54 protein-coding genes and 1 riboswitch (2 of these 55 only partly in view) are annotated in these 55,849 nt (G+C 70.2%); of the genes, 25 read left to right on the top strand and 29 right to left on the bottom strand.

The window, feature by feature from the left end; translation table 11 throughout:
- The 8 genes from ACFWYS_RS02655 to ACFWYS_RS02620 form a co-directional block, all read right to left on the bottom strand.
- Nucleotides 1-272: the 5' portion of a hypothetical protein gene (locus ACFWYS_RS02655; RefSeq protein ID WP_384762413.1), read on the bottom strand. It extends 208 nt beyond the left edge of the window; the window shows 272 of its 480 coding nt (coding positions 1-272); its start codon is at nucleotides 270-272; the stop codon falls past the left edge of the window.
- Nucleotides 273-287: 15 nt separating this feature from the next.
- Entirely contained in the window at nucleotides 288-482 is a 195-nt protein-coding gene (locus tag ACFWYS_RS02650; RefSeq protein WP_384762411.1) for a hypothetical protein, read from the bottom strand.
- A 17-nt stretch (nucleotides 483-499) separates the two neighbouring features.
- Nucleotides 500-751, bottom strand: coding sequence for a hypothetical protein (locus tag ACFWYS_RS02645; protein ID WP_384762409.1), 252 nt, complete (start codon nucleotides 749-751; stop codon nucleotides 500-502).
- A gap of 142 nt (nucleotides 752-893) precedes the next feature.
- Nucleotides 894-3,119 carry a cell division protein FtsK gene (locus tag ACFWYS_RS02640; RefSeq protein WP_384762407.1) on the bottom strand — a complete coding sequence of 742 codons (2,226 nt, stop codon included), beginning with the start codon at nucleotides 3,117-3,119 and terminating at the stop codon, nucleotides 894-896.
- Nucleotides 3,120-3,200: 81 nt separating this feature from the next.
- Nucleotides 3,201-3,581 (bottom strand): RRQRL motif-containing zinc-binding protein, encoded by a 381-nt coding sequence (locus tag ACFWYS_RS02635; RefSeq protein WP_384762405.1) that lies wholly within the window; start codon nucleotides 3,579-3,581, stop codon nucleotides 3,201-3,203.
- Complete coding sequence (locus ACFWYS_RS02630; protein WP_384762403.1) at nucleotides 3,581-4,441, bottom strand: DUF2637 domain-containing protein; 861 nt, start codon at nucleotides 4,439-4,441, stop codon at nucleotides 3,581-3,583. The genes ACFWYS_RS02635 and ACFWYS_RS02630 overlap by 1 nt, the downstream gene beginning before the upstream one ends.
- The gene (locus tag ACFWYS_RS02625) at nucleotides 4,438-4,755 is read right to left on the bottom strand and encodes a hypothetical protein (RefSeq protein ID WP_384762401.1); all 318 of its coding nucleotides are present in this window, start codon (nucleotides 4,753-4,755) and stop codon (nucleotides 4,438-4,440) included. Before ACFWYS_RS02625 ends, ACFWYS_RS02630 begins: the two co-directional genes overlap by 4 nt.
- A gap of 159 nt (nucleotides 4,756-4,914) precedes the next feature.
- Nucleotides 4,915-5,298, bottom strand: coding sequence for an ATPase (locus tag ACFWYS_RS02620; RefSeq protein WP_384762399.1), 384 nt, complete (start codon nucleotides 5,296-5,298; stop codon nucleotides 4,915-4,917).
- A gap of 418 nt (nucleotides 5,299-5,716) precedes the next feature.
- On the opposite strand from ACFWYS_RS02620, the gene ACFWYS_RS02615 reads away from it, so the two are divergent.
- Nucleotides 5,717-6,112: a GntR family transcriptional regulator gene (locus ACFWYS_RS02615; protein WP_384762397.1), complete on the top strand. Its 396-nt coding sequence runs from the start codon at nucleotides 5,717-5,719 to the stop codon at nucleotides 6,110-6,112.
- A gap of 216 nt (nucleotides 6,113-6,328) precedes the next feature.
- Here ACFWYS_RS02615 and ACFWYS_RS02610 read toward each other — a convergent pair whose 3' ends face one another.
- The 5 genes from ACFWYS_RS02610 to ACFWYS_RS02590 all read right to left on the bottom strand — a co-directional run bounded on the left by ACFWYS_RS02610 (nucleotide 6,329) and on the right by ACFWYS_RS02590 (nucleotide 10,080).
- On the bottom strand, nucleotides 6,329-6,871 hold the full coding sequence (locus ACFWYS_RS02610; RefSeq protein WP_384762814.1) for a flavoprotein: 543 nt from the start codon (nucleotides 6,869-6,871) through the stop codon (nucleotides 6,329-6,331).
- Nucleotides 6,872-6,888: 17 nt separating this feature from the next.
- On the bottom strand, nucleotides 6,889-8,124 hold the full coding sequence (locus tag ACFWYS_RS02605) for a helix-turn-helix domain-containing protein (protein ID WP_384762395.1): 1,236 nt from the start codon (nucleotides 8,122-8,124) through the stop codon (nucleotides 6,889-6,891).
- Between the two features lie 174 nt (nucleotides 8,125-8,298).
- A complete protein-coding gene (locus ACFWYS_RS02600) occupies nucleotides 8,299-9,354 on the bottom strand; it encodes a Shedu anti-phage system protein SduA domain-containing protein (RefSeq protein ID WP_384762393.1) in 1,056 nt (351 codons plus the stop codon).
- A 145-nt stretch (nucleotides 9,355-9,499) separates the two neighbouring features.
- Entirely contained in the window at nucleotides 9,500-9,682 is a 183-nt protein-coding gene (locus ACFWYS_RS02595) for a hypothetical protein (RefSeq protein WP_384762812.1), read from the bottom strand.
- A gap of 56 nt (nucleotides 9,683-9,738) precedes the next feature.
- Complete coding sequence (locus tag ACFWYS_RS02590) at nucleotides 9,739-10,080, bottom strand: DUF6233 domain-containing protein (protein WP_384762391.1); 342 nt, start codon at nucleotides 10,078-10,080, stop codon at nucleotides 9,739-9,741.
- Nucleotides 10,081-10,328: 248 nt separating this feature from the next.
- On the opposite strand from ACFWYS_RS02590, the gene rlmN reads away from it, so the two are divergent.
- The 5 genes from rlmN to ACFWYS_RS02565 all read left to right on the top strand — a co-directional run bounded on the left by rlmN (nucleotide 10,329) and on the right by ACFWYS_RS02565 (nucleotide 16,314).
- Nucleotides 10,329-11,435, top strand: coding sequence for a 23S rRNA (adenine(2503)-C(2))-methyltransferase RlmN (gene rlmN, locus ACFWYS_RS02585; protein ID WP_384762389.1), 1,107 nt, complete (start codon nucleotides 10,329-10,331; stop codon nucleotides 11,433-11,435).
- A 35-nt stretch (nucleotides 11,436-11,470) separates the two neighbouring features.
- Nucleotides 11,471-11,576: riboswitch (TPP riboswitch) on the top strand.
- An 81-nt stretch (nucleotides 11,577-11,657) separates the two neighbouring features.
- On the top strand, nucleotides 11,658-12,743 hold the full coding sequence (locus ACFWYS_RS02580) for a thiamine ABC transporter substrate binding subunit (RefSeq protein ID WP_384762387.1): 1,086 nt from the start codon (nucleotides 11,658-11,660) through the stop codon (nucleotides 12,741-12,743).
- Nucleotides 12,719-14,404 carry an ABC transporter permease gene (locus ACFWYS_RS02575; protein ID WP_384762385.1) on the top strand — a complete coding sequence of 562 codons (1,686 nt, stop codon included), beginning with the start codon at nucleotides 12,719-12,721 and terminating at the stop codon, nucleotides 14,402-14,404. The genes ACFWYS_RS02580 and ACFWYS_RS02575 overlap by 25 nt, the downstream gene beginning before the upstream one ends.
- A 1-nt stretch (nucleotide 14,405) precedes the next feature.
- Entirely contained in the window at nucleotides 14,406-15,452 is a 1,047-nt protein-coding gene (locus ACFWYS_RS02570) for an ABC transporter ATP-binding protein (protein ID WP_384762383.1), read from the top strand.
- A 25-nt stretch (nucleotides 15,453-15,477) separates the two neighbouring features.
- Nucleotides 15,478-16,314 carry a maleylpyruvate isomerase family mycothiol-dependent enzyme gene (locus ACFWYS_RS02565; protein WP_384762381.1) on the top strand — a complete coding sequence of 279 codons (837 nt, stop codon included), beginning with the start codon at nucleotides 15,478-15,480 and terminating at the stop codon, nucleotides 16,312-16,314.
- A gap of 62 nt (nucleotides 16,315-16,376) precedes the next feature.
- Here ACFWYS_RS02565 and ACFWYS_RS02560 read toward each other — a convergent pair whose 3' ends face one another.
- The 7 genes from ACFWYS_RS02560 to ACFWYS_RS02530 all read right to left on the bottom strand — a co-directional run bounded on the left by ACFWYS_RS02560 (nucleotide 16,377) and on the right by ACFWYS_RS02530 (nucleotide 23,310).
- Entirely contained in the window at nucleotides 16,377-17,036 is a 660-nt protein-coding gene (locus tag ACFWYS_RS02560) for an LAETG motif-containing sortase-dependent surface protein (protein ID WP_384762379.1), read from the bottom strand.
- A gap of 180 nt (nucleotides 17,037-17,216) precedes the next feature.
- On the bottom strand, nucleotides 17,217-18,347 hold the full coding sequence (locus ACFWYS_RS02555; protein WP_384762377.1) for an LOG family protein: 1,131 nt from the start codon (nucleotides 18,345-18,347) through the stop codon (nucleotides 17,217-17,219).
- Between the two features lie 37 nt (nucleotides 18,348-18,384).
- Complete coding sequence (locus ACFWYS_RS02550; protein ID WP_384762375.1) at nucleotides 18,385-18,804, bottom strand: VOC family protein; 420 nt, start codon at nucleotides 18,802-18,804, stop codon at nucleotides 18,385-18,387.
- Between the two features lie 131 nt (nucleotides 18,805-18,935).
- Complete coding sequence (locus ACFWYS_RS02545) at nucleotides 18,936-20,447, bottom strand: hypothetical protein (protein ID WP_384762373.1); 1,512 nt, start codon at nucleotides 20,445-20,447, stop codon at nucleotides 18,936-18,938.
- On the bottom strand, nucleotides 20,429-21,169 hold the full coding sequence (locus tag ACFWYS_RS02540) for an ABC transporter ATP-binding protein (protein WP_384762371.1): 741 nt from the start codon (nucleotides 21,167-21,169) through the stop codon (nucleotides 20,429-20,431). The genes ACFWYS_RS02545 and ACFWYS_RS02540 overlap by 19 nt, the downstream gene beginning before the upstream one ends.
- 232 nt (nucleotides 21,170-21,401) lie before the next feature.
- A complete protein-coding gene (locus ACFWYS_RS02535) occupies nucleotides 21,402-22,775 on the bottom strand; it encodes an aspartate aminotransferase family protein (RefSeq protein WP_384762369.1) in 1,374 nt (457 codons plus the stop codon).
- Nucleotides 22,776-22,794: 19 nt separating this feature from the next.
- Nucleotides 22,795-23,310 (bottom strand): Lrp/AsnC family transcriptional regulator, encoded by a 516-nt coding sequence (locus tag ACFWYS_RS02530; RefSeq protein WP_384762367.1) that lies wholly within the window; start codon nucleotides 23,308-23,310, stop codon nucleotides 22,795-22,797.
- 181 nt (nucleotides 23,311-23,491) lie between these two features.
- On the opposite strand from ACFWYS_RS02530, the gene ACFWYS_RS02525 reads away from it, so the two are divergent.
- A complete protein-coding gene (locus ACFWYS_RS02525; protein ID WP_384762365.1) occupies nucleotides 23,492-24,931 on the top strand; it encodes a gamma-aminobutyraldehyde dehydrogenase in 1,440 nt (479 codons plus the stop codon).
- Between the two features lie 186 nt (nucleotides 24,932-25,117).
- Nucleotides 25,118-26,308, top strand: a complete 1,191-nt coding sequence (locus ACFWYS_RS02520; RefSeq protein WP_384762364.1) for a spermidine/putrescine ABC transporter substrate-binding protein — start codon at nucleotides 25,118-25,120, stop codon at nucleotides 26,306-26,308.
- 10 nt (nucleotides 26,309-26,318) lie between these two features.
- Here the strand turns inward: ACFWYS_RS02520 and ACFWYS_RS02515 are convergent, their stop codons facing one another.
- Entirely contained in the window at nucleotides 26,319-27,017 is a 699-nt protein-coding gene (locus ACFWYS_RS02515; RefSeq protein ID WP_384762362.1) for a TetR/AcrR family transcriptional regulator, read from the bottom strand.
- 182 nt (nucleotides 27,018-27,199) lie between these two features.
- Between ACFWYS_RS02515 and ACFWYS_RS02510 the strand changes: the two genes are divergently transcribed.
- Entirely contained in the window at nucleotides 27,200-27,877 is a 678-nt protein-coding gene (locus ACFWYS_RS02510; protein WP_384762360.1) for an SDR family NAD(P)-dependent oxidoreductase, read from the top strand.
- 7 nt (nucleotides 27,878-27,884) lie between these two features.
- Here the strand turns inward: ACFWYS_RS02510 and ACFWYS_RS02505 are convergent, their stop codons facing one another.
- Both ACFWYS_RS02505 and ACFWYS_RS02500 read right to left on the bottom strand, forming a co-directional pair.
- Entirely contained in the window at nucleotides 27,885-28,256 is a 372-nt protein-coding gene (locus tag ACFWYS_RS02505; RefSeq protein ID WP_384762358.1) for a DUF2255 family protein, read from the bottom strand.
- A gap of 166 nt (nucleotides 28,257-28,422) precedes the next feature.
- Entirely contained in the window at nucleotides 28,423-29,439 is a 1,017-nt protein-coding gene (locus ACFWYS_RS02500; protein ID WP_384762356.1) for a zinc-dependent alcohol dehydrogenase family protein, read from the bottom strand.
- Nucleotides 29,440-29,785: 346 nt separating this feature from the next.
- Here ACFWYS_RS02500 and ACFWYS_RS02495 point away from each other — a divergent pair, with 346 nt between their 5' ends.
- The 6 genes from ACFWYS_RS02495 to ACFWYS_RS02470 all read left to right on the top strand — a co-directional run bounded on the left by ACFWYS_RS02495 (nucleotide 29,786) and on the right by ACFWYS_RS02470 (nucleotide 36,886).
- The gene (locus ACFWYS_RS02495; RefSeq protein ID WP_384762354.1) at nucleotides 29,786-30,385 is read left to right on the top strand and encodes a flavodoxin family protein; all 600 of its coding nucleotides are present in this window, start codon (nucleotides 29,786-29,788) and stop codon (nucleotides 30,383-30,385) included.
- Between the two features lie 131 nt (nucleotides 30,386-30,516).
- Nucleotides 30,517-31,386: a helix-turn-helix transcriptional regulator gene (locus ACFWYS_RS02490; RefSeq protein WP_384762352.1), complete on the top strand. Its 870-nt coding sequence runs from the start codon at nucleotides 30,517-30,519 to the stop codon at nucleotides 31,384-31,386.
- A gap of 427 nt (nucleotides 31,387-31,813) precedes the next feature.
- Complete coding sequence (locus tag ACFWYS_RS02485; protein WP_384762350.1) at nucleotides 31,814-32,452, top strand: (2Fe-2S)-binding protein; 639 nt, start codon at nucleotides 31,814-31,816, stop codon at nucleotides 32,450-32,452.
- A 10-nt stretch (nucleotides 32,453-32,462) separates the two neighbouring features.
- Nucleotides 32,463-33,443, top strand: a complete 981-nt coding sequence (locus ACFWYS_RS02480; RefSeq protein ID WP_384762348.1) for an FAD binding domain-containing protein — start codon at nucleotides 32,463-32,465, stop codon at nucleotides 33,441-33,443.
- Entirely contained in the window at nucleotides 33,440-35,632 is a 2,193-nt protein-coding gene (locus tag ACFWYS_RS02475; RefSeq protein WP_384762346.1) for a xanthine dehydrogenase family protein molybdopterin-binding subunit, read from the top strand. The genes ACFWYS_RS02480 and ACFWYS_RS02475 overlap by 4 nt, the downstream gene beginning before the upstream one ends.
- Nucleotides 35,633-35,743: 111 nt before the next feature.
- A complete protein-coding gene (locus tag ACFWYS_RS02470; RefSeq protein WP_384762344.1) occupies nucleotides 35,744-36,886 on the top strand; it encodes an XdhC family protein in 1,143 nt (380 codons plus the stop codon).
- 12 nt (nucleotides 36,887-36,898) lie between these two features.
- Here ACFWYS_RS02470 and ACFWYS_RS02465 read toward each other — a convergent pair whose 3' ends face one another.
- Nucleotides 36,899-37,768: a helix-turn-helix domain-containing protein gene (locus ACFWYS_RS02465; RefSeq protein WP_384762342.1), complete on the bottom strand. Its 870-nt coding sequence runs from the start codon at nucleotides 37,766-37,768 to the stop codon at nucleotides 36,899-36,901.
- 171 nt (nucleotides 37,769-37,939) lie between these two features.
- On the opposite strand from ACFWYS_RS02465, the gene ACFWYS_RS02460 reads away from it, so the two are divergent.
- The 6 genes from ACFWYS_RS02460 (at nucleotide 37,940) to ACFWYS_RS02435 (ending at nucleotide 46,263) form a co-directional block, all read left to right on the top strand.
- Entirely contained in the window at nucleotides 37,940-38,605 is a 666-nt protein-coding gene (locus ACFWYS_RS02460; protein ID WP_384762340.1) for an SDR family NAD(P)-dependent oxidoreductase, read from the top strand.
- A gap of 17 nt (nucleotides 38,606-38,622) precedes the next feature.
- Nucleotides 38,623-39,153, top strand: a complete 531-nt coding sequence (locus ACFWYS_RS02455) for a cyclophilin-like fold protein (RefSeq protein WP_384762338.1) — start codon at nucleotides 38,623-38,625, stop codon at nucleotides 39,151-39,153.
- Nucleotides 39,154-39,198: 45 nt separating this feature from the next.
- On the top strand, nucleotides 39,199-39,960 hold the full coding sequence (locus tag ACFWYS_RS02450) for an SDR family oxidoreductase (protein ID WP_384762336.1): 762 nt from the start codon (nucleotides 39,199-39,201) through the stop codon (nucleotides 39,958-39,960).
- 213 nt (nucleotides 39,961-40,173) lie between these two features.
- Nucleotides 40,174-41,445, top strand: a complete 1,272-nt coding sequence (locus tag ACFWYS_RS02445) for a DUF418 domain-containing protein (RefSeq protein ID WP_384762334.1) — start codon at nucleotides 40,174-40,176, stop codon at nucleotides 41,443-41,445.
- Between the two features lie 281 nt (nucleotides 41,446-41,726).
- Nucleotides 41,727-45,791, top strand: coding sequence for an SGNH/GDSL hydrolase family protein (locus ACFWYS_RS02440; protein ID WP_384762333.1), 4,065 nt, complete (start codon nucleotides 41,727-41,729; stop codon nucleotides 45,789-45,791).
- Between the two features lie 79 nt (nucleotides 45,792-45,870).
- A complete protein-coding gene (locus ACFWYS_RS02435; protein WP_384762331.1) occupies nucleotides 45,871-46,263 on the top strand; it encodes a hypothetical protein in 393 nt (130 codons plus the stop codon).
- Between the two features lie 144 nt (nucleotides 46,264-46,407).
- Here ACFWYS_RS02435 and ACFWYS_RS02430 read toward each other — a convergent pair whose 3' ends face one another.
- Complete coding sequence (locus tag ACFWYS_RS02430) at nucleotides 46,408-47,760, bottom strand: diacylglycerol/lipid kinase family protein (protein WP_384762329.1); 1,353 nt, start codon at nucleotides 47,758-47,760, stop codon at nucleotides 46,408-46,410.
- Nucleotides 47,761-47,887: 127 nt separating this feature from the next.
- On the opposite strand from ACFWYS_RS02430, the gene ACFWYS_RS02425 reads away from it, so the two are divergent.
- A complete protein-coding gene (locus ACFWYS_RS02425) occupies nucleotides 47,888-48,421 on the top strand; it encodes a hypothetical protein (protein WP_384762327.1) in 534 nt (177 codons plus the stop codon).
- Here the strand turns inward: ACFWYS_RS02425 and ACFWYS_RS02420 are convergent.
- The gene (locus tag ACFWYS_RS02420) at nucleotides 48,411-49,568 is read right to left on the bottom strand and encodes a serine hydrolase domain-containing protein (protein ID WP_384762326.1); all 1,158 of its coding nucleotides are present in this window, start codon (nucleotides 49,566-49,568) and stop codon (nucleotides 48,411-48,413) included. The two genes, ACFWYS_RS02425 and ACFWYS_RS02420, sit on opposite strands and share 11 nt — an antisense overlap.
- Nucleotides 49,569-49,926: 358 nt before the next feature.
- Here ACFWYS_RS02420 and ACFWYS_RS02415 point away from each other — a divergent pair, with 358 nt between their 5' ends.
- On the top strand, nucleotides 49,927-51,615 hold the full coding sequence (locus tag ACFWYS_RS02415) for a sigma-70 family RNA polymerase sigma factor (protein ID WP_384762324.1): 1,689 nt from the start codon (nucleotides 49,927-49,929) through the stop codon (nucleotides 51,613-51,615).
- A 24-nt stretch (nucleotides 51,616-51,639) separates the two neighbouring features.
- Here ACFWYS_RS02415 and ACFWYS_RS02410 read toward each other — a convergent pair whose 3' ends face one another.
- Together ACFWYS_RS02410 and ACFWYS_RS02405 are read right to left on the bottom strand one after the other, a co-directional pair.
- Nucleotides 51,640-52,329, bottom strand: coding sequence for a glycerophosphodiester phosphodiesterase (locus ACFWYS_RS02410; protein WP_384762322.1), 690 nt, complete (start codon nucleotides 52,327-52,329; stop codon nucleotides 51,640-51,642).
- A gap of 64 nt (nucleotides 52,330-52,393) precedes the next feature.
- A complete protein-coding gene (locus ACFWYS_RS02405) occupies nucleotides 52,394-53,455 on the bottom strand; it encodes an adenosine deaminase (protein ID WP_384762320.1) in 1,062 nt (353 codons plus the stop codon).
- Between the two features lie 156 nt (nucleotides 53,456-53,611).
- On the opposite strand from ACFWYS_RS02405, the gene ACFWYS_RS02400 reads away from it, so the two are divergent.
- A complete protein-coding gene (locus tag ACFWYS_RS02400) occupies nucleotides 53,612-54,604 on the top strand; it encodes a hypothetical protein (protein WP_384762318.1) in 993 nt (330 codons plus the stop codon).
- Nucleotides 54,605-54,785: 181 nt separating this feature from the next.
- Here ACFWYS_RS02400 and ACFWYS_RS02395 read toward each other — a convergent pair whose 3' ends face one another.
- Nucleotides 54,786-55,340 (bottom strand): NADAR family protein, encoded by a 555-nt coding sequence (locus tag ACFWYS_RS02395; protein ID WP_384762316.1) that lies wholly within the window; start codon nucleotides 55,338-55,340, stop codon nucleotides 54,786-54,788.
- 199 nt (nucleotides 55,341-55,539) lie between these two features.
- On the opposite strand from ACFWYS_RS02395, the gene ACFWYS_RS02390 reads away from it, so the two are divergent.
- Nucleotides 55,540-55,849 carry the 5' portion of a gamma-aminobutyraldehyde dehydrogenase gene (locus ACFWYS_RS02390; protein WP_384762314.1) on the top strand. Its footprint extends 1,241 nt past the window's final position, so only the first 310 of its 1,551 coding nucleotides appear in the window; it begins with the start codon at nucleotides 55,540-55,542; the stop codon falls past the right edge of the window.

Here is a 55,849-nt window from a genome sequence, read left to right as displayed (position 1 = left end):
ATGCCTCCGAGGGCGATGTTCACCGCTGTACGCGAGACGACCGGCTTGGCCGCGACCGGTTCGGGCTTGGCGGGCTCGATGGCGTAGCCGGTGACGACGCGGCCGTCCGGCAGGACGACGCTCGCGACGGCCGGGATGTTGCCCGGCTGCACGGGCACGAGCGGCGCGGCGTGCTGTACCGGGGCGAGATGCGTGGGGTGGTGGACCTCCACGGCCGCCGCATCACGCACGGCCGGACGGTGCCAGTCGTAGGGCGTGGTGGGTTCGTTCACGTCCTGGTCTCCCTTCTAGCGGCCGATGTCGGCGAGGGCGCCGGTGACGGCGGTGACGAGCTGGTTGACGGTGTCGGCCGCGTCGGTCCCGGCGAGGTAGAAGCCGAAGAGCGCGACGACGGCGGCCACGCCGGCACCGACCGCCTTGAAGCGCAGCAACAGCAGGAGGACGACGGCGAGCAGTCCTACGAGCGGGATGGTGATGTCCATGGAGCCTCCCGGCGGGGTCAGCGGGTGCCGGCGCGGTAGGTGCGCGCGGCGCGGTTGTAGATCCAGCGGCCGACACGTATGCGCTTGCCAGTGGCGTCGCAGCGGCGACAGTCCTTGCCGCGCTTGGTCCGGCCCTTGCGGTCGGTCTTGAAGTCGTGGCCCATGCCGTCGCACTTGCGGCAGTCACCGAACGGGCTCAGCCAGCACTTGATGACGTAACCGAGCGTGACGATGAGCAGGCAGGCGATAGCGAGGAGGGGAAGGCTCATCAGGGGGCCTCTCAGGCGGGGTTTTGAGGGTTTCCGCAGGTAGGCCGCTAGCCGCTAGCGACCTGATCAGATGCGGTTTGGGTCGCTAGCAGGGTCGCTAACGCTAGCGACGGCTACCGCTAGCGTTAGCGACCCTGCGGGGCTATCCGGCGGCCCGCTTTTCGTTGCGCTGAGTAATCGCGGCGGCGAGGTCTTCGCGCTTGATGCCGCGCTTGTTGACCGTCTTGCCGTCGATGCGGCGGCCGATCTGGTCGGTGGCCACACCGAACGGCTTGAGCGCTGCGGTGAGCGCTTCCGCCTTGGGCTTGGCGTCCAGCTCGGCCCACGGCCCGTAGGTCTCGGGGCGGAGGTCGGCGAGGCGGTCGACGATGGTCTCGGACCACACCTTGGCCTCGCCCTTGCCGAGCACGGCCGCCACGTCGTCCAGGATCGTGGCGGACACGTCCGGGGCCGGAGCCTCGCCGGCCGCGTCGCCGGTCAGCGTGCCCTCGGCCTCCCGCAGCGCGGCAGCCCTGGTCAGGATGCGCTCCGCGTCGCGGCCGTCGGCGAGGTAGGTGCGCACGATGCCGGAGTCATCTGACATGCCCTTGAGCAGGCCCACGCCCTTGTGGGACTTGAGCAGCTTGGACGCGTCCAGACCCTCGGAGTACGAGCCCGCACCGAGAATGACGTCGGAGACCTGGTAGGCGCCGACCCGCAGCGCGAACCGGGCCTGGTGCTGGTCGCGCAGCTCCGAGGGGCACGCCTTGTCGTCCGGCTTCTGCGTGGACGTCATGACGCTCACGCCGACCGCCGGGGCGACCCGGGCGAGGTAGACCAGGAGAGACAGGATCTCCTTGCCGTGCTCGGGGTGGGTCAAGTACTCCTGCACCTCGTCGACCACGAACAGGGTCAGGGGCATGTTCAGCTTCTTGTCCCGGCTGATCTCCGGGGTGAGCTTGCCCTCCGGGCAGATGTGCAGCGGCAGTTCGGAGAGCCGGTGGTACCGGTCTTCGACGTCCGCCTTCAACTCCCGCAGCGAGGTGAGCAGATGCACCACCGGATCGAACCCGTTCTTCGGGACGATGCCGAACCCGATGCGGTGGGCGACCTTGGTGAACTTGCGCCAGTCCGGCGAGGCCTTGCCGTCGAACACGTACAGGCGCACGTACGGGTCCAGCGCGGCGGCGAGGGCAATGGTGCGCGCGGAGAACGTCTTACCCTGCCTGGGGACGGCGCCGACCAGCAGAGACAGCCACAGCATGGTGGCCATGACCGGGTTGCCCCGCTCGTCCACGCCCCACGGGAACGGCTTCCAAAAGTCCACCCGCGTCGCCCCCAACAGGGGCGTCTTGCCGGACGGAACGGCGAGCGGGTCACGGTCGGCAATCCAGTACGACACCCGCCGACCGCTCGTCTCGTCCTTGTCCAGGAAGAGCTGAGTCGGCGCGATGTCCATGCCGGACGCGAGGCGCGCGTGCGCCTTGACGGCGTCCTCGAACGTCTTGCCATACGGCAGGTCGACGACCACGCGCCAGCCGTCCCCGTCCCGACCGATCGGCCGCGGGAAGGCAATCGACTGATCCTTGGTCGTTAGTCCGGCCGCGTCGTGAGCGCGGATCACGATGTCCGAGGACAACTTGCGCTTGCGGAACGTCACCTTGGCCAGGTCGATCAGCGGCCGGTCCGCCGGCGCCCCGACCGCCCCGAGCGTCGTGGTCAGCGTCGCCACGACCAGCAACAGCAGCCACGACGGCGCCATGACGTACAGGGTCAGGGCGGCGGCGAGACCGATCAGGGAGGCGATCGCAGCGACGATCCCGCGCAGCCTCACGCGGTCGTTGCGCTGACGCGACAGCTTCAGGTACTCGGCCGCGTCCTCGTTGGCCACCGAGGCGAGACGCAGGGACTTGCCTTCCGCATCGAACACCCACCGGCCGATCGCGGCCGACCAGCGCCATGCCCCGCGCGGCGAATACCAGAGCACCTTGGGCGTGTAGATGCAGGGCAGGCGAACGGCGTGGTATCCGATCACAGCCGAGTAGTGGCGGACGGCCCACTTGCGGACGGCCGTGCGCTGGTCAGGGAGCTTGACCCAGTCCGGCAGGACCGGCATGCGGGCCTTGTCTTTGGCCTCCATCCACTCACTGACCGAGGGCGGGTATGCCTCTCGGGGCGGGTCGACCGGGGCGCCCTCGGTCAGGGCGTCGGCCTCGGGGTCGTCGGTGTCGGGGAGTTCGGCCTCCCACTCGCCCGGCTTGGCCTCGCCCGCGACGGGTGCGGCGGACGGGGTGGTGTCCTTCTTGAGGGGGAACGGCAGCACGGCGGCCGTCCGCTCGTCGGTGCCCTCCGGCTCATCCGGGGGCGGGAACGCGGGGTTCTCGGTCACGATGTACTGGCTCCTTCGGGAGTCGAAGGGTCCGGCCGGCTTGCTGTGGAAGGTGGGCGGCCGGACCCGGGATTCGTTGGTTCAGGCAGCGCGCTGTTCCTCGGGATAGGCGCAGGTCACGCAGGTTCCGAGCGAGGTGGGGATGACGTATCCGGCGTCCCTGTCGCACTCGGGGCAGCGGCGGCGGGCGGCATTGGCCTTGGCGAGCGCGGCCCACTTGCGCGCGGTCATCGGCCGCACCGGCTTGGCGCGGTCGACGCGGTAGAGGTAGGCGACCAGCGGGCCGCGCCGGTAGCGCGGACGCAGCACCTGCGCCGCGATCGGCTGGCCACCGGGCCGTAAGCCACGGGCACGGAGTTGACGGCGGGTGGCGAGGCCGTCGGGGGCGTACCGCCACGGGTAGGTGGGGACGCCGAAGCGGGTGCCGTTCGGGTCGAAGCACTTGCCGAACGCCCCGGACATCAGGCCGCAGCCTCTTCGGGCCCGTCGGCGTCGCGCTCGGCACGCTCGGCCTTGAGCGCGTCGCGCAGGGTCCGGCCGTTGGCGGACGACGTACGGACCGCCTTGCGGATCGCCTCGGCCGTCAGCGCCTCATTCGACCAGTCGGCAGTCAACTCCCGTGCATCAGCCAGGAGTTGGTCCGCAGTCCGGTTGGGTCGGGGCGTGCGGGCCGACTCGGGAAGTCGACCGGTCGACCGGCGCGGCGCGTGGACGACGGCGGCGACGGCCCGCGTCGGGGTCGACTCCACCGGCTCGATGGCCGGTGCCGTGTCGGCCGACTCGGCAGCCGGAATATCGGCCGCCGCGGTCCGGGGCTCGGGGGTCGACTCACGCAGGTCAGACCCCAACCGATTTACGGTGACCTGCGAATATTCGTCCTGATCTGTGCTCGGGGTAGGTCGGTGGTGCAGCACCTTGGCGACCAGGTCCGAGCCGAAGTAGATCGACCCGACCGGAAGCGACGTTGCCAGCAGGACCAACGCCCAGTTGGCGGGGTCCCAGTCGGCCAACCGACCCCAGTCGACCGTACGGCCGTGCAACTCCGGGACCAGGCCGTGAACGTAGTTGAGGACCAGCGAGGCGCCGGTGTAGGTGCCCAGCACCCGCAGTGCGAACGTCCGGTCCCGACCGGCCAGAACCAGGGTGGCGACCAACGCCAGCGCCATCAGGCCGTCAACCACGAACGGGTAGAGGGTGGCGGCCGTGTGGTCCGCACCGACCGCGTTGGCGATGTCCCGCAGCGCGTTCCACGAGACCCGGAACGCCATGCCGACCACGCCGACCAGCGCGGCAATGAGCAGGATCTTTCCCGTGCGGTTCATGCCGCTTCCCCCGTCCCGCCGAACTGGTCGTTGCGGTCGGCGGAGCGCAGGAGGGGAACGGTGCGGGTGAGGGCGTCGGCGTACAGGGCGTCCCAGGCGGCGATCTCGTCACCCGCCTCGCCCTGGTCCCGCAGGTCCGCGATGATGTCGCGGGCCGCGTCCGAGCGGGCGTCGAACGCGTACGGCGTCTCGGGCAGGAGCGGACCGCGGAAGAGGTCGAGATCCAGACCCAGCGGACTCTCCTCGAAGCCGAACGCCAGCTCGTCGAACTCGGTGTCATTCACGAACTGGTGGTTGCCGATGTAGTCACGCATGACAGAACTCCTGACATCGAAGGGATGCCGGGGCGATCGCGGTACTTGGCGAGAGGCGACCGTTCCGGATGAGCACCCCGGGCCGCGCGTGCGGCGGGGTAGTGCCCCGTCCGGGAGTCGAACCCGGCTTGGCCATCGGGGCGATGAGGGAAGAGGGCGTCAGCGCTGGACGGCGGGCTTGTCCAGGTCGCGGTGGTGGAGGGTGACGCTGTGTCCGGCCGCGATCAGCCGCTCGGCCAGCGCGCGAGCGAAGGTGGGGGCGCGGTGACGGCCGCCGGCGCATCCGTCGGCCACGGTCACCGTTCCGGCGCTGGGGCCGGACGCGAACGCGGCGACCGCCGTGGCGGTGGCTTCCACCAGGTCTGTGATGCCGGGTGTGTTCAGGACGGCCGTGCGGACCGGTTCGTCGTTCGCGGTCATGTACCGCAGCTCCGGCGACACGTGCGGGTCGCGGAAGTGGTGACGCAGGTCGATGGTCAGGTGTGCCGTGGGCGGCTCGTCGTGCAGGTAGCCGAACGACACGATCTCAACAGCAGAACTCATGAGGACTCCAGGAAGCGATGGGATGTTCCGGCTCCCCTCCGCCCCGCTCGTACAAGACGAGCGGGGGAGGCAACCGGCCGCCGAACCAGAGCACGGCGGCGAGGTGAGGTGGTGCGCTGTCTCCTTCGGGAACACGGGCTCCCGTTTCAGGCGTATGGAGACGTGACCTTTCGGTCTCAGCCCTCCGGACTGCCAAGGGGTCCGGGTCCCTCGCCCCCGCCGAAGCGGGGCCTCATGGCCCCTCTCGGGGCCCTTTGGTGGTGCGTTCTTGCAGGTCAAGCACTTGCGAAGACAGCCGATGAAGCCCTTCCGGGCCTCTCGTTCCGGCGTGATTACAGATTGACCTAGGTCAATCTGGCTGTCAAGAGGGTCCAGCGGAGGATCAGAGATTGACCTAGGTCCGGTTACTCTCGATGCCATGGACCAGAGCCCCGAAGCGCCCAAGCAGACGCCTACGGCCAAGGAGATTGCGGCCGAGTTCCGCGAGAAGATCACGGGCCCCGATCGCGAGTACGCGCCGGGCGACCAGCTCCCAGCCGCTCGCAAGCTCGCCAAGGAACTTGGCGTGCAGCTCATGACTGTTCAGAGCGCGTTCGGTCAGCTCCGTGACGAGGGGTTGGTTCTCACTCAGCAAGGCCGCGGGACGTTCGTCCGCGATCCTTCTGTGCCCCTCGGCAGTGAACCGGGCAGTAGCCCGGCGTTCACCGCCCTCGCCGCGGAACTCAGCACGATTCATGACGCCCTGCACCTACTTGGCGAGCGCCTTGACCGCCTTGAGCGGCTTGTGGGTAGCGAGACTCCACCGTCGCCGTGAGTTCGTCCGCGCGCTTCAGCAGTTCTTCGACCTTGACGCGCGCCTCGCTCAAACTCGCTTTGATCAAAGCGAGTTCAGCAGAAGTCATGCCCTCCAGCTCGCCGCTTCGCTCATTGATCCCTGACATGCCAATGAGGATGTGGCCCGGAACGGCAGAGGACCCGGACAGACTGTCCGGGTCCTCTTTCCTTGCAGGTCAGGCGGGTTGACGAATCGTCATTGGGTCGCCGCGTCCACCGTGTCGAGCACCGCTGACCACGGTAGGGGGCGCCCTGCCGGCGCTTCCCGAGGCTCGTACAGCGGCCACACCTCCGGGCCGTAGACGACGTGCACGCCCCCCGCCCGGAGGGTGTCGATGTGGTGCTGCCACGCCGGATGGCGAGCGTGGGCCGCGTTCACCCGAGGGAAGACGACGACCGGCAGACCGAGGGTGCCGATGGCCTCGCCCACCTGCGTCAGAGCCTGGTTGTCCATCAGGCCGGTTGCGAGCTTCGCGACCATGTTGGCCGACGCGGGAGCGACGACGTAGCAGTCAACCGGCGGGTGCGGTCGGGCCTCGCCGGGCAACCGCGGCTCATCGCGGACAGGCAGGCCGGTCAGTTTCTCCAGCCGCTCGACCTCGCCGCTGAGCCGCAGCCACTGACCCGCGGTCGGCGTGAGCGTCACGGCCACCTGCCATCCGCGATCCATCGCGGGCTCTACGAGACCGGTACGCAGTGCCTCTACGCCTCCGGCCGCAGACCCGACGACCCCGAGCACTCCACGACTGCCTGAACTCACTGCACCGCCCTGCACCGTTGAGCCATCACGAACACTTCGGATGAGCGCGAGCCGCCGGTGACGGGGGACTGTTTGATCAGGTCCCGCAGCGTCTCGCGCACCCTGGGATTGTTGCGTACGAGCTGCGGCGACGTCCGCTCAGCTGTCCGTAGCTCCGTAAACGCCTCATCACCTTGTCCGACGAGCGACAGGGCGCGCGCGTAGTCGATTCGGTGCGAGACACTGCGTTCCTGCGGCATGTGGTCGACGTTGATCTGTCCGTGTTCCACGACATACGACACGTTGTCGAGGTCCAGCTCAACGGACAGGCGGTGAAGCAGCACGTTGGTGGGCCCAAACCCGGTCTGCCAGTGGTTCTCATCCGACCCGAGATCGTCCGCGAGTTCTTCGGCTCGGTCCAGCAAGCCCGTCGCGGTGGGTCGATCCTGGTGACGAGCAGCCGCTACAGCGGCGCGCAGGTGGATCATGCCCAGAAGGCTCAGTGCCGCGGGGTCGTTCTCGGTGACCTGGGACGACAGCCATGCGGCGGCCGTGTTGCCCAGCTCCAGCGCGTCGTCATACCGACCGTTGGCCAGCAGGGCGTGTGTACCGGAACGCGCGGCTGACGCCAACACGAGCGGGTCGTCCGATTCGTCAGCGGCCCGCATCGCGCGTTCGGCAGCGAGCCATGAGATGTCGGATTCGCCGATCTTCGCGAGTGTCGTGGCCGCGAGGTGGTGTGTGCGAGCGGACACAGCCCAGCAGTCGCTACGGTCATCGCCGCGGCGCGCCGCTCGGTCTTCCAGCTCCTGTGCAGTCTGTAGGAGCGCGGGAAGAGCCGCGATGACGCTACCGAGTCGCCCTCCCTGGTAGTCGTTCCATGCCTGCTCCACGCGCACGGCCACAGGGGCGGGCGTCGGGAGCTGCACCTCTGCCTCGGGGCCGAAGAGCAGGCGCGACAGCCGCCGCGGCGTCATGAGCGCATCGCGTACGGCCGGAACGTCGTCCTGCTGCCTCTCGTCTTCCATGAGCACGGTCTGACCGAGCAGGTCCCCGAGGGGCACGCGCAGGAGGCGCGACAACTCCGCGAGCATGTCGATCCGGGGTGGCTTCCTACGGCCGGTCTCGATCTTCGCCAGCCAGTCAGTGCTACGGCCGACCAGTCCGGCCAGAACCTCTTGCGTGTAGCCACGACGCCTGCGGTAGAACGCGATCCGCTCGCCGATGCTGAGGTGATCTCCGAGACCACGCATTGCGTGCTGCCTCCTGCTGTGTGTAGGGGCCTGCTTCACGGTACAGAGCCGATGACGGGGCCGATAGCTGGCCTCACGGCCGTACAGCGGTCGTATGAGCATGGGAGAGAGAACGAGAAGAGACCCGGACGAAGTGTCCGGGTCTCAAGCCACTTGATCGGTCTTGCGGATGAGCTATAGCGGGTCGAGCGAATCCTCTTCAAAGCGGAGCGACATTTCTGCGCGGTCAAGTAGATCCTCGTACGTCAATACCTGGACGCGCGTGAGGTGCGAATTAAAGGTTCTGAGCGTTTGATCTACCTGTTTCTTGGTGTAGTCAGGCACGTGTCTAGAATGCCCGATGACTACAGTTCCGCACAGGCGACTCATGTCATACTCGACGCCGTGCTCGTTACGGAAAGCTTGCTCCATGGCAGCGCCCTGCTGGTCTAGCTGTTTGAGATAGTTCATGAGCTGCCCAACTGCTTGGTGCACCTCGCCGCCGACGATTTGATGATTCCTGTGCTTCTTGATCAGGTCCTTAATCTTTGGTCCTTTGAGTTCGACGATGTGCAGCGCGCCGCTCGCTTCTACGAGGGGGATGTCGTACTCATCCAGCATGGTCAAGTTTCGCCTGTGTGCGATGCCAATATACTGCCCGCCGAAAATCCACGTGTGCCCTTCGAGGGCGCTCTGCATGTCCGTTTCCGTTGTGGAGGGGTCGACGGCCATTCTCTTCAGATCTGCCAGTACTCCACGTCTGCGGGCGATGATGGCAGCCTCAATTGCATTAAGCCCAGAAGCAGACGCCGTAAGTGCGTACACGACAGATGCGAGGTCTTCGTGTCCTGCTAGCGCTTCGCCCAGAGTCGCAGGATCGAGATCGCCACTGTCAAGCATGGCCAACATGGTTGTGGAAGCGGAAGCGGCATCTATCAAGCGATAGCGGCCGGACGTACTGAATGCACCTGCTAGAAATGCCGCTAGCCTCTCGATTTCTTCATTTTCGCAGAACCAGCGATCTTTGGGATTATCGAAATCAAACTCGTTCAATCCTGATTTGCGAGAGAAGGACTCTAGGCGGAGTTCTTCCTTTTTGATTTCGCCACTAGTTGGGCTTCCGTAAACGGAGATGCTAGCCCTCTTGAAGACGCGCGGTCCGTTCTTGATTGTGACGTTCCTGATGCCGAAGTGGCCGTCCTCTTCCTTCGGCTCCAAGCTCCATGCGCGCACGTCGTCTTCTGTCGACACGGTTCCCCCCACGTCCACCGAATGTAGGCGAAAATGGTTGCACAGCGAACCAAGTGACGCCAGGGGGATCGGCCATTAATCTCGTATTCGAACAAAGGGGCGAAGGTTTGGGGATTCCATAAGGGTGGAGGTTGCGGTGGCATCGTCAGTCCGCCCCGTATTCGTGTGGTCGGGCACCTTGCCATTCCACCCAGTGCGGATCGTCCAGCAGCTCCCATGCGTCCCGCAGGCCCGCGCGGCGTAGGAACTCGATCAGGTCGGCGTCGCTGTGGGCGAGGCCAGCCATCTGGGCGCGGATCGTCACCCGGCGTCCGCCGGTGCCTGCCATGCGATGCACCACGATGGGTGCGGTGCCCTTTCCTTCAGGCTGCGACTGTTCGCGCTTCACAGCACACCGAGGTCGTTGTCGGGTCGACAGAAGGGGCACGCCGTGACGCCGCCTTCCGTAATCGCCCGGAGGGCCTGCTCACGTGCCAGTGGCCTCGTGTTCTTGCCGGCCATGCCGCAGTCGCTTGTGTGGACGGCCTCGGGGGTGGGCTTGCCGCCTGCTCGTCGCATCGCGAGCTTCCATCCAGGCGTGGGTGGGGGCAGCGTGCGTGCTGCGCGAGCCGCGGCGACCTCCTGCCGCTCTAGCTCGGCGATGGTGTCGTCAGTGCGGCGCAGCTGCCAGGCCAGCCATTCGCGGACGCTGCGCAGGCGATCCAGACGAGACACTTTTTCGGACACAGGTTCGATTCTAGGTCTAGGTGTGGCTCTTGTGACAGCGCCCCTGCCTGAGCGGAACCGCGCGGGGCGGGAGTCGCTCCGGCCCGGATGCTCTCGTCAGCGCGCTGGCCAGTGAGAACGCCCATCTATCCGGGCCGTCTGTGGGCCGTCCGAGGAGAGCCAACGACGACCAACGACGACCACTGACGACCACGATGCACGGCTCGGAGCCCAGGTCACACGATTCGATCTGCAACACTGGTACAGCCATGCCTAAGCCCGGAGAACTCACTTTCGTCGCCCCCCGCGGAGCCAAGAAGCCGCCGCGGCATCTCGCTGATCTCACGCCCGGTGAGCGTAAGGACGCTGTCGCTGCGATCGGGGAGAAGCCGTTTCGTGCCAAGCAGCTCTCGCAGCACTACTTCGCGCGGTACGCGCACGAGCCGGAGCAGTGGACCGACATCCCGGCCGGTTCGCGTGACAAGCTGCGCGAGGAGCTGTTTCCCGAGCTGATGACCGTCGTACGGCATCTGTCGACCGACCAGGGTGACACGCGCAAGACGCTGTGGCGGCTGTTCGACGGGACGCTCGTCGAGTCGGTGCTGATGCGGTATCCGGACCGGGTGACCATGTGCATCAGCTCGCAGGCGGGATGCGGGATGAACTGCCCGTTCTGTGCGACCGGGCAGGCGGGGCTGGACCGGAATCTGTCCACCGCGGAGATCGTCCATCAGATCGTGGACGGGATGCGGGCGCTCAGGGACGGGGATGTTCCGGGCGGGCCCGCCCGGCTGTCCAACATCGTCTTCATGGGGATGGGGGAGCCGCTCGCGAACTACAACCGGGTGGTGGGAGCCATCCGTCGGCTCACCGACCCCGAGCCCGACGGGCTGGGGCTGTCGCAGCGCGGGATCACCGTGTCGACGGTCGGTCTCGTGCCGGCCATCCACCGGTTCGCCGACGAGGGCTTCAAGTGCCGGCTCGCGATCTCGCTGCACGCGCCCGACGACGAGCTGCGCGACACCCTCGTGCCCGTGAACACGCGGTGGAAGGTGCGCGAGGTGCTCGACGCCGGGTTCGAGTACGTCGGGAAGAGCGGACGGCGGCTGTCGATCGAGTACGCCCTCATCCGGGACATCAACGACCAGGCCTGGCGCGGTGACCGGCTCGGGCGGCTGCTCAAGGGCAGGCCGGTGCATGTGAACCTGATTCCGCTGAACCCGACGCCGGGCTCGAAGTGGACCGCGTCCCGGCCCGAGGACGAGAAGGCGTTCGTCGAGGCCATCGCCGCCCATGGTGTGCCGGTGACCATTCGGGACACCCGTGGTCAGGAGATCGACGGGGCGTGTGGGCAGCTCGCCGCGACCGAGCGGTAGTCTGGCCACCGTAAGGTCGCCGTAAGCACATCTTCATATTCCGACAGGGGAGCGCCACAGCGCTGAGAGTGCGGCACCGGCCGCAGACCCTCTGAACCTTGCCCAGGTCATTCTGGGTAGGAAGTTCGGTCATCACTCAAGCTGTTGCGCCCTGCCCGGGAGTCGAAAGCGGACTTCCGGGCAGGGCCGCGTCTCTTCCTGGTCAACCCCAGGAGGAATTCAGTGAGCATCATCAAGAAGGCCACGGTCCTCGCCGTCGGTCTCGGCCTTGTCACGCTGTCCGCGTGCGGTTCGTCCGACTCGGGCGGCGGCGACGCCGGGGCCGGGAGCAAGACCGTGACGCTTGTCAGTCACGACTCGTGGTCCGTCTCGAAGGGCGTTCTCGCCGCGTTCGAGAAGCAGTCCGGCTACCAGGTCAAGGTCCTGGAGGACGGCGACGCCGGGCAGGCCGTCAACAAGGCGATCCTGACCAAGGACAACCCGCAGGGCGACGTCTTCTTCGGCGTCGACAACACCCTGCTCTCGCGGGCGCTCGACAACGGGCTGTTCCAGTCGTACGAGCCCAAGGGCTCCGACCTGATCCTGCCCGAGTACCGGGTCGACCCGGACAAGCACCGGGTCACCCCCATCGACACCGGCGACATCTGCGTCAACTACGACAAGGCGTACTTCAGCGAGCACAAGCTGACCCCGCCCAGCTCGTTCGACGATCTGATCAAGCCCGCGTACAAGAACCTCCTCGTCACCGAGAACGCCTCCACCTCCTCACCCGGCCTCGGCTTCCTGCTCGGTACCGCCGCCCGGTACGGCGACGACGGCTGGCCGGACTACTGGAAGAAGCTGAAGGCCAACGGCGTGAAGGTGGTCGACGGCTGGGAGCAGGCCTACAACAACGAGTTCTCCGGGTCCGCCGGCGGCAAGAAGGCGGGGGCCGACCGGCCGCTCGTCGTGTCGTACGCCTCCTCGCCGCCCGCCGAGGTGATCTACGCCAAGCCCAAGCCGACCAGCGCGCCGACGGGCGTCGCGACGGGCACGTGCTTCCGGCAGGTCGAGTACGCGGGCCTGCTCAGCAACGCCAGGAACACCGAGGGCGGCAAGGCGCTCCTGGACTTCCTGCTGACCAGGACGTTCCAGGACGACATGCCGCTGAACATGTTCGTCTACCCGGTGCGGGAGGGCGCCCAGGTCCCGCCGGAGTTCGTGAAGTACGGCCCGCAGGCCAAGGATCCCGAGACCATGGACCCGGCCAAGATCGCCGACAACCGTGACGACTGGGTCAAGTCGTGGACCTCGCTCGTACTGAAGTAGCCCCGCGCAAGGGCCGTACAAGGGCCTCCAAGGGCGGCGCGGCGGTGCGGCTCGGCCTGATCGCCGTGCCCGTCGCGTTCTTCGCGGTCTTCTTCGCCTACCCCGTCGCCGCGATCGTCGCGCGCGGTCTGAAGGTCGACGGGGTGTGGCGGTTCGGGCGGCTGTGGGACGTGCTCGGGGAGTCGGACATCCGGCACGTCCTGTGGTTCACCACCTGGCAGGCGCTCGCCTCCACCGCGCTGACGCTGCTGATCGCGCTGCCGGGCGCCTATGTCTTCGCCCGCTTCGACTTCCCCGGCAAGCAGGTCCTGCGGGCCGTGGTGACCGTCCCCTTCGTGCTGCCGACCGTCGTCGTCGGCACGGCGTTCCTCGCGCTGGTCGGCCGCGGCGGACTCCTCGACGAGCTGTGGGGCGTACGGCTCGACACCACCGTGTGGGCCATCCTGCTCGCGCACGTCTTCTTCAACTACGCAGTCGTCGTACGCACGGTGGGCGGACTGTGGTCCCAGCTCGACCCACGGCAGGAGGAGGCCGCGCGGATGCTCGGGGCTTCGCCGCTGAAGGCCTGGCGTCAGGTCACCCTCCCGGCGCTCGGGCCCGCCGTGGCCGCCGCCGCGCTCATGGTCTTCCTGTTCACCTTCACCTCCTTCGGGGTGGTGCAGATCCTCGGCGGGCCGACCTTCTCGACCCTCGAAGTGGAGATCTACCGGCAGACCTCCGAGATCTTCGACCTGTCCACCGCCGCCGTCCTGACGATCATCCAGTTCCTGGCCGTGGCCGCGATCCTCGCCGTGCACGCCTGGACGGTACGGCGTCGGGAGAGCGCCCTGCGTCTGGTGGACGCCTCGGTGACCGCCCGGCGGCCGCGCGGTGCGGGGCAGTGGGCACTGCTGGCCGGTGTCCTGGCTGTCATCGTCGTCCTCCTGCTGCTGCCGCTCGCCGTGCTGGTGCAGCGCTCGTTCGACGCCCCCGACCTCGGCTACTACCGGGCGCTGACCAGCGCCGACGGCGGTGTCTTCCTGGTCGCGCCGATCGAGGCGATCGGCAATTCGCTCCAATACGCCGTCGTCGCCACCCTCATCGCCGTGCTGATCGGCGGTCTGGCCGCCGCCGCGCTGACCCGGCGGGACGCGGGCCGGTTCGTGCGCGGCTTCGACGCGCTGTTGATGCTGCCGCTCGGGGTGTCCGCGGTGACGGTCGGCTTCGGGTTCCTGATCGCGCTGGACGAGCCGCCGCTCGATCTGCGGGCCTCCTGGATCCTGGTGCCGCTGGCGCAGGCGCTGGTCGGGGTGCCGTTCGTCGTACGGACCATGCTGCCCGTGCTGCGGGCCGTGGACCAGCGGCTGCGCGAGGCGGCGTCGGTGCTGGGGGCCTCGCCCTGGCGGGTCTGGCGTGAGGTGGATCTGCCGATGGTGCGGCGGGCCCTGCTGATCGCGGCCGGGTTCGCCTTCGCGGTGTCGCTGGGGGAGTTCGGGGCGACGGTGTTCATCGCGCGGCCCGACAACCCGACGCTGCCGGTGGCCGTGGCGCGGCTGCTGGGGCGGGCCGGTGAGCTCAACTACGGCCAGGCGATGGCCCTTTCGACGGTACTGATGGTGGTGTGCGCGGTGGCGTTGCTGGTGCTGGAGCGGCTTCGCAAGGATCGGACGGGGGAGTTCTGAGATGACGCCGAGTACGCCGAGTGCGCGAAGTCTGCTGAGCCTGGAAGGCGCGACCGTACGGTTCGGCGGCCGGCCCGTGCTCGACGCCGTCGGCCTCGATGTCGCCGAGCACGAGATCGTGTGCGTGCTCGGGCCGAGCGGCAGCGGCAAGTCGACGCTGCTGCGGGCCGTGGCGGGGCTGCAGCCGCTGGACGCCGGGCGGGTCCGGCTCGACGGGCGGGACCAGGCCGGGGTGCCCGCGCACCGGCGGGGCGTCGGGCTGATGTTCCAGGACCATCAGCTCTTCCCGCAGCGGGACGTCGGCGGCAACGTCGCCTTCGGGGCCCGGATGCACGGCGCCTCCAAGGGTGAACAGGCCGAGCGGGTGGGGGAGTTGCTCGCACTCGTCGGACTGCCGGGCGCCGCCCGCCGTGCCGTCGCCTCCCTCTCCGGCGGGGAGCAGCAGCGGGTCGCGCTGGCCCGTGCGCTCGCGCCCCGCCCCCGGCTGCTGATGCTGGACGAGCCGCTGGGCCAGCTCGACCGCTCGCTGCGGGAGCGGCTCGTGGTGGAACTCCGGGAGCTGTTCGGGCGGTTGGGCACCACCGTGCTCGCCGTGACGCACGACCAGGGCGAGGCCTTCGCGCTCGCCGACCGGGTCGTGGTGATGCGGGACGGGCGGATCGCCCAGACCGGGACGCCGCTTGAGGTGTGGCAGCGGCCGGTGGACGAGTTCGTGGCGCGCTTCCTCGGCTTCGACAACGTGGTCGAGGGCACCGTCGCCGGGGAGGCCGCGGACACGCCCTGGGGCAAGCTCCCGGTCGGCGAGGGCGCCGCACAGGGCCCGCGGACGCTGCTCGTACGTCCGGCCGGGGTGCGGCTCGTGGCGCCCGAAGCGGGCCTGTGCTGCACGGTCGCGGCACGCACCTTCAAGGGCACGCATGTCGCCGTGCACGTCCAGCCGGAGGACGCGCCGCGCCTGGAGGCGGCGTGTGCGCTGCGGGACGCGCCGGAGGTTGGGGACGAGGTCGGCGTGGAGTTCGACGCGGCCGAAATTGTCGTGCTGGGCTGATCACGCGGCCCGTAGGGTGCGAGGCATGACGCTGCTCGCACATGATCGTTACTGCGATGAAATCGCCCACCAGGTAGGCCTGCTGAGGTCCGTGGTGACGTCCGGCGCCGATCTGTCGGCCACCGTCCCGACCTGCCCGGACTGGTCGCTGGAACAGCTCGTCCGGCACACCGGCGGCGCCCTGCGCTGGGTGGAGCTGATCGTGCGGACGCGGGCGCAGGAGGAGGTTCCGGAGGAGACGGTCCCGCTCCACGGCGGACCGGCGGAGCAGGGCGACCCGGCCGCCCTGGACGCCTGGCTCGCGGAGACCGGCGAGATGCTGGTCGGCGCGCTGCGGGAGGCCGGGCCGGACGCCAAGGTGTGGGGGTGGGCCGGGGTCCTCACCGCCGGGTTCTGGGCCCGCCGTATGACCCACGAGATCACCGTCCACCGGGCGGACGCGACGCTCGCCGCCGGGCTGCCGTACGAGGTCGCGCCGGATGTGGCCGCCGACGCGATCGACGAGTGGCTGGAGATCATCGAGTGGGCGCAGCGGACGCTGCCGGACGATCCGGCGAGGGAGCTGCGGCGGCCTGGGAGCAGCATCCATCTGCACGCGACGGATGACACGGGCGCGGTGGACGCCGAGCGAAGCGAGATGGGGGCACCCCCGCCCGAAGGGTGGGGGAGGGTCATCGAACTGGGCGAGAACGCCATCGCCTGGCGGCACGGCCATGAGAAGGCGACCGTCGCGCTGCGCGGGCCGCTCACCTCCGTGTTCCTCGCCTTCTACCGTCGACTGCCGCTGGACGCACCTGAGTTGGAGGTCGTCGGCGAGCGGGAGCTGCTGGAGTTCTGGCTGGAGCGGGCGACGTTCGGCTGACACGGGTGTGGCCCGCCCCCGGAGAAGAGGGCGGGCCACAAGCGTGCTGCGGTGCGGGCGGGTCAGCGGTCGCTGCTCGCCCCGCGGCGGCGCAGGCCGAAGAAGACGGCACCGCCACCGATCGCCACGAGCGCGACCGCGATGCCGGCGATCAGGCCGGTGTTGGAGTTCGCACCGGTCTCGGCGAGGTTGGAGTCGTCGTTCGCCGGGGACGGAGCGTTGCTCGCGGTGTCCGCGGGAGGCGTGCTCGCGCTGTCCGACGGCGTCGGGCTCGGGCTCTCGGTCTCCTCGGCCGGGGTCGAGGCGGAGTCCGACGGGGCCGGGGGCTCCGACGGGGCCGGCGGCTCCTCGTCCTTCTTGCAGGACGTGGACGGCGTCGTCAGGTTCGGCTTGATGTCGGCGTCGACATAGCCCGCGGCCTTGATGTGGACGCGGTACTCCGCGTCCGGCTTCCAGTTCTCGGCGAAGGTGATGGTGACACCCTCACGCGAGCCCTTGACCACCTGCTCGCCGATCTTCTTCAGGTCGGCGCCGTTGTTCTGCAGGAACACGCTGACGGTCGCCGGGACCCCGCTCGGGTCCACGTCGGTGACGGTGATGACGCCCTTGTCGCCGTCGCACTTGGCTTCGGCGGAGAATTCACTGATGTCGCACGCGAGCGCGTTGCCCGCGAGCCCGAGCGCGAGCGCGGCCGAGGCGGAGGCGACACCCAGAGCGCGCACGGAACGTGCGACGGTACGGCGGTTTATGGACACGTTTGTCCTTACGAGTTGCACCACTGAGGGGGGTTGAAGAGGTCGGTGACGTGAGATCACCGTCCCCAGGAGTCTCACAGGTTTATAAGCGTGACATAAGTACTGTCAACGTGTATGCGGCTCCGGGGCGTTGGCTTTGCCCTCTTATTAACTGCCGAGACGTTTCAACGCCTCCGGCGCCTGCTCGATCCGGTCAACCAGGGCGATACGGGACTCCATCGAGCGGCCCCGCGCGAGCGACTGGAGCAGGGGCCAGGCCGGCAGTTTCTCCGTCCAGTGCGTGCGGTCGACCAGGACCATGGGCGTGGGCTCACCGCGCGACTCGTAGTAGTTCGGCGTCGCGTTGTCGAAGATCTCCTGTACGGTCCCGGCGGCGCCCGGCAGGAAGACGACACCCGCGCCGGAGCGGGCCAGGAGGCCGTCCTCACGGGTGGCGTTGGCGAAGTACTTGGCGATGTGGGAGGCGAACGCGTTCGGCGGCTCGTGGCCGTAGAACCAGGTCGGGATGCCGACGGAGCGGCCGCCCTGGGGCCAGCGGGCGCGCACCTCGAAGGCTGCCGTCGCCCACTCGGTGACGGAGGGCGTGAACCCGGGTGCCTTCGCCAGCAGCCGGAGGGCGTCGGTGAGCATCTCGTCGTCGTACGGGGCGGCGTACGCACCGAGGTTGGCCGCCTCCATCGCGCCCGGGCCGCCGCCGGTGGCGACCGTGAGACCGGCGCGGGCCAGCTCCCGGCCGAGCCGCGCGGCACCCTCGTAGGCCTGCGTGCCGCGGCGCATCGCGTGGCCGCCCATGACGCCCACCACCCGGGCGCCCGACAGGAGTTCGTCGAGGGCGTCGGAGACGGAGTCGTCGTGCACCGCGCGGAGCATGGAGGCGTAGATGTCGCCGTCCGCCTTGGTCCGCTGGAACCAGGCGTACGCGCGGGCGTCGGGCGTGTTCTCGTAGCCGCCCGGGCCGTCCGTCAGGGAGGCGAAGAGTTCGTCGGGGGAGTAGACCAGGCCGCGGTACGGGTCGAAGGGGAGATCCGGCACGGGCGGGAAGACCAGGGCGCCGTCGGTGCGTATCTTCGCGGCGGCCTCCTCGCGCATCGGGCAGCCGAGGAAGACGGCTCCCGCCGTGTCCGTGCCGAGCAGTTCGCGGGTACGGTCCGTCAGGTCGACGGCCTGGACGCGGAATCCGGTGAGGGTGCCGCGCGCAGAGACCGTCGCGTCGAACTCCTCCAGCGTCTCTATCTCACGGTCGTTGTGGTGGGCCGCATGGGCGGGCATCGTCTGCACCCGCCCATGCTAGGCACCGTGCGTGGTGCGGCTGTCGTCAGCCTTCGATGGCCGACGGATCCATCCATACGACCTCCCAGCTGTGGCCGTCGAGGTCGTCGAAGCCGCGGCCGTACATGAAGCCGTGGTCCTGGACCTGCTCCGACGCCGTGCCGCCGGCGGCGACCGCCTTCTCGACCAGCTCGTCGACCTTCTCGCGGCTCTCGGCGCTCAGACAGATCGCCACCTCGCTGGTCTTCGTGGCGTCCGCGATCTCCTTCTTGGTGAAGGTCGAATAGAACGGCTTGGTGAGCAGCATCGTGACGATGGTGTCGCTGATCACGACGGACGCCGCGTTCTCGTTGCTGAACTGCGGGTTGATCGAGTAGCCCAGCTCCGTGAAGAACTTCTTCGAGGCGTCGAGGTCGTTCACGGGCAGGTTCACGAAGATCATCTGCTGGTAGGCGGGGGCGGTCATCGCGGTGTCTCCCATCGGGGTGGTTGCTGTTCGGTGGGGTAGACCGGGGGCCCGGGCGGAACTCATCGCCGGACGGAGATTTTTTTCGTACGGGATTTCCGGCGGCGTTCCGGCGGGGTTCCGCGACGGCCTCAGCGCGCCAGCGGCAGCGCCGCCAGCTCGGCCACGATCAGGGTGAGGGGGCCGAAGAAGGCGGCCAGGACGCCGGCGCGCAGGGCGGCCGCGCTGCGCAGCATCGAGGTGGGGGCGCCGAGGCGCAGCAGTGCGGCGGTGGTGTCGGCGCGGGCCTGCTTGGACTCCACGGCGGCCGTGAGAAGCGTGGCCGTGGTGCAGCCGGTGACCAGACTGACGCCGACCGGGGTGAGCGGGCCGAAGGCGGAGGCGGCGGCGGGGGCGGAGAGGACGGCCATGGCATACGCGCCGGAGAGCGCGGCGCAGACGATGCCGAGGGGGCGGCCGATGCGGACGGCCTCCGCCATGAGCACCCGGCCCGCCAGGAGGCGCAGCGCTCCGGGGCGTACGGCCTGGAGCAGCCGGCCGCAGAGGTGGGTGAGGCCCGGGGCGGCCAGGGTGAGCCCGAGGGCGGTGAGCAGCCAGCCGATCAGGATGCCGGCGGAGCCGGTGGGCAGGGCGGCGGGCAGGGTGAGGGTGGTGCCGTTCGCCGCGCGGACCGCGTAGGCCTCGACGGTCAGGCCCGCGGCGATCACCGTGATGCCCCAGGGGAGGCCGGCGGGGGGCTTGCGGGGGACCGGGGGGAGGGTGAGGTCCGGGCCGGCGGGGTCGGTCACCGCTTCGGTCCAGTCGGTCGCCGGGTGGTCCGGGGCGGGGGCGGGGGCGGGCGGGCGGGCCGGATCGCCCGGCCGGGCGGACGGCGCCCTGAGACCGCGCAGGGGCTGCTCGTGCGTGGACCTGGGCTGCTCGTGCATGGGCTGCTCGGCCCCGCCGCTCTCCGCACGCGCTGCGGAACCCTGGCCGTCCGCCCCCGTGTCCGACGCACCCTCACCGCCGCGTCCACCCCGCCTCAGACGGGCCCCGAACCTGCCGTACGTCCCGAACGTCTCCTGGGCCACCGCCTTGCCGTACGCGCCGAAGCGGCGGTACACCCGTGCCGTGCCCCGGCCCTCCGCGCGGTGCTCCTTCGGGCGCAGTGCCAGGGCCACCGTCAGGGAGGCGATCGCCGGTGCCGCCGCCAGGAGGGTCAGGGTGGCCGGGAGCGGCAGGGAGGCGTCCGCGGCGAGGAAGTCGGCCGCCGCGCCGTCGAAGGGCATGCCGGTGAGGTCGCCGCGCAGATGGAGGAAGAACAGCAGGGCGACCATCGAGCCGAGGGTGCAGGACAGGGCCGTGGTCGTCGCCGAGACGGCCATCAGGCGGAGCGGGCCCAGACCGATCGCCGAGAGACCGGGGCGGGGCCTGGTGCCGGGGTCGGTGCGGGCCACGGCCACCGCGAAGTGGACCGTCGCGGCCAGCGGGGGCGCGCACCAGGCCAGGCGCAGCAGGGACGAGCCGGTGGAGTCCGGGTGGGACAGGGCGTAACCCAGGGCACACAGCAGCAGGAAGCCCGTGCCCGCGGAGGCCGTCGCCACCAGCAGGCGGCGCAGCTGTACGGCGGATCGGGCGCTGCGCGTCAGGCGGAGAGCGAGCACGCGGCCCGGCCTTCCGACTCGGTGACCGGGGGCAGTTGCACGGTGTTCACCCGCCGGCCGTCGAGGAGGGTGAGCCTGCGGTCGGCGAGGGGCGCCGCGTCCGGGTCGTAGGTGGCCAGGACGACCGTGATGCCGTGCGAGCGGGCCGCCGTGGTCAGGGTGCGCAGGACCTGGGTGCGGTCGCTGCGGTGCAGGGGCGCCGTCGGCTCGTCCGCGAACAGGACGGTGGGCGAGGGGGCCAACGCACGGGCGATGCAGACGCGCTGGCGTTCGGCCTGGACCAGCTGGTGCGGGCGCTTGCGGGCCACCTCGCCGACGTCCAGGCGCTCCAGCCACTCCAGCGCGACCGTCTTGGCGCGCCGGCGACTGGTGCCGCGCAGCATCAGCGGCAGGGCGGCGTTCTCCCAGACGTTCAGCTCGGGCACGAGGGTCGGGGTCGGGTCGATCCAGCCGAAGCGGTCGCGGCGGAGCTGCTCGCGGGCCATCGGGCCCATCTTGTGCACCGGCACGCTGTTGAACCAGACCTCGCCGCGGCGCACCGGGAGCAGACCGAACAGACAGTGCAGGAGGGTCGTCTTGCCGCTGCCGCGGGCACCGATGACCGCGAGGACCTCGCCCTCCTGGACCCCGAGGGAGACGCCGCTGAGCGCGGGCGAGCCGTCCTTGTACGTGAAGTGCAGGGCGCGCGCCCAGAGCACGTCGTTGTCCGGCGGGGCCACCATGACGTACACCTCGCTTCTGATCCGTTTCCGTACCTGATCCCCCGTGCGGGGGAACGAAGGCTCGGCCGATCGGTCACTTGCACGCTAGGCAGACGTCGCCCCGGAGCCCGGACAGCACACGGCCCCGGGCCGCCGTTTCTCACTCGAACGGGCGGCACCGGGGCCGGCGTTGATCATCCAGACGGAAGATCAACTTCCGCCTGTCGGAGGGGGTGCCGAAGACGCCGGGGCGTCACAGCCTGGTCCAGGCCTCCGAGAGCGACGCGCGCAGGATCTGCTCGATCTCGTCGAAGGTCTCCTGGTTGGAGATCAGCGGCGGGGCGAGCTGGACGACCGGGTCGCCACGGTCGTCGGCACGGCAGTACAGGCCGTTCTCGAAGAGCGCCTTGGAGAGGAAGCCGTACAGGACGCGCTCGGTCTCCTCCTCGTTGAAGGACTCCTTGGTGTGCTTGTCCTTCACCAGCTCGATGCCGTAGAAGAAGCCGTTGCCCCGGACGTCGCCGACGATCGGAAGGTCGTACAGCTTCTCCAGCGTGGCGCGGAACGCGGCCTCGTTGTCGAGGACGTGCTGGTTGAGGCCCTCGCGCTCGAACAGGTCGAGGTTGGCCAGGCCCACCGCGGCCGACACGGGGTGGCCGCCGAAGGTGTAGCCGTGCAGGAAGGTGTTGTCGCCCTTGTAGAAGGGCTCGGCGAGACGGTCGGAGATGATGCAGGCGCCGATGGGGGAGTAGCCGGACGTCATGCCCTTGGCGCAGGTGATCATGTCCGGGACGTAGCCGAACTTGTCGCAGGCGAACATCGTGCCCAGGCGGCCGAAGGCGCAGATGACCTCGTCGGAGACCAGCAGTACGTCGTACTGGTCGCAGATCTCGCGCACCCGCTGGAAGTAGCCGGGCGGGGGCGGGAAGCAGCCGCCCGCGTTCTGCACCGGCTCCAGGAAGACCGCGGCGACCGTGTCCGGGCCCTCGAAGAGGATCTGCTGCTCGATCTGGTCGGCGGCCCAGCGGCCGAAGGCCTCCGGGTCGTCGCCGAAGAGCGGGGCGCGGTAGATGTTGGTGTTGGGGACCTTGTGGGCGCCGGGGACCAGCGGCTCGAACGGGGCCTTCAGACCGGGCAGGCCGGTGATGGACAGGGCGCCCTGCGGGGTGCCGTGGTAGGCGACCGCGCGTGAGATGACCTTGTGCTTGGTGGGCTTGCCGACCAGCTTGAAGTACTGCTTGGCGAGCTTCCAGGCGGTCTCCACCGCCTCACCGCCGCCGGTGGTGAAGAAGACCTTGTTGAGGTCGCCCGGCGCGTGGTCCGCGAGACGCTCGGCGAGCTCGACGGCCTTCGGGTGCGCGTAGGACCAGATCGGGAAGAACGCCAGCTCCTGCGCCTGCTTGAAGGCGGTCTCGGCGAGTTCCGTGCGGCCGTGTCCGGCCTGGACCACGAACAGGCCGGCGAGACCGTCGAGGTAGCGCCTGCCCTTGTCGTCGTAGATGTAGGTGCCCTCGCCCCGGACGATGGTGGGGACGGGGGACTTCTCGTACGAGGACATGCGCGTGAAGTGCATCCACAGGTGGTCGTACGCGGTCCTGCTGAGGTCCTGAGGGGTGTCGGTGCTCACGGTTATCGGGTCCTCACGGTTATCGGGTTCCCCACATGTAGGTCTGCTTCTTGAGCTTGAGGTAGACGAAACTCTCCGTCGAGCGCACTCCGGGGACGGCCCGGATGCGTCGGTTGATGACGTCCAGGAGGTGGTCGTCGTCCTCGCAGACGATCTCCACCATCAGGTCGAAGGACCCGGCGGTCATCACCACGTACTCGCATTCGGACATGGCCGTCAGCGCGTCGGCCACGGACTCCACGTCACCCTCGACGTGCACGCCGACCATCGCCTGCCGCCGGAAGCCCACGGTGAGCGGGTCCGTGACGGCGACGATCTGCATGACGCCCTGGTCGAGCAGCTTCTGGACGCGCTGGCGCACGGCCGCCTCGGACAGGCCCACGGCCTTGCCGATGGCGGCGTACGGCCGACGGCCGTCCTCTTGAAGTTGTTCGATGATGGCGAGGGAGACGGCGTCCAGCTGGGGACCGCCGTTCCTGGACTCGCGGGAGTCCCTGTGCTCTGCGCTTCGACTGGCCACGACGTCACTGTGCACGACGTCTCGACCGTTCCGCAAGGTCGCGGCGATGAAATTCGTTGTTTACGTGACTGAGACCTGCGGATTTCGCAGATGTGGCCCCAGTGGGGGTGTTGAAAACGTGGGCCAGCCGATTAGGGTGGGTGTCTCAGAGAGTGGACACCCGCAAGCAGTGAAAAACCTGATCAGGAGGCCGGCAGTGAGCACCGAGCTGCGTCGTCTGCGCAACTACATCAACGGTGAGTTCCGGGACGCCGCCGACGGACGCACCACCGAGGTGGTCAACCCCGCGACGGGCGAGGCGTACGCGACAGCGCCGCTGTCCGGGCAGGCGGACGTGGACGCCGCGATGGAGGCCGCCGCCGCGGCCTTCCCCGCCTGGCGCGACACGACCCCCGCCGAGCGCCAGAAGGCTCTGCTGAAGATCGCGGACGCCTTCGAGGAGCGCGCCGAGGAACTGATCGCCGCCGAGGTGGAGAACACCGGCAAGCCGACCGGGCTCACCCGGTCGGAGGAGATTCCTCCCATGGTCGACCAGATCCGCTTCTTCGCGGGCGCGGCGCGCATGCTGGAGGGCCGGTCGGCCGGCGAGTACATGGAGGGCCTGACCTCGATCGTCCGCCGTGAGCCGATCGGCGTCTGCGCGCAGGTCGCGCCCTGGAACTACCCGATGATGATGGCCGTGTGGAAGTTCGCCCCGGCCCTCGCGGCGGGCAACACCGTCGTGCTGAAGCCGTCGGACACCACCCCGGCGTCGACCGTCCTGATCGCCGACATCATCGGCTCGGTCCTGCCCAAGGGTGTCTTCAACGTCATCACCGGTGACCGCGAGACCGGCCGCATGATGGTCGAGCACGACACCCCGGCCATGGCCTCCATCACCGGTTCGGTGCGGGCGGGCATGCAGGTCGCCGAGTCGGCGTCCAAGGACCTCAAGCGGGTCCACCTGGAGCTGGGCGGCAAGGCGCCGGTCGTCGTCTTCGAGGACACCGACATCGCCAAGGCCGTCGAGGACATCTCGGTCGCGGGCTTCTTCAACGCCGGGCAGGACTGTACGGCCGCCTGCCGCGTCCTCGTCCACGAGGCCATCCACGACGAGTTCGTCGCCGCGCTCGCCAAGGCCGCCGCCGACACCAAGACCGGTCAGCCGGACGACGAGGACGTCCTCTTCGGCCCGCTGAACAACCCCAACCAGCTCAAGCAGGTCGAGGGCTTCATCGAGCGGCTGCCGGCGCACGCGCGCGTGGAGGCCGGTGGCAAGCGGGTCGGTGAGAAGGGCTACTTCTTCGCGCCGACCGTCGTGTCCGGGCTGAAGCAGGACGACGAGATCATCCAGAAGGAGGTCTTCGGACCGGTCATCACCGTGCAGTCCTTCTCCGACGAGGCGCAGGCCGTGCAGTGGGCGAACGGCGTCGAGTACGCGCTCGCGTCCTCGGTGTGGACCAAGGACCACGGGCGCGCGATGCGGATGTCCAAGGCGCTGGACTTCGGGTGCGTGTGGATCAACACGCACATTCCGCTGGTCGCGGAGATGCCGCACGGCGGGTTCAAGAAGTCCGGCTACGGCAAGGACCTTTCGGCGTACGGCTTCGACGACTACACGCGGATCAAGCACGTGATGACGTCCCTGGACGCGTAGGGGTCGTTGTCCGGCCGCGGGTGCGTGGGGGCTGTTCGCGCCCCGCGGCGGAGCCGCATGTCGACACAGCCCCGCGCCCCCAAGGGCGTTGCGGCCCGGGCCGGTTGACAACGTGTCCGGCGTGCGGCTCCCTACTCGACGGGGCGTCGATTGCCGGGGCCAGGGGTGCGGCGGCATGCTGCGGCAATGGCCCTTCCACCGAAGAACTCCCCGCTGTCCCGCCGGAACCTGCTGCGCGCGCTCGGCGCGGGCGCCGCGGTGGGCGGGCTGGCCGGCTGTGGTGTACCCGCCGCCTACGTGCCGCCCGCCGACCGGGCCGCCGCCGATCTCTCCGCCACCGACAAGCGGCTGACCTGGGCGAACTGGCCGCTGTACATCGACACCGATGACGAGGACGCGCGGCGGCGGCCGACGTTGGAGGCGTTCGAGAAGCGCACCGGCATCTCCGTCGACTACGTCGAGGAGATCAACGACAACGACGAGTTCTTCGGCAAGATCAGCCCCGCCCTGATGAACCACCAGCGCACCGGCCGCGATCTCATCGTCATCAGCGACTGGATGTGCGCCCGGTTCGTACGGCTGGGCTGGGTGCAGGAGATGGACCGGGCGCGTCAGCCGAACGTGACCAAGTACCTGGACCCGCAGCTGCGTTCACCGGCCTTCGATCCCGGACGCAAGTACACCGTGCCGTGGCAGTCCGGCATCACCGGCATCGCGTACAACCACCGCAGGCTCGGCCGCGAGATACGCCATGTCTCCGACCTGTGGGCGAGCGACCTCAAGGGCCGGGTGACCCTGCTCTCCGGCCTGGACGAGGCCTTCGCGCTGCTCATGCAGGGCAACGGCGTCGACATCACCCGCTGGACCGCGGACGACTTCCACACCGTGTGCGACCAGGTCGAGAAGCAGATCGGCAAGGGCCAGATCCGCCGCTTCACCGGCAACGACTACATCAAGGATCTCTCCAGCGGCGACGTACTGGCCTGTCAGGCCTACTCGGGCGACGTCATCCAACTCCAGGCCGACGACCCCGACATCCGCTTCGTCGTCCCCGAGGAGGGCGCCGAGCTCTGGTCGGAGTCCCTGATGATCCCCAACCTGGCCCGCCGCAAGACCAACGCCGAGCGGCTGATCGACTACTACTACGAGCCCGAGGCCGCCGCCGAACTCGCCACGTGGGTCAACTACGTCTGCCCCGTCCCCGCCGCCCAGGACGTCCTCGCCTCCGCCAAGGACGAGGAGACGGCCGCCCTGGCCGAGGACCCGCTGATCTTCCCGGACACGGCGATGCGCAAGCGGCTGGCGATCGCGCGGGACATCACTTCCGGGGAGCGGGTGGAGTTCGCGAAGCGGTGGAACTCTATTGCGGGGTTGTAGAAGTAGTCGATCAGCTGGTCGTGCTCGGTTCCGGCGGGGTGGGGTCGGCCGGGCTGGTGCGGAGCATGGCCTTGTGGAGGGCTTCATGCTCGGGTGACGGGGGCAGCGGGCCGCGGGCCGGGGCCTCGAAGGACTGGATGAACAGGGCGACGACGCGTCGCCAGGCTTCGGGGGCGGCGTCACCGGTGGCGTTGACGACGCCGGCGTTGGCCATGTGGATCAGGACCAGGTCCGAGGGGTCGAAGTCCTCGCGCAGTCGGCCTGCGGCCTTGGCGCGGTCGATGAGTCGAACCATGCCCTCGTATGCCTCGTTGCGACGCTCCTCCATGGCCTTGGCGGTGGGGAAGGACGTGGTCAGTACGTCGGCGAAGCCCTGGTCGGCTGCCTGCATCGCGCCGGCGGTCTCGATGTAGCCGACGAAGCCGTGCCAGGGGTCGGGGTCGTCGAGGGCGACGGCGACCGCGTCGGCGTAGGCGTCCATGCGGTCGGCGAAGACGGCGGCGACCAGTTCCTCCTTGGTGGGGAAGCGCCGGAACATCGTGGCGATTCCGACCCCGGCCTCGCGGGCCACGGACGCCATGGACGCGCCCAGCCCGTCGCGCGCGAAGACTTTGCGTGCGGCGGCGATGATCCGCCCCCGGTTGCGCTCCGCGTCGCTGCGCAGCGGCTGGGGAGCGGGGCCGTCGGGATGCTGGGAGCCGGGGGTCATACCGGTCACCCTACCAATCGGATTGCCCTATCCAGTTTCGGTGATACTGTGGTCGCGGCGAACCGGATAGGCCTATCCGGATCTTGAATTGGATAGGCCTATCCGGATCCATTCGCCTGATCCATCGCTTGATCCATCCACTTGATCCATCCAGTTGTCCACGAGATTTCGAAAGGGTCGCTGTGACCAGCATCGCCATCATCGGAGCCGGCCCCCAGATGGGCCTGGCCATCGCCCGTACCTTCGGCAAGGAGGGCTTCGACGTCGCCCTGATCTCCCGCAACCGCGAGAAGCTCGACGGCCTCGTCGGCACGCTCGCGGCCGAGGGCATCACCGCCGCCGCGTTCCCCGCGAGCGTTCTCGACCACGACGGCCTCACCCAGGCCCTCAAGGACGCCGCCGACCGGTTCGGCGGGATCGACGTCCTGGAGTACTCCCCGCTCGACATCGCATCCACTGCGCTGGCCACGCCGTCCGAGAGCGACCCCTCCCACATCCAGGACCAGATCGAGTTCCAGCTCTACGGGGCGATCGCCGCCACCAAGGCCGTACTGCCCGCGATGCGCGAGGCCGGCGCCGGCACCCTGCTCTACACCACCGGCGCCGGTTCCCTCGACCCTCTGCCCCTGGTCGGCAACGTCAACGCGGCCGCCGCGGCGCTGCGTAACTGGGCGGTCAACCTGCACAAGGAACTGGACGGCACCGGCATCCAGGCCGCCCACATCGCCATCGACGTGGCACTCGGCGGCTCCTCCATCGACCCCACACTCAAGGCGGCCACCGCCGAGGACGTCGCACCCGTCTACTGGGAGTTGCACACGGCCAAGCGCGACCAGGGCGAGGTCGTCGTCAGGGGCTGATGTCGCGTCAGCGAGGGACGAGCTTCAGGGTCGTGTCCCGCGAGGCCACCATGGGGTCGACGTAACTCGCGCCGTACCGGCCGTACTTGGTGCGGTAGGCGGCGTCGATACGGTCGTTGACGCCGGGGTCGGTGACCTCGGTGAGGGTGACGTCCTTGGCGACGCCGCCGGAGCGGATACGGCCCTCGTGGCTTTGCCGGGCGGCGCGGTACCAGGCGCCGGCGCTGCCGCGGAAGGAGCGGACGTACAGGTCGTCGCCGTCACGGACGACCCAGATCGGCACGGGTGTGCGTGGTGTTCCGTCGCGGCGTGAGGGGGCCATCTGAAGTTCCTCGGCGTGCTCGATCCGCGTCAGCTCGTCGTTCGTCCAGGTCGGCATGGCTTGTCTCCTTCGCCACCGTGCAACGGCGTTCGCCACCGTGCAACGGGGGTGTGCGTTCGTGGGCGGGGGCACGGCTGGGGCAGCGACGCCCACGAGGCGGCCAGGTGGCCAGGTGGCCAGGCGGTCGGGCGGTCGGGCGGTCGGGCGGTCGGGCGGTCGAGGGTCAGGGCTTGAGGAGGGTCTTGATGGCTCGGCGCTCGTCCATCGCCTTGTAGCCTTCGGCGACCTGGTCCAGCGGGAGGGTGAGGTCGAAAACCTTGCCCGGGTTGATGCGGCCGGACAGGACCAGGTCGATCAGCTCGGGAAGGTAGCGGCGGACGGGGGCGGGGCCGCCGCGCAGGCCGACCTGGGAGAAGAACAGCTCCAGGCCGTCCACCGCGACGTCGTGCGGGACGCCGACGAAGCCGACGCTGCCGCCCGGGCGGGTCGCGTGCAGGGCCTGCCGCATCGATTCGGCGGTGCCCACGCACTCCAGCACGCTGTCGGCGCCGATGCCGCCGGTCAGCTCCTTGATCCGGGCGATGCCGTCCTCGCCGCGCTCGGCCACGATGTCGGTGGCGCCGAACTCGACGGCCAGCTTCTGCCGGGACTCGTGCCGGCTCATGGCGATGATCCGCTCCGCGCCGAGTTCCTTCGCGGCGATGACCCCGCACAACCCGACCGCACCATCGCCCACCACCACGGCCGTCGAGCCGGGCTTGACCTCGGCGGCCAGCGCGGCCCACCAGCCGGTGCCCATCACGTCGGAGACGGCCAGCAGGCCGGGCACCAGCTCGGCGTCCGGGTGTTCGGCGGTGGCGACCAGGGTGCCGTGGGCGTTGGGGATGCGCACGTAGTCGGCCTGGCAGGTGCTCATGAACTCGCGGTTGAGACAGCTCGACTGCCAGCCCTTCCGGCAGTTGGCGCAGGTGTTGTCGGAGGTCGCGAAGGAGCCGACGACGAACTGGCCGGGCTTGACGTGGGTGACCTCGGGCCCGGTCTCCTCGACGATGCCGACGTATTCGTGGCCCATCGGGTGCGGGTCGCCGATCGGCTCCGCGCCGCGGTAGGGCCACAGGTCCGAGCCGCACACGCAGGTGGCGACCGTACGGATGATCGCATCCGTCGGCTTGAGGATCTCGGGCTCGGAGACGTCCTCCACCCGGATGTCACCGGGGGCGTGGATCATGGTTGCTCGCATTGTCTTTCTCCTGATGCGTTTTTCGGGTGGTGGGGGACCTGCTGTGCTTCTGCAAGCCCGCAGCGGTGTCACCCGGGCGTGCAAAATAATGGCCGGTCTCTGACTCCGTCACCGCCCGCAGGGCGCGTACAGAGGAGAATTCCACTCCAAGGCAGGCGTATCCAAGGATAAAATCCTCCTACCCAGCCGAGTGGCCGGACAGCGCTTCGCGAAGGTTCCCGAGTCGCGCCCACGAGGTGAATTGACCAGGATTCCAGGGACGAATCCTTCCTACCTGTGCGGTTGAATTCCGTGCCAGGCTTTCAGAGCGCGATTCACCCATCCCTTTTCGAGGAGTAATACCTCCATGTCCTCCACCTCCCGCCCCGCGGTCGCCGTCGCTTTCCATTCCGGTTACGGCCACACCGCCGTCATCGCCGAGGCCGTGGCGCGCGGTGCCGCGGAAGCCGGTGCCGAGGTGATCTCCGTCGCCGTGGACACGATCACCGACGAACAGTGGGCTCAACTGGACGCCGCCGACGCGATCATCTTCGGTGCCCCCACCTACATGGGCACCGCCTCCGCCGCCTTCCACGCCTTCGCCGAGGCCAGCAGCAAGCGCTGGTACACCCAGACCTGGGCCGACAAGATCGCCGCCGGCTTCACCAACTCCGGTGCCAAGAACGGCGACAAGTCCTCCACCCTGGGCTACTTCTTCACCATGGCCGCCCAGCACGGCATGCACTGGATCAGCCTCGGCGTGCAGCCGGGCTGGGCTTCCACCGAGGGCAGTGAGGACGACATCAACCGGCTGGGCTACTTCGTCGGTGCGGGCGCCCAGACCCCGGTCGACGCCGGCCCGGAGGCGGTCCACAAGTCCGACATCGCCACCGCCGAGGGCCTGGGTGCCCGCGTCGCGCGGCAGACCGCGTATTTCCTGGCCGGGCGTAGTGCCCTCACCGCCTGAGACGGGCCGCCCGCACACCTCGCACACCTCCAAGGACGCAGTCTCGACGGGTGGCGACGCCACCAGGGGCACCCGTCCAGGGACAGATCTCTCCCCCTGACAACGCCGGTCTCCAGTGTCAAGGTGAGGGCATGAACCGCGATCCTCACCGCCATGACCTGGGGGATTTCCTGAAGGCGCGCCGCGCCGAGCTCGCCCCTGCCGCCGTAGGCCTGCCCGACGGCGGCTCGCGGCGCGTCGCGGGCCTGCGCCGTGAGGAGGTCGCCGTCCTTGCGGCGATCAGCACCGACTACTACGCCCGCCTCGAACAGGGCCGTATCCAGCCCTCGCAGTCCGTGCTGGAGTCTTTGGCCCGCGTCCTGCGCCTGGACGACGACCAGCGCGCCTATCTGTATGAGCTCGCGTCCAAGGAGGATTTCCGGCCGCCCCGCCGCCGACCGCGTCCCACGGCACAGCCGCAGTTGCAGCGCATGCTCGACGACATGGCGCACACCCCCGCCTTCGTGATCGGGCCGCGCACCGAGATCGTCGCCTGGAACGCCATGGGCGCCGCCCTGATCACCGACTTCGGAAAGATCCCGGAGAAGCAGCGCTACTACATCAGGCTGCTCATCACCGACCCCACGATGCGCGAGCTGTACGCGGACTGGGAGGGCGTCACCAGGCTGGCCATCGCCCAGATGCGCATGCACAACACGAACAACCCCGGGGACGCGCAGCTCGCCGCCCTGGTGGGCGAACTCTCGGTCCGGGACGAGCAGTTCCGCCAGTGGTGGGCCGCCCACAACGTCGCCGTCCGGGACACCGGGACCAAGCACCTGCGCCACCCCGTCGTGGGGGACCTGCACCTCGACTGGAACGCCGTCACATGGGCCGCCGACCCCGACCTGCAGATCATCGTCTGGACCGCCGAATCCGGCACCCCGACCCACGACAGCCTGCGCCTGCTGGCCTCCTGGGCGGCCGACCCCAGCCGCTCGACCAGCGACAGCTCCGCCTGACCGTCACCCGGGTACCCCCAGTGCCCGGCCATACAACTACTTCGGCGAGCACCGCGGGATCGCCGTCGCCCGGTTCGACGAGCACATCCGCTGACCAGGCGCCTGGAAGCCGGTGCGCTCCAGGACGGCCTGGTCGAGGCGGTCGTAGATGCTCCTGTTTTCCCGGCGGATTTCTTATGTCGGTGTGTCTTCCGCCCATATTGCTCGACCTGCTCCGGGAATCAGGAGGGAGAGGAAACTCAAGGGAAAGCAAGGGGGGACAAAAATCTCCCTGTCATGGGCGGTGCCCGTGGTGCAAGACTTCCCGAGTGATCAGCTGCCTCGTCGAGGCGAGCGGTCACCCTGTTCCACGCGGTGGCGTCGACCCCGTTGCCTTGTCTTCCGCTGGTGTACGCGACTGATCCGTCCGTGACGCAAAGGCGAATGTATGTCCTCTGAACTCCCTGAATCTGCTCTTCCTCCCCCCACCGGGGCCAATGAGTCCACCTCGGGGCCCAGCAGGCGCGCCGTCATCGCCACCAGCGCCGCGGTGGGCGGCGTCCTGGTCGCTGGAGCCACCGTCCTCGCCGGCTCCGAGGAAGCCACGGCCGTCGGGGCGGCGCCCTCCAGCCGTCTCTCCCTGACGGTCAACGGCACCCGCCGGACCGTCACGGTGGACAACCGGACCTCACTGCTGGATCTGCTGCGTGAGCACTTCGGGCTGACCGGTTCCAAGAAGGGCTGCAACGCCGGAGCCTGCGGGGCGTGCACGGTGCTGGTCGACGGGCACCGGGTCAACTCCTGCCTGACGCTCGCCGTGCGGCTGCAGGGGGCCGAGGTCACGACGATCGAGGGACTGTCCGAAGGCGACCGGCTCCACCCGCTGCAGCAGGCGTTCATCGACCAGGACGCCTTCCAGTGCGGCTACTGCACCCCCGGCCAGATCGTCTCGGGCGTCGGCTGCATGGAGGAGGGACACACCGGTTCGGCGGAGGAGATCCGGGAGTGGATGAGCGGCAACATCTGCCGTTGCGGCTGCTACGTCAAGATTGTGCGCGCGGTCGAGCAGACCGCGGGCCGGAGTTAAGGAGCGGCCCGTGCATCCCTTCGCCTACACCCGGGTGTCCGACACTCGCGAGGCCCTCGACGCCGGCCGGCGCGGCGGGCGTTACATCGCCGGGGGTACCACGCTGGTCGACCTGATGCGGGAGACCGTCGAGCGGCCCGAGAGTCTGGTCGACATCTCCGGCCTGCCGCTGCGCGAGGTCACCGTCACCGCACGCGGGGGCCTGCGCATCGGCGCGCTGGTGCGGATGGCCGAGGCCGCCGCCCACCCCAAGGTGCGCACGCTGTACCCCGTCGTCTCCCAGGCGCTGGAGCTGAGCGCCTCGGCCCAACTGCGCAACATGGCCACCATCGGCGGCAACATCATGCAGCGCACCCGCTGCACCTACTTCCGTGATGTGACCGCCGACTGCAACAAGCGTGAGCCCGGCTCCGGTTGTGCGGCCCGGGACGGCTTCAACCGGATGCACGCGATCCTCGGCAGCTCCGACGCCTGTGTGGCCACCCACCCCTCCGACGTCGCCGTGGCGTTCGCGGCGCTGGAAGCGACCGTGCACCTGCTCGGTCCGGGCGGGGAGCGTCGAGTGCCCTTCACCGACTTCCTGTTGCGCCCGGGCGGCACTCCGAACCGTGAACAGGCCATCAGGCAGGGAGAGTTGATTACGGCTGTCGAGATCCCGGCACATCCGCGTCCGCTCAAGTCGGGCTATCTGAAGGTCCGTGACCGGCAGTCGTACGAGTTCGCCCTCACCTCCGCCGCCGTCGCCTTGCACATGCGGGGCGGGGTGATCCGCGAGGCGAGGGTCGCGGCGGGCGGTGTGGCCACCGTGCCGTGGAAGCTGCCCGCGGTCGAGCGGGCCCTCATCGGCGAGCGCCCCTCGGACCGGCTGTGGGCCGAGGCCGCCGGCCACGCCGCCGACGGCGCCCGCCCCCTCCAGCACAACCGGTTCAAGGTCGAGCTCCTGAAACGGACCGTCGAACGCCAGCTGCGCACCGTAGGAGAGATGGAATGAGCCCCCAGCCGCAGGCGGCCGTAGGCGCACCGCTGTCCCGGGTGGACGGCCGGCTCAAGGTCACCGGCAAGGCGGAGTACGCCTCCGAGCACGACGGTAACGGTGTCGTGCACGCCGTCATCGTCGACGCGAGCATCGGACGAGGCCGCATCACCTCCATCGACACGCGCGCCGCCGAGAAACATGCTGGTGTGCTGCGGGTGATTCATCACGGCAACGCGCCGAAGCTGCCGTACCGCGACAACTCCGGCTCCAACAACCCGGCCGGGCGCAGACTTCGGGTGTTCCAGGACGACCGGGTGCTCTTCCACGGCCAGCCCGTCGCCGTCGTGGTGGCCACCACCCTGGAGGCCGCGCAGCACGGGGCGAGCCTGGTCAAGGTCCGCTACGACGCCGAGCAGCCCTCGACCGACCTCGCCGAGGCCGAGCCGGGCGAGCCGACCCGGTACGCGCGCGGGGACGCGGAGGCCGGCCTGCGCTCCTCGGCCGTACGGCTGGATCTGACGTACGAACTTGCCCGCAACCACCACAACCCGATGGAGCCGCACGCCACCATCGCCCGCTGGGACGGCGATCGGCTCACCGTGTGGGACAAGACCCAGTGGGTCATGGGCACACACGACGAGATCGCCGCGGTCTTCGACCTGCCGGCGGACGCGGTGCGGGTCATCAACCCGTTCGTCGGTGGCGGGTTCGGCAGCGGGCTGCGCTGCTGGCCGCACACGATCGTCGCGGCTCTGGCCGCGCGGGTGACACGTCGGCCGGTCAAGCTGGTGCTCAGCCGCAAGCAGATGTACTTCGGCACCGGGTTCCGGCCCGCGTACGAGTACCGTCTGCGGCTGGGCAGCGACCGGCGCGGTCGGCTGAACGCCGCGATCCACGACATCGACGCCGAGACCTCGTCGTACGAGACGTTCACCGAGGCGGTCATGTCGGCCGGGCAGATGCTCTACAGCACGCCCCACGTCCGTCAGGCGTACCGGACGGTACCGCTGGACGTGAACACCCCGATCTGGATGCGCGGGCCAGGATTCGCGTCGGCGTCCTTCGTGATCGAGTCCGCCATGGACGAGCTCGCGCACGAACTCGGCGTCGACCCCATCGAGCTGCGCCGGCGCAACGAGCCGAGCGAGGACGAGTCGACCAGCGAGCCGTTCTCCACCCGGCGGCTGAGCGAGTGCTACACGGTCGGGGCACGTGAGTTCGGCTGGGACCGCCGAAACCCGAGGCCGCGCTCGACGCGGGACGGGGACTGGCTGATCGGCCTGGGCATGGCCGCCGGTGTGTACGACCCGGGACGGTTTCCCGCACAGGCCCGGGCCCGGCTGGATGCCGACGGCACCGCCGTGGTCGAGGCGGCGACCAGCGACATGGGGCCGGGTACCTACACCTCGCAGACCCAGGTGGCCGCGGACTCGCTCGGTTTGACGATGCGCACGGTGACCTTCCGGCTCGGCGACTCTCTCTATCCGCCGACCTCGCCGCACGGCGGCTCGGCGACGATGGCCAGCGTCGGATCGGCCGTCGTCGACGCCTGCAACCAGGTGCGGCGGCAGGCGATCCGGCTGGCCGTGGCGGACCGGGAGTCGCCGCTGTACGGGGTCAACGCCGACGACATCGTCGTACGCAGCGGCCGACTGCACGTGAAGAACAACCCGGCGCACGGGGAGACCTACAAGAGCCTGCTGGCCCGCAACAACCGTTCCTACCTTGAGGCCAACGGCTCCTACAACGGACCGGGAAGCGACCGCTCCGCCTACTTCGCCTACAACGCCACCTTCGCCGAGGTCGCCGTGGACGCTGACCTGGGGCTGGTGCGGGTGCGGCGGATGCTCGGCGTGTACGACGCGGGCCGGATCATCAGCCCGAAGCTCGCCGAGAGCCAGGCGTTCGGCGGCATCGTCGGGGGCATCGGCACGGCTCTGCTGGAGCACACGGTCACCGACCACCGCGACGGGCGGATCGTCAACGCCGGCCTCGCCGACTATCTCGTGCCCGTGAACGCCGACGTGCCCGAGATCAGGGCGATCTACCTCGACGGCGAGGACAACGCGGGCAACCTGCTCGGCGTCAAGGGACTCGGCGAGGTCGTCCAGGTGGGCGTGGCCGCCGCGATCGGCAACGCGGTGTTCAACGCCACCGGCCGTCGAGTACGCCAACTGCCCATCACCGCCGAGGCGTTGCTCTGAAGCCGACGGCTCCATAGCCGGGTCCGGCGGCCGAGCCCCCGTACGGCTTGCCGGGCCCGCCCACCTACTGCGACAGCGATCGTCTGCTCTGGAGAGCTCTGGAGATCCCTCATGCTGAACATCGCGGACACACTGCACCGCTGGTGCCGCGAAAGGCGCCCCTTCGCCCTGGCCACCGTCGTCGACGTCACCGGCAGCGCACCCCTGCCCATCGGTACGTCGCTCGCGGTGGACGAGGATGGCGACGCCGTCGGCAGCATCTCCGGCGGCTGTGTCGAGGGCGCGGTGTACGAGCTGTGCCGACAGATCCTCCACGACCGAGGCGCTCCCCGGCGCGCGTGGTTCGGCTATTCCGACGACGACGCCTTCGCCGTGGGGCTGACCTGCGGCGGCGAACTCGATGTGCTCGTGCAGCGTGTCGACCCCGCCACTCGGCCGCATCTCGGTGCGGCGCTCGCCGAGACGGTCGAAGGGCGGCCCGCCGCCGTGGCCCAGGTCGTCGACGGGCCCGACAGGCTGCTCGGCGCCACGCTGAGCGTGCTCGGCGACAGCTGGATCGCCGATGACGCGCTGGCCGCAGAGGCGACCTGCCGGACGATGGCGGACCGGGCCGCGGCTCAGCTCAGGGCCGGACGCACCGCGCGCGTCTCCCTCGGCGCGGACGCGGACACCTGCCCCGAGCCGCTCTCGGTCCTTGTCCATACGGCCGCCACCCGCCCCCGCATGCTGATCTTCGGCGCCACCGACTTCGCCGCCGCGCTCAGCCGGGCGGGCCGGTTCCTGGGCCACCACGTCACGGTGTGCGATGCGCGACCGGTCTTCGCCACGGCGGCCCGGTTCCCGGACGCGGACGAGGTGGTGGTCGACTGGCCCCATCGCTATCTGTCGCGCACGACCGTGGACGCCCGTACCGCGATCTGCGTCCTCACCCACGACGCCAAGTTCGACGTCCCCCTGCTCCGGCTCGCTCTCGACCTGCCCGTCGGCTACGTCGGCGCCATGGGCTCCCGGCGCACCCACGACGAACGCCTGGACCGCTTGCGCGAAGTCGGCGTCGCCGAACAGAAGTTGGGCTTGTTGCACTCCCCGATCGGCCTTGATCTCGGCGCCCGCACTCCGGAGGAGACGGCCATCTCCATCACCGCCGAGATCATCGCCGGCGCGCACCGGGCGAGTGGCTTGCCTCTGGCGCGGCTCAACGGCCCGATCCACCGCGATTCCGGGGTGGTACCGGAGTCGGCGCGGCATGCGTGAGCAACGGTCTGGTCAGGCGGGAGGGGGAGAGGCCGGCAGGTTCTGGTCGGCGGCCCAGGACGCGAGGATGCGCAGCCGCTCGTGGGTGGGGGAGCCGGGGGCCGCGGTCCACACGGTCAGGTGCTGGTCCGGGTCGGTATTCGCGGTCAACGTGTCCCAGTCCAGGACGAGTTCGCCGACGACCGGATGGTCGAGGGTCTTGGTGCCCACGGTCCGTGCGGCGACCTTGTGGTCGCCCCACCACCGGGCGAACTGCTTGTCCCGCAGGGACAGTTCACCGACCAGCTCGATGAGCCGAGGGTCCTCGGGATACTTCGCGGCTTCCATGCGCAGCTGGGCGACGGCGATCTGCGCGGAGGTCTCCCAGTCGGCGTAGAGGGTGCGCATGGCCGGGTCGGTGAACTGGATCCGCGGGTAGTTGCGGTGCTTCTCCGGGACGCGGGAGAAGTCGGTGACCAGCGCCGCCGCCAGCGCGTTCCAGGCCAGGATGTCCCCACGGCGGCCCTGGACGATGGCCGGGGTCGCGGTGAGATCGTCCAGCACGCGCTGCAGCTGCGGCTGGACCTTCTGCCGGCCTCGGCTCCGGGGGCGTGTGCTGGTCTTGCCGGCGAGCTGGAAGAGGTAGCCCCGCTCGTCGTCGTCCAGATGGAGCACCCGGGCCAGGATGTCGAGGACGGGCGCGGAGGCCTGCATGCGTCCTTGTTCGAGGCGGGTGTAGTAGTCGGTGCTGATGCTGGCGAGCTGTGCGACCTCCTCGCGGCGCAGCCCGGCCACCCGCCGAGGCTGTCCCGTGTCGGGCAGGCCTACGGTGCGCGGGCTGAGCTCGGCACGGCGCTTCTTGAGGAATTCTCCCAGCTCGTTGAGGGGAACCTTGCTGGTCATGCCGCTCAGCATGACACCGATCACGTCCGAGGAAGGAGGGAGAGATTACTCCCAGGATGTCGTCCTCCCCGGACACGTTTGCCCGCTTCTCGCCGTGGCCGTCGCGTGTGAGGCTCGACAGGTCACGGATATCCGCCCTCGGACCGCCCCTGCCTCGCCAAAGGACGCACCATGACGACCTTCGCTCTCGTCGGCGCCGGACCCGGCCTCGGTCTCGCCACCGCTCGCCGCTTCGGTTCCGCCGGCCACGCCGTCGCGCTCATCTCCCGCAACGCCGAGAAACTGGAGGCACTGACCGCCGAACTCACCCGCGACGGCATCCGGGCAGAGGGCTTCACCGCCGACGTCCTGGACGCCGAGTCACTGGACGCCGCCCTGTACACGGCCGCGAAGGCGCTGGGGCCCGTCGAGATCCTCCAGTACAGCCCCGTGCCCCACGCCGACTTCATGAGGCCGGTCCTGGACACCGGCGTCGACGACCTCGACGCGCCGCTGTCCTTCTCCGTCAGGGGTCCGGTCACCGCGGTCAACGCCGTCCTGTCCGGCATGCGCGCCCTCGGCCGCGGCACGTTGCTGTTCGTCAACGGCGGCAGCGCCGTACGCCCGCACCCCGAGCGGGCCGGTACGTCGATCGCCTTCGCCGCCGAGAGCGCCTACGCCCGCATGCTCCACGACGCCCTGGCCCCGGAGAACATCCACGCCGCCCAGCTGATCATCCCCGGCGCGATTCGGCCCGACGCCGAGCACAGCAGTCCCGAGGTCCTGGCGCGGCGCCTGTACGACATCCACCTCAAGCGGGACGGCTTCCGCCACTACGCCGAGCCCCTGCCCGACTGACGCTCCTGGCGGATCCCGTGACCCTGACCACCCGTTCCGGCCTTGCCCGCGCCGTCCCGACCGCCTTACTGCTCGCGCTGACCGCCTGCACGGACGACGCACCGCCGCCTTCCCCGTCCTCCTCCGCCTCCACGCCACGACGCACCCCCGCAGCGACGGCCACGGCACCCGCCGCGCCGTCCGACGACAAGGGCACCGCCATGACCATCCGGCTCACCCTCGACGGCCACCGGGTCGACGCCACGCTGAACGACAGTGCGACGGCCCGCGACTTCGCCGCCCTGCTCCCGCTCACCCTGAACCTGAGCGACTTCCACCAGACGGAGAAGATCGCCGATCTTCCGAGCCGACTGTCCACCTCCGGCGCACCCGACACCGCCGAAGCCAAGCCCGGTGACCTGGCCTACTACGCGCCCTGGGGCAACCTGGCCCTCTTCTACCGCGGCAGCGGCTCCAGCGACACAGGCCTGGTCATCCTCGGCCGCGTGAACGGCGACATCGAACGCCTCGCCACCGCCACCGAGGTCACCATCGAAGCCGTCTCCTGACCGGGCCCACTCCCGACTCTCAACTCTCAACGGGAGCAAGAACACGTGAACCCCGCCTACGACTTCACCGGCCAGGTCGCCCTCGTCACCGGCTCCGGTATGGGCCTGGCCACCGCCCGCGCCTTCGCGGAGGCCGGGGCGGCCGTCGCCCTCACCGACATCGACGAGGCCGCCCTAGACGCGGCCGTCAGGGCACTCATCGACGCCGGCCACCAGGCCCTCGCCCTCACCTGCGACGTCAGCGACGAGGACCAGGTCGCCGCGGCGGTCGACCGCACCGCCGAGACCTTCGGCCGCCTCGACATGGCCTACAACAACGCCGGGATCCAGATCCCGCCCAGCGACGCCGCAGAGGAACCCGCCGAGCGGTTCGACCGCGTGCACGCCATCAACCTCCGGGGCGTATGGGCCTGCATGAAGCACGAGTTGCGGCACATGCGCGCCCAGGGCAGCGGCGCCATCGTCAACTGCTCGTCCCTCGGCGGCCTGGTCGGCCTCCCCGGCCGTGCCTCGTACCACGCCTCCAAGCACGGGGTGATCGGCCTGACCACCAGCACGGCCCTCGAATACGCCCCGCGCGGCATCCGCATCAACGCCGTCTGCCCCGGCACCATCGACACCCCCATGGTCAGCGACATGATCGACAAGGGCGAGCTCGACCGAGCCGAAGCCGAGGCCAACCAGCCCATCAACCGCCTCGGCACCGCCGACGAGATCGCCCAGGCGGTCCTGTGGCTGTGCAGCCCCGGAGCGAGCTTCGTCCTCGGCGTCGCCCTGCCGGTTGACGGCGGTTACGTCGCCCGATGACGGCCCGTGGGGGATGTCGCCCGGTGACGGCCAGTGGGGATGACGACGAAGCCCGTCCCGGGGAGGAACCCGCCGCCGTGGAACCGCACGACCACGGGCCGATCGCCATAGCGCACGGCGCCCGGCCGGTGGGGGCCCTACCCGCCGGGTGGCGGGGGCGGACCGGACGGTCGTCGGATACTGCGGGCGCGGGCCGCTCGCCAACTTGGTCTCATGACCCAGAACGCAGACGACACGGCGCTCGCGGCGCCGATCAGCGCCCCGTCCGGGGCCGTGGGGAACGAACAGCACACGGCTCCCGAGACGGGCCGAGTCCCGGTCGGCCGTCTGATCGGCGTGGACCTGGCCCGGGGGCTCGCGGTGTTCGGCATGTACGCGGCCCACGTCGGCCCCGACCCCTCCCAGGGCGGCATCACCGGGCACCTCATGGAACTGGCGCACGGGCGGGCCTCCGCGCTCTTCGCCTTCCTGGCGGGCTTCTCGATCATGCTGATGACCGGCCGCCGTACCCCGAAGACGGGACGGGCGGGCCGGCAGGCGGTCGCCAAGGTCGTCATCCGGGCGCTCGTCCTGCTGGTGCTGGGCACCTGGCTGACCTCGATCGGCACCCCGGTCGAGGTGATCCTCGCCTTCTACGGCCTGTACTTCCTGCTGGTCCTGCCGCTGTACCGGCTCACCGCCGGGCCGCTGGCGGTGATCGCCGCGGCCAGTGCCCTGGTACTGCCGCAGATCCTGTACGTCGTCCAGCACGCCCTCCCCGCCGACGGCGCCGAGGGCGTCTGGGCCTGGCCCGCGGACGCCGACGGCATCGTCTCGCTCCTCTTCACCGGCAGCTACCCGGCCCTGACCTGGATCCCCTTCGTCATCGCGGGCATGGCGGTGGCCCGCCTCGACCTGGCCGCCACCGTCGTACGGACACGCCTCGCCCTCACCGGCGTCGCTCTCGCCGTCGTCGGCCACGGCGGCTCCTGGCTGGCCCTGCACCTGGTCCCGGGCGCCCTGACGAAGCTGGGCGCCGGAGGCTGGGGCGAAGGCGACTGGAGTGGGAGCGGCTGGGGCGGGGGCGGTTCAGCCGCGTCAGCCTGGTGGTCCGACACCTGGGGCAACCCCGACGGCAGCACCCCGGTCGGCCTCCTGGTCGCCTCGCCGCACAGTGAGACGACCCTGTCGATCCTCGCCAACACCGGCGTCGCGATAGCGGTCCTGATCGGCTGCCTCGCCGCCGTCGACGCCTTCCCCCGCTTCCACCGGGCCGCCCGTCCGGTGATCGCGGTCGGCTCCATGTCCCTGACCGCCTACGTCTTCCACATCGCCGGCATCCACTTCCTCGGCATCGAGGAGCTGCCCGGTCCCGCCCTCCATGTGCTGGTCGGCTTCATCGTCGCCATCACCGTGTTCGCCGCCCTCTGGTCGCGCCACTTCCGCCGCGGCCCTCTGGAGTGGGTGCTGGGCAAGGCCACCAAGCCCGCTGAACTGGTCCGCTGAACCAACCGCCCGACGCCCGCCGGAGCCGCTGCGGCCACCGCGGTCGCCGGGCACCGGAACGTACGTCCCGCTGAACCTCGGGTCCGCCGCACGGTCCGATGCCGGCCTGTCTCCCTGATTCCGGGCCGGAGTTGCAGGGATCTCGGGCGGAGACGGGCAGGAGAGGCCGCGCTGTCATGCTGTCGCACGCCCGCCGTGCCAGGTGGGCCCATGCGGTCACATGTCCATGCTTTTGGGCATGATCTCCTGAAAGAGACAGGAAGTTGAGACGCAGACGCAGCATGTCGTATGCGCGAGTTCCGGTGACCATGGCCGTCGCGCTGGCGGTGGCCTTCGGCGTCGGGACGACGCAGGCCTACGCCAATCCCCTGCCCCGTACGGCGAACGGGGAGCCGACTCCCCGGGCCTCCTCCGAGAAGAACACGAACCCGACCCCCCGACCCGACGCCATCCCCGAGAAGAAGCGCGCCGCGATCCTCGGCAAGGACTACCGGACCTCCACGGACCGGGCGTTCACCACCTCCGGCGACGGCACGGGCTTCCATGTGATGGTGGCCGACGAGAAGAACGGCTACCAGTGGAAGACGGCCGCCTCGCTGTCCGAGCCCGGGTTCGAGGCCGACACCTGGATCGGCAACGCCTGTGTGACGGAGTCCGGCAAGTACGCCGCCGTGGCGTACGCGCCGCGCACGTTCACCAACAAGCCGGAGCTGATGAGCCGCGGCGCCTTCACGGCCCTGGTGAACCTCACCAACGGCGAGGTGCGCAAACTGCCGTACACGGCGACGCTCGGCTACTTCTCGCCGGGCTGCGGCACCGGTGAGCAGGCGGTGTTCACCCAACTCACCGACGAGAACACCTCCGAGAAGGTGGAGACCCGCCTGGTCACCACCGACGCCCGCACGGGCAGGGCCGAGAAGGCGACGGTGGCCGGTCAGGTCACCTCGGCCGTCCCGGCGGGCGACCACATCGTGGCGGCCCGCGGCAAGGCGATCGTGCGGATCGACGGGGCGAGCGTGAAGACCGTCGCCCCCACGCACGCCGTGCCGTTCCAGCTCAAGCCGGACGCCGACGGCGGTGTCACCTTCATCGACCGACTGCCCGTAGCGAAGCAGGCGGGCAAGCAGGCTAGCCAGGAGGCGGGCAAACAGGCGGGCAAGCAGTCCCCGGCCGCCGACCAGGCCGCCGTCTCACGCGTCACCGAGCAGGCCGTCGAGACGGCCGACGGCAAGGCACGTGCCGCACAACTCGCCCAGGGCTCCCTCACCCGCTTCGACCTCGACCGGACCCCGCAGGGCGCGGTCTACGTCACCGGTGAGGCGAAGAACAAGGGTGCGTTACCGCGTGCCGTGCACAACCCTGGCGGCCTCGCCAAGGACGCCCGTATCTCCAGCCGGGGCGCGGCCGCGCTGACCACGGCCTGGGCCGACGGCAAGGACTCGCGGATCTCGCAGAAGGACGCCTTCTCGGCGCGCGGCGCCCGCATCACCATGAAGGCCCTGGACACCGGGAAGACGACGGTGCTGGACGCCGCTCCGGGCAACCGGATCGGCAGCGCCGGAGCGCAGCGGGCCGCGACCGCGCAGAGCCCGGCGCTCACCGGCAAGGCCGCCGCCTCCTCCTCCGGCAAGGCAGGCTCCTCCGGCAGGGCGTCGACGCTGGCGTCGCCCGTCGACGATGACCGCACCTGCTCCGTCCCCCGCAACGACCCCAAGAAGCAGGCCTTCCAGCCGACCCCGCGGCAGATCGAGTGGGCCGTGGACCAGGCGATCGTCGGCAACCTCAACGCCTCCGCGAGCCGGCCGGCGAACTGGAAGAACACCGGCATGGCGGCCTACGCGCCGCAGAGCCTGTTCCCGCTGACCTCCATGAGCGGCGGCAGCGGAGCCGACTGGCACGTTCCGGCCCAGGTGATGCTCGGTATCACCGCCCAGGAGTCGAACATGTGGCAGGCGACCCGGTTCGCCGTGCCCGGTGTCACCGCCAACCCGCTGATCGGCAACTTCTACGGCATCGCGTACGCCTCCGACGGCCAGCAGACCGATCCCTGGGCGATCAACTGGTCCAAGTCGGACTGCGGTTACGGCGTCACCCAGGTCACCGACGGCATGCGGCTGCCCGGCCATGGACAGCCCACGAAGACCGTCGTCCAGCAGGAGGCGATCGCCCTCGACTACGCGGCGAACATCGCCGCCGGCGTGAACATCCTGATCGAGAAGTGGAACCAGACCCGCGCCGACGGCATGCTCGTCAACGACGGTGCGCCCAAGTACATCGAGAACTGGTTCTACGCACTGTGGGCCTACAACAGCGGCTACTACCCGAAGGCCAACGCCGGGAACACCTCCGGCAAGTGGGGCGTCGGCTGGACGAACAACCCGGCCAACCCGCTGTGGAAGGAGAACCGCACCCCCTTCCTGGAGAACTCGGCCGGCGGGGACGACTACAGCCATGCCGCGCACCCGCAGGACTGGCCCTACGAGGAGAAGGTGATCGGCTGGGCGGCACGGCCGATCTCGGCGATGTTCAAGCCCGGTGACTTCCAGCCCGGCTACCGGGCCGCCTGGTGGAACTCAAACGCCTACCGCACCAGCGCCAAGCCGCCGATCGGCCTGTTCTGCGACAGCAGCAACGACTGCGACGCCTCGAAGATCAGCGAGGGCGCGAACAACAACACCGGCGGCGGCCCCTGTCTGCTGCCGGGCGACCCGAACGAATCCGACCCGCTCTACCTGAAGTGCTGGTACCACCAGCCCGCCGGCTGGAAGAACTGCACGTCCAGCGCCATGTGCGGCAATCCCATCCACCGGTTCGACACGACCTATCCGGAACAGGCGGACGCCAACTCCTATCCGCCGCAGTGCTCGGCCGACGTGCCCTCGGGCACCTACATCGTGGAGGACCTGGCCAACGGCATCACGCCCGCAGGATCCAGTGGCCGCTCATGCAGTTCGGTGTCGTCCGCCGGCTCGTTCGGCTTCGACTTCGGCAGCGCGTCGGCCCGTATCGACCTGCATCAGATCGGCGCGGGATACGGCAACCACTTCTGGTTCTCGCACACCAACAAGCAGGGCACCGCGGACGCGAGCCGGCTGCAGACCACCGGCACCTGGACGCTGAACAAGTCCGACCGCGGCTGGATGCGGGTGTGGGTTCAGCTGCCCGACCACGGCGCGCACACCCGCCAGGCGGTGTACCGGGTGGGCGGCTCCGACTCCACCGGCGCGAGCCGGGCCCTGCCGCAGCGGGTGGGGGCCAACAAGTGGGTGCCGATCGGCGTGTTCAACTTCACCGGCACGCCCACCATCTCCTTGTCGAACGTGACCCAGGACGGCAAGGGCACCGAGGACGTCGCCTGGGACGCGGTCGGCTTCCAGCCGCTGGCGAACAAGCCCACCCACCAGATCGTCGCGATGGGCGACTCCTACTCCTCGGGTGAGGGCGCCTCGGAGAACGGCGGCGACGACTACTACCCCGAGTCCGACTACTACGACGAGCAGCAGCCGGACACCGAGAACAAGTGCCACCGCTCCACGAAGGCCTGGTCGCGCCAGGCCGTGCTGCCGGGGGCGTCGAAGTCCATCGGGGCGATGGCGGACGACCGGGACTCCAGCATGGACTTCCAGTTCATCGCGTGCTCCGGTGCCCGCCACTACAACATCCTGCGCAGTGGTCAGTACGGCGAACTCGGGCAGCTCGACAAGGGCTATCTGGACCAGAACACCACGATGGTCATGCTGTCGATCGGCGGCAACGACGCCCGGTTCACCGACATCTTCATCCACTGCATCACGGCCTTCACCGTGTGCAACGACGACTCCATCGAGAACAAGGACCCCGACACCGGTGGGACGGTCGACGGGGAGACCGGGCCGATGGACCAGTGGGCACCGAAGTGGCTCCATGACCAGGTCCGGCCGCGTCTGGCCACCACGCTCAACGAGATCCACAAGCGGGCGCCGAAGGCGAGGATCGTCCTGATGGGCTATCCGGTGCTGCTTGAGGGCAACGGCCAGTGCATCCCGGGCGTCGGCACCGAGGAGGCGCCCTGGCTGAACGAGATGGCGAACATCATGGCCGGCGAGATGCAGGGCGCCGTCAACGACGCCAACAGTCAGTACAGCGCCAACGCGGTCTTCTCCGACCCTCGCGACGAGTTCGCCGGGAAGGCGATCTGTGGTGACCCCGAGTCGGTCCACGGCATCGTCCTGTCCGGTCACTCGAAGGCGGACAACCGCGACTGGGACTGGCTGCCGGGCAATGTGGCGCCGTCCATGAAGTCCTTCCACCCGAAGGTCTCCGGAGCCGGCCTGTACGCCGACGCACTGGAGCACACGCTCGGCTGATCACCGGCCGGCAAGGATCGAACGGGGTCTGAGTACGCGTGCTCAGGCCCCGTTCACCACCTCGTGAAACGGTGAGGGCATGACGAGGACCAGGGTCCCGCGCCGGCTGAAGGGCGTGCTGGTGTCGGCGGCGGCCGCAGCCCTCTGCTACTGGATCTGGACGGCGGCACGGGAGTGGGCCGATCGCGCTCAGGCCGGGCCCGACTCCAACTTCGGCTCCGGATTCCTTCCGGCGCTGCTGGCGCAGATCGCCGGCGTGGCGCCGATGCCGCTGCTGCTGTGGGCGGGGATGCGCGCGGTGCGCGAGCGGGGCAACCATCTGCTCGTGTTCGGCGGCGCGCTGGCCTGGCCGTTCGTCGGCGGCCACATCATCGAGGACGCGGGCGTCGCAGCCACCCAAACCGTCCTGTACTGCGCCCTGTTCGCCGCCCTCGGGGGCCTGCTGTCCCTCGCCGAGACACCGAAGAACTGAACGGCGGACAGGACAGGCCGAGTAGCGGCGTTGGACGAACGGCGCTCACGGCAGGCCGGGCGGTGGCATTGGACGAATGGAGCCCACGGCAGGCCGAGCCGCGGCGTTGGACGAACGGCGCCCACAGCAGGCCCAGTCGCCGCGTCAGATGAACGGCCCCCGGCGATGCACCGCCGTACGCCCCACCGTCGCCGCCAGTTTGCGCAGGCGGCGCCAGTCCAGGCGTGGGGCGCGCTGCGGGACGCCGGGGCGTTTGCGGGGGACGCGGACGCGCAGGGCGCCGGGGGTGATGCGGCAGTGCACCGGGGCGGGCAGCACGAGGGCCTCGCCGTCGATGCCGGCCTCGATCTCCGCGCGGTCGGCCTCGATGACCACTTCGGTCGCGGTGAGGATGGTCAGGCCGCTGGGCGCGGGGTCCAGAAGCAGTGCGGCGGCCTCGGCGGCGCTGTCCACCCTGATGCCCAGGACGCCGAGGACGGCCGCGTCGAGGCGGTCACGCCGGCCCAGCCCGAAGGGGTCGTCCGTGCGGTAGGGGTTGTTGCTGACCAGCACGGCGTGAGGGGCGTCGAGCGTCGTGCCCGACGCACGGGCCGTCAGTCGCGCGCCCTGCTGGCGGGTGAGCAGGTCGGGCAGCAGCTCCAGGCTGGTGCCGAGCTTGTCGTCGCGGTAGCCGGGGCTCTGCACGATGGCCGCGTACGCCCCGAAGGAGGCGTTGTTGACGAAGGGCCGGCCATTCGCGAACCCCAGGTCGACGCGCAGCTCCACACCGTCGGTGAGGGCGTCGAGGCAGGCGGCGGGGTCCTCGCGGTCGAGGCCGAGATCCATGGCGAAGTGGTTGCGGGTCCCGGCGCTGATCACCAGGAACGGGATGTCGTACGCGGCGGCCACGGCCGCGACCCGCGCCTGGGTGCCGTCCCCGCCCGCGACGCCCAGCAGGTCCGCGCCGTCCGCCACGGCCTTGCGGGCCAGGGCGGTGACGTCCTGGTGGTGATCGGGGTCGAGCAGGATCACCTCGGCGCCGAGCCGCTCGGCCTTCTCCTTGAGCGCGAAGCGGTCCACCTTCCCGCCGCCCGAGCGAGGGTTCATGATCAGGACCGCCCGCTGCGGCGGCACCGCCCTGCGCTCCCGCATCACCCGCACCCGGGTGCTGCCCGCGCCCCGCAGTGCGTACCGGCCGCTCCACACGGCCAGCGTCCACAGCGCCACGGACATCAGCAGCGCCCAGAACAGGGTGGCCGCGAACAGGGCGATGAGGGCCGCCGGCAGGGCCACGGCCAGGACGGCCGCCGCCCAGCGCACCGGACCGCGCAGGGTCAGCGTCCACCACACCGCGACCGCGCTGAGCCCCAGGCCCGCCGCTCCGGCCACCAGCAGCAGGACGCCGCCGACACCGCCGTAGGCGAGCGGCACGAGCACCGCGAGCCCCGCCGCGGCGAGCGCCGTGCGCGCCGCCCACCGCTGGGCCCGGTAGGCCCGCCCGCTCAAGTCCAGGCCCATGCGTCCTCCCTCGTCGGCGGACATCGTAGGTCCGGAGGGACGTGAACCGCACGGCGGCGGCCGGGAAGCGGGCCCCCTGCGGGAACTCTCTTTTGAACGCGTTCAAGTCCAGGCGTACGCTACCGCCATGAGCGACAGAGCCGCCCTGCTGAAGGGCATCCGTGTCTGGCTGGCCTTCTTCGTCGTCTGCCTGGTGCTCAGCGGCGCCACGGCCTTCCCCCTCGTCCATGAACTGCGCTGGACCGAGGACCTGTTGCGCGCCCTGTCCGTGCCGGAGCACCTGCCCGGTCTCATGGACTGGATCGAGCGCGTCCGGCACGGGCTCGACACCGCCGACGCCGAGCACCCCTTCCTCCTCTACGGCACGGACTGGCTGGCCTTCGCCCACCTCGTCATCGCGGTCGCCTTCTACGGCCCCTACCGCGATCCGGTCCGCAACATCTGGGTCGTCGAGTTCGGGATGATCGCCTGCGCCGGCATCATCCCGCTCGCCCTGATCTGCGGCCCGATCCGCGGCATCCCCTTCTGGTGGACGGTGATCGACATGTCGTTCGGCGTCTTCGGCGTCATCCCGCTGTATGCCGTACGGAAGCGGATCAAGCGGCTGGAGGCGCTGACGGCGCCGTCGGCGCCCCCGGTGGCCGTCGCCGTCAGCGGTTGAAGGCGGGGAAGGCGAAGCGCCGGGCGATGGCCTCGCCGTCGCCCCGGGCATCGGTGGAGTTGACCGAGTAGACCACGGTGCGGGACAGATCGCGGGTGGCCGCGACGACCGTGTGGTAGCCGGGCCGGGAGCCCGTCTTGGCCCAGACCGTCCGGCCGTTCAGCTGGAACGGCGAGAACGGCGCGCCCATCGTGGCACCCGGCACGTCCGGCACCGCGAACATCTCCTTCAGCTGCGGCTCGGGCACGACACGCCCCCGGAACACGCCCACCAGCAGCCGTTCGAGATCCGCGGTCGTCGAGATCATGTCCCCCGCCGCCCACCGGTCGGACATGTTCCAGTCGGTCACGTCGACCAGCCTGCCGTCGATCCACTCGTACCCGCGGTTGTGCGGACCGTGGACACGGGGGTCGGGGCCGTCGGGGAACGACGTGTGCCGCATGCCGAGCGGCCGGAAGATCCGTACGGCCGCCTGGTGGGCGTACGAGTCGCCGGTGACCTTCTCGATCAGCATGCCGAGCACCGTGTAATGGATGTTGCCGTAGTCCTGCCGCTCACCGGGGCCGTACTCGGGATCCGGGCCCTTGGCGACCGACGCGGCGACGACCTCCTCGGGCGTCAGCGTCTCGAAGCGGTGCGGGTACATCTCCTCGGTGGTGTCGCCGAGGGACGCCCCCGGCCGAAGCCCGCTGGTGAAGTTCAGCAGCTGCCGTACGGTGATGGGCGCGAAGTCCTTGGTGAGCAGGCCCGGCAGGTACTGCTGCACCGTGCCGTCCAGCGAGATCCGTCCCTCGGCGGCGAGTTGCAGCACCATCGCCGCGGTCACGATCTTCGTCGTGGAACCGGCCCGGAAGCGGGCGCTCTCCAGCGCCGGCGCCCCGCTTCTCATGTCCCGCACCCCGGCCACCCCGTGCCAGCTCCCCTTGCCGCCGACGCGGATCAGCGCGGCCGTCGCGTCCTGGTCGGGCAGCCCGGCGAGCGCGGCGCACAGGGCCTCGACGTCGGGGCCGTCGGGCGAGGCGGCCTCGATCGCCGCCGCGGAGCAGGAGGAGGCGGGCCGCGCGGACGCCGTCCCGGCCAGCGGCAGCGCGGTCAGGGTCAGGGCGAGCGCGGAGGTGAGAAGGGCGGGAAGCGGGCGTACGGGCATGGGCTGCTCCTGAGGTCGACGGGATGTGCGGCGAAGGTGCGTGATCATCGTCCGGCGCCCCGGCCCCGGCGGGATCGTCGCTGAGGAGGGGCCCGCACCCTGAAACGGCCCGGAGCAAGTGCCGTACGGAACAAGGGAGTTGTCAGGGATCGCCCCTACGGGCACTCGCTCGCCGAAAAAGTGTTATCGCCGCCCCCTTCACCGCGTCTCCACTCGCGTCCCTCCGTCCCCCACACCCCGGAGCACCCCCCATGCCTCGCCCGTACCGGAAGCGGAATGTGATCTCCGACATAGCCAACCGTGCAGGTCAGGCTGAGAAGGTGCGTACGGGCAGCAAGTGACCCGGGAGAGGACGCACGTGGACGAGGCAGCCGGCCGGCAGTGGCGCCCCACCATCGCGGCGGCGCAGGCCGGTGACCGGCAGGCGCTGGACGAGCTGGTCGAGGGCTGGCTGCCGCTGGTCTACAACGTGGTCGGACGCGCCCTGAACGGTCATGCCGATGTCGACGACGTCGTCCAGGAGACGATGCTGCGCGCCGTCGGCAACCTCGGCTCACTGCGGGACCCGGACAGCTTCCGCTCCTGGCTCGTCGCCATCGCCATGCGGCAGATACGCGACCGGGCGCGGCGCAAACAGCCCGTCCAGCTGGACGAGTCGGCCGCCCAGGAGGCCGCCGACTTCGCCGAACTCACCGTGCTGCGGCTCCAGTTGGAGGGGCAGCGGCGCGAGGTCGCGGAGGCGGTGCGCTGGCTGGACGACGAGGACCGGCAGCTGCTGTCGCTGTGGTGGCTGGAGGTCGCGGGCGAGCTGACCCGGCGCGAACTGGCCGCCGCGGCCGGGATCAGCAGACAGCACGCCGCGGTCCGCGTCCAGCGGGTGAAGGAACGGCTGGAGACCGCACGTGGCATCGTCCGGGCCCTCGACGGCGCCTGTCCCGGCCTGCGCGAGCTGACCGCCCGCTGGAACGGCCGCCCCGACTCGGTCTGGCGCAAGCGGCTGGCCCGGCACATCAGGGGCTGCGGCTACTGCGGCGACACCCGCGAGGCCGTCGTACCGGCGGAACGCCTCCTCGTCGGCATCGCGCTCGTCCCGATCCCCGTCGGCTTCACCCTCTCCCTGGCCCTCGGCGGCAAGACGGCGGTCGCGGCGACGGCCACGGCGACCTCCGTCGGCTGGTCCGCCAAGGTGATGGCCGCGCTCACCCAGCCCGCCGTGGTGGTCACGGCCGGCGCGACGTTGGTGGCGGGCGGCGCCTACGTCGTCACCCAGACCCCGGACGCCCCACCACGCGCCGCCGCCCCCACGACATCCAGCACGGCCAGGCCTCCGTCGCCCACCCCACCGGTGTCACCGTCGGCGACGCCCCCGCCGTCACCGTCACCGTCGCCGTCCGCGACGAAGAAGACCGAGCTGTACGGCACGGTCGTCGACGCCGTCGACCGGGCACCGGACCCGAACACCAAGCCCGCCGCCCTGCCGCGCCGCCCCGAGTCCGGCGTCACCAGCACCGGCGGGGCGCACGCCGTGATGAACCACCGCGGCGACAGCGTCACCCTCACCGGCCGGGGCTACGTCCTCGTCCGCTGGCAGATCTCGCCGCAGTACCGGGCGGGCGGCCTGGTCATGCCCGCCTGGACCGGACTGAAGGGCGAGCTCTTCCATGTCGCCTCCGGCGGCGGCCGCCGGATGGACGACCGCGTCAGCGACAGCGACGCCTCCGCCACCGGCATGGGCAGTTCGGCCACCGGCTTCACCGTCCTGCCGTCCGGCGCCCAGCAGATGTGGCAGAACGAGTGGTTCTATCTCGACGGCGGCGTCACCCTCACCGTGAACGAACGAGGCGCCGACTACGGCCTCAGCGTCTTCCCGTCGGACTGGGACGCCGTGAACAAGGACATCAACCTCGGGCCGCCCGACGGCGCGATCCGCTACGGCCTGGTCCGCGACACCGGCAAGGACGACACACCCGTCCCGCAGTACCTCACGCGCGCGACCCCCGCGGACGCGGCGACCGTGCCCCAGGAGTCCGGGGTGCGGCGCTCCTGAGCCGCACTCAGCCCGTGGCCGCGCTCAGCCCGTCGCCGTGCGCAGCCCCAGGAGGACGTCCAGGCGGTTCGTCGTGATCGAGTCGACACCGGCGTCCAGGAGACGGCGCATGGAGCGGCGGGTGTCCGGGGTCCACACGGAGAGCAGATAGCCGTCGCGGTGGACGCGCTCGGCGAGGGCGTGATCGACCAGACCGAAGCGGTAGTTGAGCCAGTGCGGGCGCACCGCGGCCAGCAGCGCGGGGCGCGGTGGCGCCAGCGTCGTCCAGGTCAGGGCGATCTCGGCGGCCGGGTCGGCCTCCCGCACGGCGAGCATGGCGGTGGCGTCCGCGCAGTAGTACACGCGGTCCTGGGCCCCGCACTCCCGCACGACGTCCACGATCCGGCGCGCCGCCCGCACATCGGGTGTGCCCGGCAGATCGAGCATCACCCGGCTTCCGTCGCACACCGCCAGCGCCTCCTGGAGCGTCGGCACCCCGCCCGCCGTGAGCCCCCGCACCTCGGCCGCCGACAGCGCGAGCAGCGGCCGGTCCTGCTCCCACAGCCGCTTCAGCGTGTCGTCGTGCAGCAGCACCGGGACGCCGTCCCGGGTGAGCCGTACGTCGATCTCCACCGCGTCCGCGCCGAGTTCGAGCGCGGAGCGCAGTGAGTCGAGCGTGTTCTCGCGGACACGGTAGGGGTCGCCGCGGTGGGCGACGGCGGTCACGTTCTGCATGAGGACATTCTGGGGGTGCGGTGGCGGGGCGGGGTGCTCCGGGCGCGCGGGTTGCGCGGGTTGCTCAGGGAGCGAGCCACCCGGCGGTGTACGTGTCGATCTCCTCCGCGATCCGGGCCTTGCCGGGCTCGTCGAGGAAGGACGCGGTCACGGCGTTCTTCGCGAGGTCGGCCAGGCCGCGTTCGTCGAGGTCGAGGAGGCGGGCGGCGACCGCGTACTCGTTGTTGAGGTCGGTGCCGAACATGGGCGGGTCGTCGGAGTTGATCGTGACGATGATCCCGGCCTTCGCGAACTCCTTTACCGGGTGCTCGTCCAGCGTGCGCACCGCGCGCGTGGCGATGTTGGAGGTCGGGCACACCTCCAGCGCGATCCGGTGCTCGGCGAGGTGGGCGAGCAGCTTCGGGTCCTGCGCCGAGCTGGTGCCGTGTCCGATGCGCTCGGCGCGCAGGTGGGTGAGGGCGTCCCACACCGTCTCCGGGCCGGTCGTCTCACCGGCGTGCGGCACCGAGTGCAGTCCGGCGGCGATGGCCCGGTCGAAGTACGGCTTGAACTGCGGCCTCGGTACGCCGATCTCGGGTCCGCCGAGTCCGAAGGAGACCAGGCCCTCCGGGCGCAGCCGGTCGTCGGTGGCGAGCCGCGCGGTCTCCTCGGCGGACTCCAGACCGGCCTCGCCGGGGATGTCGAAGCACCAGCGCAGCACGGTCCCGAACTCGGCCTCGGCCGCCTTGCGGGCGTCCTCGATCGCCGCCATGAAGGCCTGCTCGTCGATGCCGCGGCGGGTGGAGGAGAACGGGGTGATGGTCAGCTCGGCGTAGCGCACCTGCTGCCGGGCCAGGTCACGGGCCACCTCGTAGGTCAGCAGCCGTACGTCCTCCGGGGTGCGGATCAGGTCCACGACCGACAGGTACACGTCGATGAAGTGCGCGAAGTCCGTGAACGTGAAGTAGTCCGCCAGCGCCTCCGGGTCCGTGGGGACCTTGGAGTCGGGGTGGCGGGCGGCCAGTTCCGCGACGATGCGGGGGGAGGCGGAGCCGACGTGGTGGACGTGCAGTTCGGCCTTGGGCAGTCCGGCGATGAAGGCGTGCAGATCGCGCGGGACGCGGGCGTCGACGAGACGGTCGGTCAAGGTTCCTCCCCAGGAACGGCGTCCCCGCCGGTGTGGGTGGTGGCGGGGCGCGGGTGATCGGCTGATCGGTGACTCGGGGATCATCGTAGGCCGGGCCCGCGCCGTCGGAGCCGGGGCCTTAGCATGACGGCACGTACGACAGAGGGGGGCCTGCGCATGTCCGACGACGCGCGGCTGCCGGAGGGGCCGGAAGTGGCGGGGGACGCAGGGGGAGCGGGGGCTTCGCTGGAGAAGGAGCCGGGGGTGTCGTTCGACAAGAACGACAAGAGTGACAAGAACGGCAAAGGCGGCGAGGGTGATCAGAACGACGCGACGGTGACCGCCGGGGCGCCCGCGCCTTCCGCTCCCGAGGGTTCCGGACACACGGTTGTCTCGCAGCAGGATCCGCAGCAGCAGCAGCAGCCGGCCTGGCCCGCCCCGTCCGTGCACGACCAGCGGACGGTCACGTCGATGTCTCCGACAGGGTCTCCGGCTGCGTCTCCGTCGGGGGCTCCGACGGGGGCTCCGACGGGGGGTCCCATGGACGCGCCGCCGGTGTCGCCCTGGATGAACCCCTCGGGCGGCCCGGCCACGGCCACGCCGCCGCACGGCTCAACGGCCGACCCCTTCGCCCCGCCCGCTCCCACGCCTGCCGCACCGCACGGCTCGACGACCAACCCCTTCGCCCCGCCGCCTCCCGCAGCGCATGGCTCACCCGCCCATCCCTTCGCGCCCCCGGCCGTGCCCGGTCCCTACGCCGCGCCCGGTGAGCCCGTGCCCCCGCCGCCCATCGCGCCCGACGGGCCGGGGCAGGTTCCCTACGGCTATCCCGTAGGCCACGGCTATCCCGGCGGCCACGGCTACCCTCCGGGCCCGGGCCCGGGCCTGGGGCAGGGCTATTACGGCTGGCCCGGTGCACATGCCATGCCCAGCAATGGGCTGGGAACGGCGGGGCTGGTGCTCGGGATCATCTCCGCCGCGATCTTCTGTCTGTGGCCGGTGGCCATCATCCTGGGCGTGCTGGCGTTGATCTTCGGCACGATCGGGCGCGGCAGGGCGCGGCGCGGCGAGGCGACGAACGCGGGGCAGGCCCTCGCGGGGATGATCTGCGGTGCGGCGGGGCTGGTCCTCGGGCTGGGGATGCTGGCCCTCGTGATCGCGACGGCCTAGGCCACGCCGGGAGCCTCCCGCCCCGTTTCCCAAGAGGTCGGCCTTGAGTTCCTCAGCCCGTCCGGCGTTTGAGGACGAGGCCCGTTCAGGGCCGAAGCGGGGTCTGGGGGCGCAGCCCCCAGCGGGGGTCCGGGGCGCTGCCCCGGGATGGGACGGGTAGGGGCGGCGGGGGCGAGAACCCCTACCCCCGCAACCGCTCCCGCGCCTCCATCAGCGCGAACCCCAACAAATTCGGCCCCCGCCACCGCTCCGGATCCCCGGCCCCGTCATCCCCCGCGGCCAGCCCGATCCCCCACACCCGGTCCACCGGACTCGCCTCCACGAGCACCCGGTCCCCGGTCCCCACCAGAAACCCCCGCAGATCCGCGTGCGCGGCGAACTTGTGGACCGACCCCTCGACCACGATCCGGAACCGCTCCCGCTGCCACACCCCCTCGTCGAGCCCCCGCACCAGCCGCCCCGCCTTCTTCGCCTCCGCCGGATGCCCGGCCTCCAGCACCCCCCGCTCCGCCTCCGCGTCCCCGAACAGCCGAGCCTTCCCGGCCATCATCCAGTGCTCGGCGGTCGCGTACTCCACCCCGTCCACCGTGAACGGCGACGGCCACCACTGGCTGAGACAACTCGCGCCGACCCGCCCGTCGGGCAGCGGGCGGTGCCCCCAGAAGTGCAGATACTTGACCCTCGCCCCCGCACGGATCTCCTTGACCAGGACATCCAAAGAATCGATCTTCGCCATGCCCCCGAGCATGGCACGCACCACCGACAATCCGTCCCGCGTTTATCCGGCCAACTCGACACCTGGTCGACAGATTCCGTCGCGTAACCAAAAGGCAACAACGGAATCACTTGTTGGAGTCCTCCTGCTCTGTCAGGATCGGCACTCAAATCGAGCCTGAGCCACGCCGGCCCCATCGCGGGACACGGAGGAGAGCGACATGCAGAACCCGGGCACCTCCACCCCGGAAAGCGCCACCTCGCAACGATTCCCGGCCCAGGACCGCTTCGCGGACGGCGCGCAGTACATCGCGGGCCGCCTCGTGAAGGGGACCTCGGGACGGACCCACGCCGTGGTCGACCCCGCCACCGGTGAGGAGGTGTACACCTACGACCTGGCCGGCCCGGACGACGTGGACGCGGCCGTCGCCGCCGCACGCGAGGCGTTCCCCGCGTGGTCCGCCGCCACCCCGGGCGAGCGCTCCGACGCGCTGCACCGTTTCGCCGCCGTCCTCGCCGACCGTGCCGAGG

The sequence above is a fragment of the Streptomyces sp. NPDC059010 genome (assembly GCF_042740355.1).
Classification (GTDB): domain Bacteria; phylum Actinomycetota; class Actinomycetes; order Streptomycetales; family Streptomycetaceae; genus Streptomyces.
The sequence above is the reverse complement of the archived record's forward strand: the minus strand, read 5'-3'. Positions and strand labels throughout refer to the sequence as shown.

Bases quoted from the DNA above. Each gene is read 5' to 3' on its own strand.
- ACFWYS_RS02650 (WP_384762411.1), bottom strand. From the start codon at position 482: ATGGACATCACCATCCCGCTCGTAGGACTGCTCGCCGTCGTCCTCCTG.
- ACFWYS_RS02645 (WP_384762409.1), bottom strand. From the start codon at position 751: ATGAGCCTTCCCCTCCTCGCTATCGCCTGCCTGCTCATCGTCACGCTC.
- ACFWYS_RS02635 (WP_384762405.1), bottom strand. From the start codon at position 3,581: ATGTCCGGGGCGTTCGGCAAGTGCTTCGACCCGAACGGCACCCGCTTC.
- ACFWYS_RS02630 (WP_384762403.1), bottom strand. From the start codon at position 4,441: ATGAACCGCACGGGAAAGATCCTGCTCATTGCCGCGCTGGTCGGCGTG.
- ACFWYS_RS02625 (WP_384762401.1), bottom strand. From the start codon at position 4,755: ATGCGTGACTACATCGGCAACCACCAGTTCGTGAATGACACCGAGTTC.
- ACFWYS_RS02620 (WP_384762399.1), bottom strand. From the start codon at position 5,298: ATGAGTTCTGCTGTTGAGATCGTGTCGTTCGGCTACCTGCACGACGAG.
- ACFWYS_RS02615 (WP_384762397.1), top strand. From the start codon at position 5,717: ATGGACCAGAGCCCCGAAGCGCCCAAGCAGACGCCTACGGCCAAGGAG.
- ACFWYS_RS02605 (WP_384762395.1), bottom strand. From the start codon at position 8,124: ATGCGTGGTCTCGGAGATCACCTCAGCATCGGCGAGCGGATCGCGTTC.
- ACFWYS_RS02595 (WP_384762812.1), bottom strand. From the start codon at position 9,682: ATGGCAGGCACCGGCGGACGCCGGGTGACGATCCGCGCCCAGATGGCT.
- rlmN (WP_384762389.1), top strand. From the start codon at position 10,329: ATGCCTAAGCCCGGAGAACTCACTTTCGTCGCCCCCCGCGGAGCCAAG.
- ACFWYS_RS02570 (WP_384762383.1), top strand. From the start codon at position 14,406: ATGACGCCGAGTACGCCGAGTGCGCGAAGTCTGCTGAGCCTGGAAGGC.
- ACFWYS_RS02565 (WP_384762381.1), top strand. From the start codon at position 15,478: ATGACGCTGCTCGCACATGATCGTTACTGCGATGAAATCGCCCACCAG.
- ACFWYS_RS02550 (WP_384762375.1), bottom strand. From the start codon at position 18,804: ATGACCGCCCCCGCCTACCAGCAGATGATCTTCGTGAACCTGCCCGTG.
- ACFWYS_RS02540 (WP_384762371.1), bottom strand. From the start codon at position 21,169: ATGGTGGCCCCGCCGGACAACGACGTGCTCTGGGCGCGCGCCCTGCAC.
- ACFWYS_RS02520 (WP_384762364.1), top strand. From the start codon at position 25,118: ATGGCCCTTCCACCGAAGAACTCCCCGCTGTCCCGCCGGAACCTGCTG.
- ACFWYS_RS02515 (WP_384762362.1), bottom strand. From the start codon at position 27,017: ATGACCCCCGGCTCCCAGCATCCCGACGGCCCCGCTCCCCAGCCGCTG.
- ACFWYS_RS02505 (WP_384762358.1), bottom strand. From the start codon at position 28,256: ATGCCGACCTGGACGAACGACGAGCTGACGCGGATCGAGCACGCCGAG.
- ACFWYS_RS02500 (WP_384762356.1), bottom strand. From the start codon at position 29,439: ATGCGAGCAACCATGATCCACGCCCCCGGTGACATCCGGGTGGAGGAC.
- ACFWYS_RS02495 (WP_384762354.1), top strand. From the start codon at position 29,786: ATGTCCTCCACCTCCCGCCCCGCGGTCGCCGTCGCTTTCCATTCCGGT.
- ACFWYS_RS02490 (WP_384762352.1), top strand. From the start codon at position 30,517: ATGAACCGCGATCCTCACCGCCATGACCTGGGGGATTTCCTGAAGGCG.
- ACFWYS_RS02485 (WP_384762350.1), top strand. From the start codon at position 31,814: ATGTCCTCTGAACTCCCTGAATCTGCTCTTCCTCCCCCCACCGGGGCC.
- ACFWYS_RS02475 (WP_384762346.1), top strand. From the start codon at position 33,440: ATGAGCCCCCAGCCGCAGGCGGCCGTAGGCGCACCGCTGTCCCGGGTG.
- ACFWYS_RS02470 (WP_384762344.1), top strand. From the start codon at position 35,744: ATGCTGAACATCGCGGACACACTGCACCGCTGGTGCCGCGAAAGGCGC.
- ACFWYS_RS02465 (WP_384762342.1), bottom strand. From the start codon at position 37,768: ATGACCAGCAAGGTTCCCCTCAACGAGCTGGGAGAATTCCTCAAGAAG.
- ACFWYS_RS02460 (WP_384762340.1), top strand. From the start codon at position 37,940: ATGACGACCTTCGCTCTCGTCGGCGCCGGACCCGGCCTCGGTCTCGCC.
- ACFWYS_RS02445 (WP_384762334.1), top strand. From the start codon at position 40,174: ATGACCCAGAACGCAGACGACACGGCGCTCGCGGCGCCGATCAGCGCC.
- ACFWYS_RS02440 (WP_384762333.1), top strand. From the start codon at position 41,727: ATGTCGTATGCGCGAGTTCCGGTGACCATGGCCGTCGCGCTGGCGGTG.
- ACFWYS_RS02435 (WP_384762331.1), top strand. From the start codon at position 45,871: ATGACGAGGACCAGGGTCCCGCGCCGGCTGAAGGGCGTGCTGGTGTCG.
- ACFWYS_RS02430 (WP_384762329.1), bottom strand. From the start codon at position 47,760: ATGGGCCTGGACTTGAGCGGGCGGGCCTACCGGGCCCAGCGGTGGGCG.
- ACFWYS_RS02425 (WP_384762327.1), top strand. From the start codon at position 47,888: ATGAGCGACAGAGCCGCCCTGCTGAAGGGCATCCGTGTCTGGCTGGCC.
- ACFWYS_RS02420 (WP_384762326.1), bottom strand. From the start codon at position 49,568: ATGCCCGTACGCCCGCTTCCCGCCCTTCTCACCTCCGCGCTCGCCCTG.
- ACFWYS_RS02410 (WP_384762322.1), bottom strand. From the start codon at position 52,329: ATGCAGAACGTGACCGCCGTCGCCCACCGCGGCGACCCCTACCGTGTC.
- ACFWYS_RS02400 (WP_384762318.1), top strand. From the start codon at position 53,612: ATGTCCGACGACGCGCGGCTGCCGGAGGGGCCGGAAGTGGCGGGGGAC.
- ACFWYS_RS02395 (WP_384762316.1), bottom strand. From the start codon at position 55,340: ATGGCGAAGATCGATTCTTTGGATGTCCTGGTCAAGGAGATCCGTGCG.